This is a genomic window from Anaerosolibacter sp. (assembly GCF_029240175.1).
Lineage (GTDB): Bacteria > Bacillota > Clostridia > Peptostreptococcales > Thermotaleaceae > Anaerosolibacter.
Map to the genome: position 1 here is coordinate 1 of NZ_JARBTM010000023.1, position 57,671 is coordinate 57,671.

Annotated in this window: 53 protein-coding genes and 1 other annotated feature (1 of these 54 running past the window's edge); of the genes, 47 read left to right on the plus strand and 6 right to left on the minus strand. The window is 39.0% G+C overall.

Going from position 1 to position 57,671, the window contains the following annotated elements; all coding sequences use genetic code 11:
* Positions 1-1,067 (plus strand): PolC-type DNA polymerase III N-terminal domain-containing protein (locus K0R93_RS19150; RefSeq protein ID WP_330685183.1); only part of this gene is annotated, 1,067 nt, incomplete at its 5' end.
* Positions 973-4,266, plus strand: coding sequence for a DNA polymerase III subunit alpha (polC, locus tag K0R93_RS15330; protein ID WP_330685184.1), 3,294 nt, complete (start codon positions 973-975; stop codon positions 4,264-4,266). The genes K0R93_RS19150 and polC, both read left to right, overlap by 95 nt.
* A 187-nt stretch (positions 4,267-4,453) precedes the next feature.
* Here polC and K0R93_RS15335 read toward each other — a convergent pair whose 3' ends face one another.
* Positions 4,454-4,795, minus strand: coding sequence for a winged helix-turn-helix transcriptional regulator (locus K0R93_RS15335; RefSeq protein ID WP_300303017.1), 342 nt, complete (start codon positions 4,793-4,795; stop codon positions 4,454-4,456).
* Between the two features lie 129 nt (positions 4,796-4,924).
* Here K0R93_RS15335 and K0R93_RS15340 point away from each other — a divergent pair, with 129 nt between their 5' ends.
* On the plus strand, positions 4,925-5,323 hold the full coding sequence (locus tag K0R93_RS15340) for a pyridoxamine 5'-phosphate oxidase family protein (protein WP_300303019.1): 399 nt from the start codon (positions 4,925-4,927) through the stop codon (positions 5,321-5,323).
* 119 nt (positions 5,324-5,442) lie between these two features.
* On the opposite strand, the gene K0R93_RS15345 is transcribed toward K0R93_RS15340, so the two are convergent.
* The gene (locus K0R93_RS15345; RefSeq protein ID WP_300303021.1) at positions 5,443-6,813 is read right to left on the minus strand and encodes a metallophosphoesterase; all 1,371 of its coding nucleotides are present in this window, start codon (positions 6,811-6,813) and stop codon (positions 5,443-5,445) included.
* Between the two features lie 247 nt (positions 6,814-7,060).
* On the opposite strand from K0R93_RS15345, the gene K0R93_RS15350 reads away from it, so the two are divergent.
* Both K0R93_RS15350 and K0R93_RS15355 read left to right on the plus strand, forming a co-directional pair.
* Positions 7,061-7,759: a cadmium resistance transporter gene (locus K0R93_RS15350; RefSeq protein ID WP_300303023.1), complete on the plus strand. Its 699-nt coding sequence runs from the start codon at positions 7,061-7,063 to the stop codon at positions 7,757-7,759.
* 401 nt (positions 7,760-8,160) lie between these two features.
* The gene (locus K0R93_RS15355) at positions 8,161-9,285 is read left to right on the plus strand and encodes a bifunctional cystathionine gamma-lyase/homocysteine desulfhydrase (RefSeq protein ID WP_300303025.1); all 1,125 of its coding nucleotides are present in this window, start codon (positions 8,161-8,163) and stop codon (positions 9,283-9,285) included.
* Positions 9,286-9,431: 146 nt separating this feature from the next.
* Here K0R93_RS15355 and K0R93_RS15360 read toward each other — a convergent pair whose 3' ends face one another.
* Complete coding sequence (locus K0R93_RS15360; protein ID WP_300303027.1) at positions 9,432-9,644, minus strand: hypothetical protein; 213 nt, start codon at positions 9,642-9,644, stop codon at positions 9,432-9,434.
* Between the two features lie 350 nt (positions 9,645-9,994).
* Between K0R93_RS15360 and K0R93_RS15365 the strand changes: the two genes are divergently transcribed.
* The 14 genes from K0R93_RS15365 to K0R93_RS15430 all read left to right on the plus strand — a co-directional run bounded on the left by K0R93_RS15365 (position 9,995) and on the right by K0R93_RS15430 (position 24,930).
* A complete protein-coding gene (locus tag K0R93_RS15365) occupies positions 9,995-10,375 on the plus strand; it encodes a RidA family protein (RefSeq protein WP_300303029.1) in 381 nt (126 codons plus the stop codon).
* A 114-nt stretch (positions 10,376-10,489) separates the two neighbouring features.
* Positions 10,490-11,611 carry a threonine synthase gene (locus K0R93_RS15370; protein ID WP_300303031.1) on the plus strand — a complete coding sequence of 374 codons (1,122 nt, stop codon included), beginning with the start codon at positions 10,490-10,492 and terminating at the stop codon, positions 11,609-11,611.
* A gap of 355 nt (positions 11,612-11,966) precedes the next feature.
* Complete coding sequence (locus K0R93_RS15375) at positions 11,967-12,290, plus strand: cupin domain-containing protein (protein WP_300303032.1); 324 nt, start codon at positions 11,967-11,969, stop codon at positions 12,288-12,290.
* A 106-nt stretch (positions 12,291-12,396) separates the two neighbouring features.
* Complete coding sequence (locus K0R93_RS15380; protein ID WP_300303034.1) at positions 12,397-13,065, plus strand: PDC sensor domain-containing protein; 669 nt, start codon at positions 12,397-12,399, stop codon at positions 13,063-13,065.
* A gap of 193 nt (positions 13,066-13,258) precedes the next feature.
* On the plus strand, positions 13,259-14,857 hold the full coding sequence (dcuS, locus tag K0R93_RS15385; RefSeq protein WP_300303036.1) for a DcuS/MalK family sensor histidine kinase: 1,599 nt from the start codon (positions 13,259-13,261) through the stop codon (positions 14,855-14,857).
* Positions 14,854-15,531, plus strand: coding sequence for a response regulator (locus K0R93_RS15390; protein WP_300303038.1), 678 nt, complete (start codon positions 14,854-14,856; stop codon positions 15,529-15,531). Before dcuS ends, K0R93_RS15390 begins: the two co-directional genes overlap by 4 nt.
* A gap of 196 nt (positions 15,532-15,727) precedes the next feature.
* The gene (locus K0R93_RS15395) at positions 15,728-16,900 is read left to right on the plus strand and encodes an NAD(P)-dependent malic enzyme (protein ID WP_300303040.1); all 1,173 of its coding nucleotides are present in this window, start codon (positions 15,728-15,730) and stop codon (positions 16,898-16,900) included.
* A 105-nt stretch (positions 16,901-17,005) separates the two neighbouring features.
* On the plus strand, positions 17,006-18,304 hold the full coding sequence (locus K0R93_RS15400; protein ID WP_300303042.1) for a 2-hydroxycarboxylate transporter family protein: 1,299 nt from the start codon (positions 17,006-17,008) through the stop codon (positions 18,302-18,304).
* 117 nt (positions 18,305-18,421) lie between these two features.
* On the plus strand, positions 18,422-19,678 hold the full coding sequence (locus K0R93_RS15405; protein WP_300303044.1) for a 3-isopropylmalate dehydratase large subunit: 1,257 nt from the start codon (positions 18,422-18,424) through the stop codon (positions 19,676-19,678).
* A gap of 24 nt (positions 19,679-19,702) precedes the next feature.
* Entirely contained in the window at positions 19,703-20,209 is a 507-nt protein-coding gene (locus K0R93_RS15410) for a 3-isopropylmalate dehydratase small subunit (RefSeq protein ID WP_300303046.1), read from the plus strand.
* A 166-nt stretch (positions 20,210-20,375) separates the two neighbouring features.
* Positions 20,376-22,190 (plus strand): ATP-dependent zinc metalloprotease FtsH, encoded by a 1,815-nt coding sequence (gene ftsH / locus K0R93_RS15415; protein WP_300303048.1) that lies wholly within the window; start codon positions 20,376-20,378, stop codon positions 22,188-22,190.
* Between the two features lie 229 nt (positions 22,191-22,419).
* A complete protein-coding gene (locus K0R93_RS15420; protein WP_300303050.1) occupies positions 22,420-23,886 on the plus strand; it encodes a sensor histidine kinase in 1,467 nt (488 codons plus the stop codon).
* On the plus strand, positions 23,883-24,572 hold the full coding sequence (locus K0R93_RS15425; protein WP_300303052.1) for a response regulator transcription factor: 690 nt from the start codon (positions 23,883-23,885) through the stop codon (positions 24,570-24,572). The genes K0R93_RS15420 and K0R93_RS15425 overlap by 4 nt, the downstream gene beginning before the upstream one ends.
* Before the next feature lie 43 nt (positions 24,573-24,615).
* Complete coding sequence (locus tag K0R93_RS15430; RefSeq protein WP_300303054.1) at positions 24,616-24,930, plus strand: hypothetical protein; 315 nt, start codon at positions 24,616-24,618, stop codon at positions 24,928-24,930.
* A 133-nt stretch (positions 24,931-25,063) separates the two neighbouring features.
* Here the strand turns inward: K0R93_RS15430 and K0R93_RS15435 are convergent, their stop codons facing one another.
* Entirely contained in the window at positions 25,064-25,525 is a 462-nt protein-coding gene (locus K0R93_RS15435) for a MarR family winged helix-turn-helix transcriptional regulator (RefSeq protein ID WP_300303056.1), read from the minus strand.
* Positions 25,526-25,761: 236 nt separating this feature from the next.
* Between K0R93_RS15435 and K0R93_RS15440 the strand changes: the two genes are divergently transcribed.
* The 6 genes from K0R93_RS15440 to K0R93_RS15465 all read left to right on the plus strand — a co-directional run bounded on the left by K0R93_RS15440 (position 25,762) and on the right by K0R93_RS15465 (position 30,828).
* Positions 25,762-26,244 (plus strand): glutathione peroxidase, encoded by a 483-nt coding sequence (locus tag K0R93_RS15440; RefSeq protein ID WP_300303059.1) that lies wholly within the window; start codon positions 25,762-25,764, stop codon positions 26,242-26,244.
* 32 nt (positions 26,245-26,276) lie between these two features.
* Positions 26,277-26,819 (plus strand): glutathione peroxidase, encoded by a 543-nt coding sequence (locus tag K0R93_RS15445; RefSeq protein WP_300303061.1) that lies wholly within the window; start codon positions 26,277-26,279, stop codon positions 26,817-26,819.
* A 159-nt stretch (positions 26,820-26,978) separates the two neighbouring features.
* A complete protein-coding gene (locus K0R93_RS15450; protein WP_300303063.1) occupies positions 26,979-28,052 on the plus strand; it encodes an XdhC family protein in 1,074 nt (357 codons plus the stop codon).
* 493 nt (positions 28,053-28,545) lie between these two features.
* Entirely contained in the window at positions 28,546-29,376 is an 831-nt protein-coding gene (locus K0R93_RS15455) for an amino acid ABC transporter substrate-binding protein (RefSeq protein WP_300303065.1), read from the plus strand.
* A gap of 14 nt (positions 29,377-29,390) precedes the next feature.
* Positions 29,391-30,071, plus strand: coding sequence for an amino acid ABC transporter permease (locus tag K0R93_RS15460; protein WP_300303067.1), 681 nt, complete (start codon positions 29,391-29,393; stop codon positions 30,069-30,071).
* A 13-nt stretch (positions 30,072-30,084) separates the two neighbouring features.
* Positions 30,085-30,828 (plus strand): amino acid ABC transporter ATP-binding protein, encoded by a 744-nt coding sequence (locus tag K0R93_RS15465; RefSeq protein ID WP_300303069.1) that lies wholly within the window; start codon positions 30,085-30,087, stop codon positions 30,826-30,828.
* A 63-nt stretch (positions 30,829-30,891) separates the two neighbouring features.
* Here K0R93_RS15465 and K0R93_RS15470 read toward each other — a convergent pair whose 3' ends face one another.
* Positions 30,892-31,554: a TetR/AcrR family transcriptional regulator gene (locus K0R93_RS15470; RefSeq protein ID WP_300303071.1), complete on the minus strand. Its 663-nt coding sequence runs from the start codon at positions 31,552-31,554 to the stop codon at positions 30,892-30,894.
* 132 nt (positions 31,555-31,686) lie between these two features.
* Between K0R93_RS15470 and grdA the strand changes: the two genes are divergently transcribed.
* The 7 genes from grdA to K0R93_RS15505 all read left to right on the plus strand — a co-directional run bounded on the left by grdA (position 31,687) and on the right by K0R93_RS15505 (position 42,880).
* Positions 31,687-32,157 carry a glycine/sarcosine/betaine reductase complex selenoprotein A gene (gene grdA / locus K0R93_RS15475; RefSeq protein ID WP_300303073.1) on the plus strand — a complete coding sequence of 157 codons (471 nt, stop codon included), beginning with the start codon at positions 31,687-31,689 and terminating at the stop codon, positions 32,155-32,157.
* A 415-nt stretch (positions 32,158-32,572) separates the two neighbouring features.
* Complete coding sequence (gene nuoE / locus K0R93_RS15480) at positions 32,573-33,100, plus strand: NADH-quinone oxidoreductase subunit NuoE (protein WP_300303075.1); 528 nt, start codon at positions 32,573-32,575, stop codon at positions 33,098-33,100.
* Positions 33,101-33,103: 3 nt separating this feature from the next.
* Complete coding sequence (locus tag K0R93_RS15485) at positions 33,104-34,837, plus strand: NADH-quinone oxidoreductase subunit NuoF (RefSeq protein WP_300303077.1); 1,734 nt, start codon at positions 33,104-33,106, stop codon at positions 34,835-34,837.
* Between the two features lie 20 nt (positions 34,838-34,857).
* The gene (locus K0R93_RS15490) at positions 34,858-38,436 is read left to right on the plus strand and encodes a molybdopterin-dependent oxidoreductase (protein ID WP_300303079.1); all 3,579 of its coding nucleotides are present in this window, start codon (positions 34,858-34,860) and stop codon (positions 38,434-38,436) included.
* 261 nt (positions 38,437-38,697) lie between these two features.
* A complete protein-coding gene (locus K0R93_RS15495; protein WP_300303081.1) occupies positions 38,698-40,023 on the plus strand; it encodes a glycine/sarcosine/betaine reductase component B subunit in 1,326 nt (441 codons plus the stop codon).
* Positions 40,024-40,035: 12 nt separating this feature from the next.
* The gene (gene grdH / locus K0R93_RS15500; protein ID WP_300303083.1) at positions 40,036-41,358 is read left to right on the plus strand and encodes a betaine reductase selenoprotein B; all 1,323 of its coding nucleotides are present in this window, start codon (positions 40,036-40,038) and stop codon (positions 41,356-41,358) included.
* Between the two features lie 25 nt (positions 41,359-41,383).
* Entirely contained in the window at positions 41,384-42,880 is a 1,497-nt protein-coding gene (locus K0R93_RS15505) for a glycine betaine uptake BCCT transporter (protein WP_300303085.1), read from the plus strand.
* Positions 42,881-42,926: 46 nt separating this feature from the next.
* On the opposite strand, the gene K0R93_RS15510 is transcribed toward K0R93_RS15505, so the two are convergent.
* Positions 42,927-43,199 (minus strand): antitoxin Xre/MbcA/ParS toxin-binding domain-containing protein, encoded by a 273-nt coding sequence (locus K0R93_RS15510; protein ID WP_300303087.1) that lies wholly within the window; start codon positions 43,197-43,199, stop codon positions 42,927-42,929.
* A 424-nt stretch (positions 43,200-43,623) separates the two neighbouring features.
* Between K0R93_RS15510 and K0R93_RS15515 the strand changes: the two genes are divergently transcribed.
* The 15 genes from K0R93_RS15515 to lgt form a co-directional block, all read left to right on the plus strand.
* Entirely contained in the window at positions 43,624-44,325 is a 702-nt protein-coding gene (locus K0R93_RS15515) for a pirin family protein (protein ID WP_300303089.1), read from the plus strand.
* Positions 44,326-44,594: 269 nt separating this feature from the next.
* Entirely contained in the window at positions 44,595-44,960 is a 366-nt protein-coding gene (locus K0R93_RS15520) for an ArsR/SmtB family transcription factor (protein WP_300303092.1), read from the plus strand.
* A 159-nt stretch (positions 44,961-45,119) separates the two neighbouring features.
* The gene (locus K0R93_RS15525; RefSeq protein WP_300303126.1) at positions 45,120-47,381 is read left to right on the plus strand and encodes a heavy metal translocating P-type ATPase; all 2,262 of its coding nucleotides are present in this window, start codon (positions 45,120-45,122) and stop codon (positions 47,379-47,381) included.
* Between the two features lie 54 nt (positions 47,382-47,435).
* Complete coding sequence (locus tag K0R93_RS15530) at positions 47,436-48,074, plus strand: class I SAM-dependent methyltransferase (RefSeq protein ID WP_300303094.1); 639 nt, start codon at positions 47,436-47,438, stop codon at positions 48,072-48,074.
* Positions 48,075-48,189: 115 nt separating this feature from the next.
* Positions 48,190-48,425 (plus strand) — a binding site (T-box leader).
* A 139-nt stretch (positions 48,426-48,564) separates the two neighbouring features.
* Positions 48,565-49,710: an ABC transporter substrate-binding protein gene (locus K0R93_RS15535; RefSeq protein WP_300303096.1), complete on the plus strand. Its 1,146-nt coding sequence runs from the start codon at positions 48,565-48,567 to the stop codon at positions 49,708-49,710.
* A 67-nt stretch (positions 49,711-49,777) separates the two neighbouring features.
* Positions 49,778-50,656, plus strand: coding sequence for a branched-chain amino acid ABC transporter permease (locus tag K0R93_RS15540; protein WP_300303098.1), 879 nt, complete (start codon positions 49,778-49,780; stop codon positions 50,654-50,656).
* Between the two features lie 9 nt (positions 50,657-50,665).
* Positions 50,666-51,667, plus strand: a complete 1,002-nt coding sequence (locus K0R93_RS15545; RefSeq protein ID WP_300303101.1) for a branched-chain amino acid ABC transporter permease — start codon at positions 50,666-50,668, stop codon at positions 51,665-51,667.
* Complete coding sequence (locus K0R93_RS15550) at positions 51,660-52,421, plus strand: ABC transporter ATP-binding protein (RefSeq protein ID WP_300303103.1); 762 nt, start codon at positions 51,660-51,662, stop codon at positions 52,419-52,421. Before K0R93_RS15545 ends, K0R93_RS15550 begins: the two co-directional genes overlap by 8 nt.
* A gap of 4 nt (positions 52,422-52,425) precedes the next feature.
* A complete protein-coding gene (locus K0R93_RS15555; RefSeq protein WP_300303105.1) occupies positions 52,426-53,142 on the plus strand; it encodes an ABC transporter ATP-binding protein in 717 nt (238 codons plus the stop codon).
* Positions 53,143-53,145: 3 nt separating this feature from the next.
* A complete protein-coding gene (locus tag K0R93_RS15560; RefSeq protein ID WP_300303107.1) occupies positions 53,146-53,625 on the plus strand; it encodes an L-2-amino-thiazoline-4-carboxylic acid hydrolase in 480 nt (159 codons plus the stop codon).
* Between the two features lie 339 nt (positions 53,626-53,964).
* The gene (hflK, locus tag K0R93_RS15565) at positions 53,965-54,882 is read left to right on the plus strand and encodes an FtsH protease activity modulator HflK (RefSeq protein ID WP_300303109.1); all 918 of its coding nucleotides are present in this window, start codon (positions 53,965-53,967) and stop codon (positions 54,880-54,882) included.
* 12 nt (positions 54,883-54,894) lie between these two features.
* Positions 54,895-56,202 carry a protease modulator HflC gene (hflC, locus tag K0R93_RS15570; protein ID WP_300303111.1) on the plus strand — a complete coding sequence of 436 codons (1,308 nt, stop codon included), beginning with the start codon at positions 54,895-54,897 and terminating at the stop codon, positions 56,200-56,202.
* A 312-nt stretch (positions 56,203-56,514) separates the two neighbouring features.
* Positions 56,515-56,799, plus strand: coding sequence for a DUF2933 domain-containing protein (locus K0R93_RS15575; protein WP_300303113.1), 285 nt, complete (start codon positions 56,515-56,517; stop codon positions 56,797-56,799).
* Positions 56,789-57,304: a DUF2318 domain-containing protein gene (locus tag K0R93_RS15580; protein WP_300303115.1), complete on the plus strand. Its 516-nt coding sequence runs from the start codon at positions 56,789-56,791 to the stop codon at positions 57,302-57,304. The genes K0R93_RS15575 and K0R93_RS15580 overlap by 11 nt, the downstream gene beginning before the upstream one ends.
* A 159-nt stretch (positions 57,305-57,463) precedes the next feature.
* Positions 57,464-57,671, plus strand: partial view of a prolipoprotein diacylglyceryl transferase gene (gene lgt, locus K0R93_RS15585; RefSeq protein ID WP_300303117.1) — the beginning only. It continues 626 nt past the right edge of the window; the window shows 208 of its 834 coding nt (coding positions 1-208); the start codon lies at positions 57,464-57,466; the stop codon falls past the right edge of the window.

Consider the following 57,671-nt stretch of genomic DNA (forward strand, 5'->3'; position numbering starts at 1 on the left):
TTGTCTTATATAATGGTAACATACTGAAAATTTTTAGGAGAAGGTTAGATGACAACATGAGAAGAGTAAATGAAATTTTTAGTGATTCTATCGTAAGCGGTAATATAAATACTGCCATTGTAGAATCGGTAGTCTTAAGCAAAAAAACCAAAACCATTGAAATGAAAATTTTCTCTGATAAATATATTGAAATCAGTGAATTTGAACATCTCAATAAGTTTATAAGGGAAAGATTTGGCTTAAATGAGTCTACCATTACTGTGAAGTATGACGATAAGACAGATAAAAAGCCTGTAGAAGAGGAACTCCCAAGTATTATATCTTCCCTGAAAAATAAATATCCTGCCTTAAAAGCATTGCTGGGTAATAGTGAATATGAAGTGGATGAAGATACTATAAATTTTAGCTTTAAAAGCGCTGTATCCAACATTTTAATCGGCATGAATTATGATAAAAAAATCCATGAGGCCATAAAAAAACTGTACGGCGCAGCATATAAAATAAATTTTGCTGATAAAGTAAGCAGTGAAGAAGTCATAAGGCAGCAAGAGGAAATCCTTGCAAAGGAACGATTGTTTATTCAAAATGAAGTTAGAGAGACACCGAACAATAATACATATAAATTGCCTAAGGAATCTGAAGTAAAGGCAGAGACCGATGGGAAAAAACGCGATCCATTTTTGATATTAGGCAGAAGTAGTAAGATTAAAGACACCATCATGAAAATTGTCGAGATTACACCGGATGAGGGCAAGATCGCTCTAGAGGGTGAAATATCAAATATAGAAGCGAAGGAATTGAAAAGTGGAAAAACATTAGTTTCCTTTGATTTATATGATGGCTCAAGTTCTTTGACCTGTAAATCTTTCTTGAAGCCTGGCGAAGACGAAGAGATATTATCCAGGCTTCAAAAGGCTAAGGGTGTCAGGCTTTCAGGAAATGCAGGCTACAGCAAGTTTTCCGGAGAAGTTTATGGCAAGTGCCACGGATTTGATCAAAAGAGCCATGAGCTGGGGCATGAAATCCATTGCGATAACGGACCATGGCGTGGTGCAGTCCTTTCCTGAAGCCCATAAGCTTTTAGGGAGAGATCATCCCGACATGAAGGTTTTATATGGAGTGGAGGCCTATTTGGCACCGGATAAAAAACCATCTGTGACAAACCCCAAGGGTCAGAGTATCGATACTACATATTGTGTACTGGATTTGGAAACCACAGGCTTCTCACCAGTAACTGAAAAAATTACTGAAATAGGGATTATGAAGCTTGAAAATGGCAAGGTAATCGATAAATTCAGTTGTTTTGTAAATCCTGAAAAGCCTATCCCATCAAAGGTGGTGGAGGTTACCCAAATAACTGATGATATGGTAAAGGATGCAGAAACCATAGAGAAGGTATTTCCTAAAATGCTGGATTTTATGAAGGGGAGTGTTTTGGTTGCTCATAATGCAGGATTTGATATGGGCTTCTTAAAACATAATGCCAGTGTCTTAGGCTATGACTTCGACTTTACCTATGTGGATACCTTATCCCTAGCGAAGGAGTTATTCCCGGATTTTAAAACCTATAAATTAGGAAGAATTGCTAAAAACCTTGGCATAAAGGTAGAGGTTGCACATAGAGCTTTGGATGATGTGGATACCACGGTTAAGGTGTTCCATATAATGGTCGAAAAGCTTAAAGAAAGGGGAGCAAAAACCCTTGAGGAAATAGATATATATGGTTCTGATGAGGAGGCATTGAAGGAGGAGTATAAAAAACTGAAAACCTATCATGCCATCATTTTTGCAAAGGATTATGTAGGGTTAAAGAATTTATACAAATTAGTGTCTATCTCTAGTTTAGACTATTTTCACAAAAGGCCTCGTATACTGAAAAGCATCTATAAAAAGTATTCCGAGGGTTTGATCATTGGAAGTGCCTGCAGTGAAGGGGAACTGTATCAGTCGATACTCTTAGGAAAATCCGATGAAGAAATTGAGGCCATTGCAGAGGAATATGATTATCTGGAGATACAGCCTCTAGGAAATAATGATTATTTGGTAAGAACAGAGCAGGTGCCGAATAAAGAATATCTAAAGGAAATTAACAGAAAAATTGTAGCCCTGGGAGAGAAATTAAATAAGCCTGTAGTAGCTGCGGGAGATGTTCATTTTCTGGATCCTGAGGATGAGATATACAGACGTATACTGGAAGCAGGACAGGGTTTTAAGGATGCCGATGAGCAAGCTCCCTTATATCTAAGAACCACAGAGGAGATGCTGGAGGAGTTTTCCTATTTAGGCGCTGAAAAGGCATATGAGGTGGTTGTTACAAATACCAATAAGATATCAGATATGTGCCAACAGATTAGTCCCATTTCATCGGAAAAATGTCCACCCCACATTGAGGGCTGTGAGCAGACCATTAAGGACATAACTTATGGGAAGGCCCATGAGCTATATGGAAATCCATTGCCGGAAATAGTTGAGAAAAGATTAGATAAGGAATTGGATTCCATTATAAAGAATGGTTTCTCCGTAATGTACATCATCTCACAAAAACTGGTATGGAAATCAAACGAGGATGGTTATCTGGTGGGATCTAGGGGGTCCGTAGGGTCATCTGTTGTAGCATATATGACGGGGATCACGGAAGTAAATGCCCTGCCAGCCCATTACAGGTGTCCCAGCTGCAAGCATTCGGACTTCACAGATTATGGTTTTAAGATCGGTTTTGACTTACCAGATAAGCTTTGTCCTGTTTGTGGAGAACAGATGGCCAAGGATGGTATAGACATACCCTTTGAAACCTTCTTAGGCTTTAATGGGGATAAGGAGCCGGATATCGACTTAAATTTTTCTGGTGAATATCAGGCAATAGCCCATAAGTATACAGAAGTAATCTTTGGAAAGGGCACAACATTTAAGGCAGGAACCATAGGGACAATAGCGGATAAAACAGCCTTTGGCTATGTGAAAAAATATTTTGAAGAAAAGAACATGACAGTAAACAAGGCAGAAATAGCCAGAATCGCAAAAGGATGTACAGGTATAAAAAGAACCTCGGGCCAGCATCCTGGTGGAATTATCGTAGTGCCTAAAGGAAGAGAAATCTATGAATTTTGTCCTGTACAGCATCCTGCCGATGATCCAAATTCTGATATCATCACAACCCATTTTGACTATCACTCTATTGACCAGAACTTATTAAAGCTGGATATATTGGGCCATGATGATCCCACAGTCATAAGAATGCTCCAGGATATCACCGGAGTGGACCCTAAAACGATACCTATGGATGATAAGAAGACCATGTCTATATTTTCATCCACGGAAGCCCTGGGCGTAACACCGGAGCAGATAAACTCCAAAGTGGGAACCTTTGGTATCCCTGAATTTGGAACTAGATTTGTAAGGGGAATGCTTTTAGATACAATGCCAAAGGCCTTTATGGATTTGATATGTATATCGGGGCTTTCACATGGTACAGATGTATGGATTGGCAATGCCAAGGACTTGATTGATCAGGGAATCGTTACCTTAAGTGAGGCGGTATGTACGAGAGATGATATCATGACATATCTTATCAAAAAAGACCTGCAACCCAATACTGCCTTTAAGATTATGGAGACGGTACGTAAGGGAAAGGCACTGAAGGACTCAAAATGGCCGGAATATGAGGAGCAGATGAGGGCGTGTAATGTACCTGAGTGGTATATAAACTCCTGTAAAAAGATAAAATACATGTTCCCTAAGGCCCATGCTGCAGCCTATGTAATGATGGCCTTCAGGATTGCTTGGTTCAAGGTTCACATACCCAAGGCTTATTACGCAGCATACTTCAGCATTAGAGCAAAGGCCTTTGATGCAGAGTTTATGATATTTGGTAAAGAAAAGGTTAAAGAAAAGATGAAGGAAATAGAAATGTTGGGCATGCAAGCAGCGCCTAAGGATAAAGATATGTATGACGACTTAGAAATCGTTTTGGAAATGTACGAGAGGGGCATTAAATTTTTGCCCATAGATTTATATAAGTCCCATACCACAAAATTTCTGGTAGAAGAGGATAGCTTAAGGCCGCCTATAAACAGTATTTCCGGCATGGGAAACGTTGCAGCAGAAGGCATATATAATGCATTTCATGAAGAAGAGCCCATCAGCTCAATAGAGGATCTAAGGAAACGGGCCAAGATCGGGAATGCTGCTATAGACTTACTTAAAAAGTTTGATTGTTTGAACGGTCTTCCTGAAAGTGATCAAATGAGCCTATTTGATGTAATCTAATGGATAAAGTCACTGCCGTGGTGTGATATTGCAAAGTACATATAAATTAAGCCGCTAGATGGTTATTTTTGTTCGAATGAGACACGGGGATGGTTGGTGCGCCAAGCAAAGGCGCATCAACCGTCCCCGTGTCTCACTGTTCTTTTATATTAGCTGGTTGTGAAAAAGCAAATGACGTATGATTTTATTACTTTTTTGCAGTTTTTAAAAACTCAATATACTCTTCTCCCCAAACCCGAAGCTGTTCTAGAACGGGATTGAACGCCTTGCCCAAATCTGTCAGCGAATACTCAACCCTAGGTGGAATTTCCGAATAAACATATCGGCTAACCAATCCATAATCTTCTAACATTCTTAATTGCTTTGTTAACGTAGCCTGGGTAATATCTCCCAGACTTCGTTGGAGTTCTCCATGGCGCAGTGGCCCATCATTCAAATGATACATAATCAGTATTGACCATTTTCCTGAGAAGACTTTTTGTGCAGTAAAATATGGACATTTTCCAAAAAGACTATCATTATTTTCCATAGTATCTCCTCCTATAGTATCCTATTAGATACTTACATCAAATTAAAATCGTACTTGTTATTTTAGTGATACATGATATTATTAACGTGCAATTAATTTTAACACAGATATATGGAAGGAGCAATCATCATGAAAAAAGCATTAGAATTTTTAAGGGAAAGTGGTACTTTTTACTTGGCAACCAATGAAGGTGACCAGCCAAGGGTTAGACCATTTGGTGCTGTCTTTGAATATGAAGGGAAGCTATATATCGTCACAAACAACACGAAACCAACCTTTAAACAAATGTTAGCAAATCCAAAAGTTGAAATCTCTGGTATGAATGAAAAAGGACAATGGATTCGTGTTACTGGAGAAGTTGCAAATGATGATAGACGTGAAGTAAAGGAACTTGCACTTGAAGCTGTACCCTCTCTAAAGTCTATCTACAGCATTGATGACGGAATTTTTGCAGTTCTGTATTTTACAAAAGGAACAGCTACCATTTCTTCTTTTACAGCAGCGCCTGAAACATTCTCGTTATATTAATGTAAGTGAATATTATTCATACCCTAGCGGTATTATACGAAGAAAAGTTATTTAAATCTCCTGAGATTTAAATAACTTTTCTTTGTATAGCCATGTAAAATCCTAGGATTGTAGAAGTTTTAAAAATCCATTTCAATATGTAGGCTGTTGTCATCGGTATTTTGGTCTTTTAGTATACTTATAATATATTTCTTTACAAAGCTATCGGGTGCTGACTGCCATAATGCAAAGCCTTTCGATTTGAGAATCTCTTCTTCACCCTCTTGGTCTTTGCCTGAAAAGTATCTTACGTTCAATATTTCCATCGTCCTAGACATGATATCTAACTCTTCCTTCGTATAGCGATTAAGACCAATCAGTGCAAGATAAGCCATATAGTAGGCTTCTTTTCCAAAAGATTTCGCTGAATATTCCCTGAAATGATTTATATTTTCATCGAGAAGCCCTTCTTGAGTTGACCATCCTTCTACATCAACCCATGAGGTACTGTAGTCATAAGTATTCTTAGTAGGGGAATATTGTAAGATTCCATACTGCTGAGGATAGACATTTAGAGAGCTCGTGACAATATCATAAATAAGATTGTTTCCTTGTGTTATCTTTCCTTTATTTACTGGCCTATATGAACTTATATCCTGAATATGAATATGGCCAGATAAAAATACATTTAACCCCTCCTCCTCAAATACAGCCAAAGACTCCTCTTGATTATCTAATGTGTATCCTTCATGGATGATTTCATTATGGTCAAGTAGATTGTGGTGCATCACCGTAATGATCTGTGCACCATTTTTCTTTGCTAGGTCATTACATTTTTTTATCCAATTTAAGGTTTTAGGTCCAATAACCCCGTCAGCCACAGGGCTACCTTTTTTCATGTTGTCCTTGTATTGATTTGTATCCAGCATCAACAACCACATATCTTCTGAAGGCGTAGCAAGATAGCTTAAGGTAGTCTTATCCCAAGATATGGCCTCTTTATATCCAAAGTTTTTATATATCTTCTTAAACTCCTTAGCATCTATTGTTTCTGTCTCATACCGTTGATCTTGCTTAAAACCTATAGCCCAAGGGTTGAGTATGTCATGATTTCCTGGAATAACATAGACAGATGTACCCAAGTCTTCAATTTTATCAAGAAGCCTCTTCAACTCCAGGTGGCTTTCCTTTTCTCCATTATTGGTCAAATCACCGCTGATCAACAAAATATCTGGCTTTTTCTTTTCTATATCATAGGTAAAAGCCTTCATAATTTCGTCAATATATTCTAGTTCTCTTCCATCATCAGCAAGAGAAACATACTTTTTAAAGGCGTCTCCCCTATCTTTTAGGCTGTTGGCTAGATAATGAATATCTGAAGCAACAAAGAATGTGATTTCTTCTCCTGCTTTGAGCTGTGTAGATAATTTTTGGTCTCTCAGAAACATGCCAATGAATCCGAGTATAAGAATCAGTACTATCCCTACAAATAATCCTTTTTTTGCTCTCATGATATCCTCGTTTCCCGTTTTACTAGATAATATATATATACATGATTTCATTAGGGTAAACAATAGGTTTATACAAAAATGCAATAATGATGTTGCTTCTTAAACTTCATGGGAAGATTTATTGAATTAGCTGTATTGCTACAAGTATTTTCTAACAGGTCTTTTCTATGCTATGATAGATTAAAGTGATATAGGGAAGGGAAGCAGTTCATCGGCTGGGAGATCATAATAAGGGGAGGAAAAGTAATTGTTCAGTACAGTAATAACGGCTTTTGTTTCATTTGCAAGTACCAATATAGACGACATATTTGTGCTTATGCTTTTTTTCTCGCAAATAAATCATGTTATGAAAAAAGGGCATATTATTCTTGGGCAGTATATAGGAATCGGAGTTCTGACAGCGGTAAGTATAATTGGTGCTTTAGGGGTATCGCTCATTCCAAATGAATATGTGGGCTTTCTTGGAATAGTACCGATATATTTAGGTATAAAAGCATATTTTGAACACAAAAAAGAGCGTATGGATCAGACGAATGCAGGGCAGCAAGAAGCACAAGATCATGACAATAACAAACTTGAAGAACCAACAAGTATGCAAGAAAGCCATATAATACCCGTTATGAAGGGTTTTGTTAACCCAAGTGTGGTAAAAGTAGCGAGCGTAACGATTGCTAACGGTGGAGATAATATAGGGATTTATATACCTCTTTTTACAAGTATGAATTTTATTGACATCATGATAACAGTGGCAGTCTTTATACTTCTTATAGGACTATGGTGTTTTATTGGTCTAAGGTTGGCAGAATATCCTTTCGTTCAGAAAAACATCGAAATAAATAAGCATGTCTTTATTCCCATCATATTTATAGGGTTAGGAATTTTTATATTAATTGAAAGTGGAACCATAACTTATATTTATAAGAAAGTGCTTTCGGGATGGTTGTAGGGAGATGAGATTTTCTATTGTACAAAAGGCGAGGGATTTGGTGTATTGGAGGATAAGGAAGTTTCCGTGAGATATTTGCAGGAGAAATCTTGTGAATCTTCACGGTTTTTTTATGCCCAAGGGGCAAACAGTAAACATCGATATGAATACCTAGTGCACATATCACAATATTTCCTATATAAAGTATCCATAGATGCTTATTGACAATAGAATAGGTATATGATAAATTAAAGCCAAGTATTTTGATATGAATACTATGAATGCTTAAGAGATATATGTAAGATACTTGAACAATTTGATTATAGGATTCATACAACGAAAATATTATTTGGTGCAAAAGAGTTTGCAAGAGAAGTGGCTGCAAAGCTTAAAGAAAAATATAATCTTTAGGAGGAATAAGGATGAATTTTAATTCGCTTGTGATTCATGGTGGTATTGATGGGGATAAAGCAACTGGTTCTGTAACTGTACCGATATATCAGACATCCACCTATGCCCAGGAAAGAGTAGGAGAACATAAGGGTTATGAGTACTCTAGAACAGGTAATCCTACTAGAGAAGCTGCGGAGAAGCTGATTGCAGACTTAGAAAATGGATATGCAGGGTTTGCATTTGGATCTGGTATGGCTGCGATTTCATCTGTGCTCATGATGTTTAAGGCAGGGGATCATATTATATTTAGTGATGATGTTTATGGTGGAACTTTTAGGGTGGTGGATAAGATATTTAAAAGCTTTGGCATAGAATATAGCTTTGTAGATACAAGCAATATTGCCAATATATCGAATCATCTTCAAGAGAATACGAAGGCGATTTATGTAGAAACACCCACAAACCCACTGATGAAACTAACAGATATTCACGCAGTATCAAAGATTGCAAAAGATCATGACGTACTGCTTATCGTAGACAACACTTTCATGACCCCTTATTTACAAAGACCTATAGAATTGGGTGCAAATATTGTACTCCATAGCGCTACGAAATATTTGGGAGGGCATAGTGATTTAGTTGCTGGAGTTGTAGTCGTCGATAGCGAAGACTTAGCCAACAAAATGCACTTCGTACAAAATGCTGTGGGCGCAATTTTAGGCCCCTTTGACAGCTGGCTGCTAGTGAAAGGGATAAAGACATTGGCTGTGCGCATGGATCGACATTGTGAAAATGCGGCTAAAGTGGTGGCGTGGTTGGAACAACAAAGTTGGGTGAGCAAAATATATTATCCTGGCTTACAAGCAGATACCATTGCAAAGGGGCAAATGAAAAACTACGGCGGAATGATTTCCTTTGAGGTCGCAAGTGAAGAAGTATTAGAAAAAGTGCTGCACAATCTAAAAACCATTGCCTTAGCAGAAAGCTTGGGTGGGATAGAGAGTCTTATATCGGTCTCAGCGAAAATGACCCATGCCTCAGTGCCTAAAGAGAACAGAGATAAATTAGGTATTACAGATACTTTAATTCGGCTCTCCGTGGGAATAGAAGATATAGAAGATATCATAAGTGATCTAGATATATCAAGAAAATAAGGGCTGGAGCCATCAGGTCAAATATGTAGGAAAGGACTTGCAGACATAAAATTATATCTGCAAGTCCTTTCCTATTACTTGGGATGCCAATCGTTATATTCAATGATTATAGTCCTGACATCCATGTATTCAGTCTAAATAACTCATTATGCGCCGCCTGTTCGTCTGTTCTGAGTATTTGGTTTTCTGGCTACTTGGTTTTGTTTCATTGTACCAGTATTGCCAGAATCAGTACCGAATTTATTTGTTGATTTCCCTTGTTTTTTGTTTGCAAGCATTTGTTTCATAGCATCTTGCAAACTTACCTTTTTTTTCTCAGCGGTTTCTGGGTCTTGCTCTTTATTTTTTGAATCAGACATATTCATAGATCTCCTTTTACATTGAATGATGATATTTTTGAAAGCTACTCACCATTATAATATACCAAAAGAAATTAAACAATGAATGATTGTGAGATAAAGACTATTTGAAATAGCAATGTGTTAATAATACAATATGGTAAAAAAAGTTTAATTAAGGGATGCGCACGATGCAGAGAAAACTGAGAGTACTTTGTATTGTGTCCGTTGATCCACTAATAAAGCAAGGATCGTCAAAAATATAGCTCTTTTATTAAAGGAGTTATTGAGAAATTGCAGAAAGTTTAATATATCAAAAGTAACTGTCTACAGTTACTTAAATGAAATCAAAACAAGTGAGGAGAGAATGCATGCAAGTTATCACTACAAACAATGCTTTGAGACCTGCCGGGCATTATGCACAAGCAATTGTTCATAACGGATTGATTTTTATCTCAGGACAATTAGCAATTGATCCTGATACAGGGGAAAAAATTCTTGGACCAATTGAAGAACAGGCTGAAAGGGCTTTGAAGAACATTGAATTGATACTCAATGAAGCTGGATGTAATAAAAATCATATTTTAAAAACCACTGTGTACATTTCGGATATTTCCTTATGGGATCCCGTAAACAAGATTTATAGTGATTTCTTTGGAAATCATAGGCCTGCACGAGCAATTGTACCTACCAAGGAGCTGCACTATGGTTTCAAAATTGAAATCGATGCGATTGCGGCTGTGTCACTATAGGTGGGATTTGATTTATTCAAAGTATATACATATGGCGCGATAACTGATCGTATAGGGATGCCCCTATTGATCAAACATATATGACTATACAAAAGCGAGATAGGAGTTGATGACATGAATATAAACTATGTTTGTCATGAATGTGGTAAAAAGTATAAACCAGAATCCTTGGTATTTCGTTGTGAATGCAGCGGCATGCTGGACCTTGAAAAATTTGAGGTACAATTCTCGCAAAAAGACATCGTTCAATCTGAATGGAGTTTGTTCAGATACATTAAAACAATGCCTTTTGGTGAAGACTTTAGCCTATGGAAAGACATATCTATGGGTGAAGGTTTAACGCCTATTGTTCCATTAGAAAAAGATAATCCTAATGTTTTGGTTAAGGTAGACTATATGATGCCTACATTATCCTTTAAGGATAGAGGTGCTGCCGTTTTAATTGCAAAAGCAAAGGAACTCGGCGTAGAGAAAGTTATTCAGGATAGCAGTGGCAATGCAGGTACTTCAATTGCTGCATATGCAAATAGGGCAGGTATAAAATGTGATATATACGTTCCAGAAAATACTTCTACAAAAAAAGTGAAACAAATTTCTTCCCATGGGGCAAATGTGCACTTGATTAAGGGAAACCGTGAAGACACTGCAAAAGCCGCATTAACCGCTGTTGAAAACGGCGAAGGATTTTATGCCAGCCATGTGTACAATCCCTTTTTTTATCAAGGAACGAAAACCTATGTCTACGAAATCTATGAGCAATTAAATGGTGAATTACCAGAAACTTTAGTCATACCTGTAGGCAACGGCACTTTGATTTTAGGTGCTTACTATGGGTTTAAAGAATTGTTGGACTTAGGTATGATAACAAAACTGCCCAAAATCGTTGCTGTTCAAGCTGAAGGCTGTGCGCCTATATATAAAGCTTTTACCGAGAAAAAATCCACTGTGGATGGAGTAGCAAATATGGGAACCTTAGCAGAAGGTATAGCTATAGCGGAGCCTAAGAGAGGAAAACAAATATTGGATGCTATTAGAGATACAGATGGAGAAATCATTGTCGCACCAGAGAACAAGATTGGTGAGACAAGAAGATACTTAGCGGAGAAAGGCTTCTATGTGGAACCTACTACCGCAGCCACTTTTGCAGCATTTTTCGATTACTACGAAAGAAACAAAGATCATATAAAGGGCAAGGTGCTTCTACCTCTATGCGGAGCAGGATTGAAAGCAGATTAATTTTTGATATAATTGATTGGTAGGTTTTGAAAACTATAATGGACAATATCAAATAGGTGTTATTATGGATGCTTTAGGGTAAGAGAAGATTCTATGTATTGGAAACAAATTATTTACATTTTGTGTACTACCACTAAAATTTGTTAATTCTGATGGAGCACCTATTCGAGCGAGCGCTATTTTACAGAAATAGTCAAGGTAAAGGATTTGTGTGCGATATCTTAATGATCTAGTGAAGATACTACTAACAAGAGTACACCATCTATGTCAGAGTAGTTCCTATAGGCCAGTGGTGACGGCACTTGCTTGCTTTAAATTAAATAAAGATAATAATATTTAAGGGAGAGAAAAGAATATGTATACACTTAATGAACGAATGGAAACAGTAGATTTAGGAGGCAGTGTAACACGTAAAGTGCTTTCATATAGCGAAAACCTTATGTCCTGTGAAATGACATTTACAAAAGGTGCAATAGGTGCTTTGCATTCCCATCCCCATGAACAAATTGGATATGTTATTTCAGGATCTTTCGAATTGGAAGAAGAAAATGCAGGAAAACAAATTATAAAAGCAGGAGATAGTTATTATATAGCACCTAATGTGATGCATGGTGTGGTCGCTTTGGAAGATTCAAAGCTGCTGGATATCTTTACGCCGATGAGAAAGGATTTTCTTTAATTTTATTCTGAGTTAAAGGACTTTTGTTTTAAAAAATACATTTAGAGAATTGAGAAAAATGAAGGTCATCATGGTTTAAATGGAGAACGGTAAAGGGGGATAACGGATGAAGACGTATTTCAAAGGATTTGTGGTAGGGATGATAGTTATGGCAATGATCAATAGCTTTGTGTTTGCAGGGGGATTATTGGAAACGATTGATGTGTTATGGAACAGTGTGAATATTGAAATCCTTGGAGAAAAGATTGAAATGAATAATTTGCTTTATAATGGGACTACATACGTTCCGCTTAGAGAAATTTCAAAAGTTTTTGGGAAAAAGGTTGAATGGGATAAGAATTTAAATGCTGCAAACATTACACCTGTAGATATGAGTATTAAAGTAGATGTGGAAGAGGTTTCCTCTGATATCATCGATCAAGCAAAGCTAGAATTAGTTGGGATTAGTGAAAAACTAACAGATATGCAAAACCATGATGAGATTGAGAAGATCTTGCAGGATTTTAAAGAGATGAGCAAGCTGGATATTGAATATATATACTTCGGGGCACAAGACTCAGGGGGAATGTCTATAATCCCTAAAACAGTGCTTCCTGAGGACTATGATCCTAGGCAGAGACCTTGGTATACAAATGCAGATAATGATTATTATATAGCCGATGTTTATACAGATATAAGTAATGGTGCACAAATTTTATCTATGTCTAAACCTGTATATCAAAAAGATAAGCTTGTGGGTGTAGTTGGAATAGATATAAAACTTGGAATAGAATAAATTTAATTGTAACTATAAAATATCATTGTATGAGAAAAATAAGAACGTCTATGGGTTTAGAAATTAACGCTAAGCCCAGAGACGTTTTTCATTTTTAAAGAATATCGTTATACCGCAGTTTTTTTAAAATTTAGAAAGATAAAATGAAACATGGTATAATCAAAATATCAGAAATTAGTTGAAGGAGTACATTATGGGTAAAGTGCATCTTAATCTTCAAACGAAAATTATTATCCTGACATTTATCATAATTTTCATGTCTGTTACTATAACCGTTTCTTTTACATCCCGATGGGTCATCGGAAATGTTCAAGATGAGATTGAAACCAATATCATGAATGTGGCTCAGTTGGTGGCAGCAACGCCTATTGTTATTAATGGTCTAAGCAGTAAGACACAGGGTAATGAAATACAGGAATACGTGGAAAAGGTATTAGCAAATACAGAAAAGGTTGAGATTATCGTTGTAGCGGACATGACAGGCATAAGATATGGACATCCTAGCCGAGACAGGCTTGGAAAAAAATTTGTAGGCGGAGATGAGCAGGAGGTATTAACAAAAGGGAATAGTTATATCTCCGAAGCAACGGGAACGATGGGGAGAGCCGTTAGGGCGTTTACGCCTATTATAGACTCAAAGGGCAATCAAGTTGGGTTTGCAATGGCAGGGGCGCTAACGCAAACTGTGCACCAGGTTAAAAAACAGAGTATCCTCACACTAATTCTTTCTTCGGGCATTGGATTGTTGATTGGGGCTGAAGGCGCTTTTTTATTGGCTAGAAATATTAAAAAAAGCTTATTGGGATTAGAACCTGAAGAAATTTTAAAGCTTTATATTGAAAAAAAAGGGATGTTGGATGCCATACATGAGGGAATCATTGCTATTGATGAGCATTCAAACATTACGCTGGTCAATGATTCAGCCATTAAATTGCTTCAGATCCAACAGGAGAATATTGTAGGTAAAAATATCATGGATATTTTCCCTACAAGCAGACTGCCCGAGGTCGTTAAGACAGGTGTTGCTGAGTATGACCGAGAGCAGGTATTAAATGAAACCATCATCATAACCAATAGAATTCCAATTAGGGATGGAGATAAGTCGGTGGGTGCTATTGCCACCTTTAGAGATAAAACCATGATTACCCAATTAGCCGAAGAAGTCACTGGAATTAAGCAAATTGTGGATGCATTACGAGCCAATACCCATGAATTTATGAATAAGATGCATGTTATTTTAGGGCTCATACAAGTAGGAGAATACGAGGAGGCTAAAAGATATATTATCAGTGAAACTGAAAGGCAGCAGCAAATTATCAGTTTGGTTATGAATAAGGTAAAAGATCCTACAGTAGCAGGCTTAATTTTAGGAAAATTTAGTCGTGCAAAAGAGCTGGGTATAGACATGAAAATAGATTTGGAATCATCATTAGAAAAAAGAATAGACAGAGTTCATAGCAATACCTTGGTAACAATTATTGGGAACCTTTTGGAGAACGCAATGGAAGCAGTACAAAAAAGCCATAAAACGGAGAAGTTTGTCAAGATAAAGCTGAAGGAATCGGAAAATGAAATTATCATCCAAGTAAAAGACAACGGTACGGGAATCCCCAGAGAAAATCAAGCATTCATTTTCAACAGAGGGTTTACGACCAATGAAGGCAGTAGGGGTATCGGTTTAGCACTTATCAAAGAAACGATTGATAATCTAGGTGGACAAATTGAAGTATCATCAGATTATGGCAAAGAAACAAAATTCAAGATCACTATACCAAAGGAGGGACAAAGTTGATCAAAGTACTAATTGTCGAAGATGATCCTATGGTTGCACAATTAAATAAGAGATATGTAGAATGCATCAATGGATTTCAGGTAATCGCCATAGCGTGCAATGGAGAAGATGCTTTACGTTATGTGAAGAATTCAACGATTGACCTAATTATACTGGATATCTACATGCCCAAAATGGATGGCGTTAGTTTTCTGAAGGAGTTGAGAAAGCGGTCCATTAAAATCGATGTAATATTGGTTACAGCAGCAAGAGAAGCTGAAAATATTGATGAGGTCTTAAAGTTGGGTGCAGTGGACTACTTAATTAAGCCCTTTGAATTTGAAAGGTTGAAACATTCATTGGACAATTATTTGCTCAGACATCAATTGTTGAACAATAAGAATCAAATTGAACAAGAAGATATAGATAGAATTACGAATAAGCAAGAGAAAAATTCAAGCTATCCACTGAAAAAAGGTCTGCACAAAAATACACTGGAAAGCATTCGAAATTTTGTGCGAAATAATCGTAAACAAGCTGTAACAAGTGAAGAAGTGGCTGAAAGAATAGGGGTTTCAAGAGTGACAGCAAGAAGGTATCTAGAATATTTGGTATCTATACAAGAGGTGAAATTGGAAATAGAATACGGTTCAACTGGCAGACCTGGTCATTTATATAGAGATATACATGGATAGTTAATTGCTGAAGATATGCAGAATTTTAATAATGTTAACTTAATAACAAAGTATTTTTTATTTACAAAACATTTAGAATAGTTTCTAAATGTTTTTTTATTGGTTGTTTTTATATACTATTGAGTTAATCAAAAAGATATAGTGCATACAACGATAAACGACCTGTTAAGTATGGTCATGGAGAAAGGATGAGTTTATGAGTTTCGATGAAAAGAGCTTAAAGCTACATGAGGAAAAGGTAGGAAAAATCGAAGTAATATCAAAGGTTCAACTAAACAACAAAGATGATCTTAGTACAGCCTATACACCAGGGGTAGCTGAACCCTGTAGAAAAATTCATGAAAATAAGGAAAACGTATTCAAATATACGTCAAAAGGAAATCTTGTGGCAGTTGTGACAGATGGGACAGCTGTTCTTGGACTTGGAGATATCGGACCAGAAGCAGGCATGCCTGTAATGGAAGGGAAATGCATATTATTCAAAAACTTCGCCAATGTAGATGCTTTCCCCATTTGCTTAGCCACAAAGGATGTTGATGAGATTGTTAAGACGGTAAAAATGATTGCGCCAACTTTTGGAGGGATCAATTTAGAGGACATTGGGGCACCAAGATGCTTCGAGATTGAAGAAAGATTAAAGAAAGAACTAGATATTCCTGTATTCCATGATGATCAGCATGGAACAGCGATTGTTGTTATTGCAGGAATCATCAATGCATTGAAACTTGTAAATAAGAAAATCGAAGATACCACGATTGTAGTGAACGGAGCAGGGGCTGCGGGTGTAGCCATTGTAAAAATGCTTCAAAGCGCCAATGCTGGGGATATACTTTTATGCGATCGACAAGGAATCCTGTATCCTGGTGCCCCAGGCAACGATGGGCACAAGGAGGAAATGTCCCACACCACAAACAAAAATGGTAAAAAGGGAACATTAAGAGATGCCATGGAGGGAGCAGATATATTTATTGGGGTATCTGCGGCTAATGTTGTAGATGCAGATATGATCAGAAGTATGAACAAGGATGCCATTGTCTTTGCTATGGCCAATCCTGCACCAGAAATTCTTCCTGATGCAGCACTGGCGGCTGGTGCAAGAATTGCAGGATCAGGTCGATCCGATTATGCAAATCAAGTCAATAATGTACTGGCATTTCCAGGCGTATTTAGAGGTGCCTTAGACGTACGCGCCAAGGAAATTAACGAGGAAATGAAACTGGCAGCGGCATATGCCATAGCAGAGATTGTGACCAGTGAAGAGTTGAAGGAGGATTATGTCATTCCAGATGCCCTTGACCCTAGAGTTGCCAAGGGTGTAGCGGCGGCAGTGGCAGAAGCAGCTAGAAAAACAGGCGTGGCAAGAAAATAAGAAAGCAGAATAAGCCTTATTCTAATATACAAAGGTGGAGAGGGTTCTTGGTATATACGGGAATTCTCGCCTTTGATATAAATCATCAAATTAAGGAGGTAAATTATGACAACAACACTAAATGAAAAACCAGGCTACAAGATCATGGGTTTATCTTTACCGTTATTCGCAATCATAGCAGTCGTTGTATTAGCTGGAACTTATTTAGGCGTACTACCCACAGGAATGATTGGGGCATTTGCACTAATGATGGTTGTTGGGGCAATTTTTAATGAAATTGGCACCCATCTACCCATTGTAAAAGATTATTTAGGTGGAGGACCGATAGTTATTATCTTCGGCTCTGCTGCATTAGTGACTTATGGAGTTTTTCCAGAAAGTTCAGTAGAAATCATGAATAATTTTATGAAAGGCGAAGGTTTCCTGGACTTTTATATTGCAGCCTTGATCACAGGCAGTATCTTAGGAATGAACAGAGAACTTCTTATTAAAGCGGCTGTTAGGTATCTTCCAGCAATCATTGGCGGGGTTGTTGTATCCTTAGGATTAGTAGGCTTAGTAGGAGCAGTGATCGGTTATGGTGCAAAGGAGGCTATTCTTTATATCGGTGTACCTATTATGGGTGGCGGTATGGGTGCAGGTGCTGTTCCACTATCTAAAATCTTTGGTTCTACCTTACAGAAAGATCCTGCGGAAATGCTTTCCATCATGGTTCCTGCAGTAGCTTTAGGGAACGCATTGGCGATTGTTATGGCAGGCGTACTAGATAGAGTAGGAAAAGTAAGAAAAGAGCTTACTGGAAATGGCGAATTAATGGTTATTCAAAGTAAAGGGAATGTTGTAGCAGAAAAAGAAGAACCCATTCAAATTGATTATAAGATGATGGGAATAGGGCTCCTGATGGCAGTAACATTCTTTATTTTCGGTTCCATACTTGGAAAATTTATACCTAGTATTCACGCCTACGCTTTAATGATTATATCAGTGGCTGCAGTAAAAGCATTAGGATTGCTTCCGAGGAAATATGAGATGGCAGCTTTTCAATGGTTTCAATTTGTAATGAGCAGTCTAACAGGCGTGTTATTGGTAGGTATTGGTGTAGCTTATACAAACCTACAACAGGTAATCGATGCTTTCACACTGCAGTACGTACTATTAGTAGGTGTTACAGTAATAGGAGCAATTTTAGGATCTGGTTTTGTAGGAAAGCTAGTAGGTTTCTACCCGATTGAGTCTTCTATCACAGCAGGTTTGTGTATGGCAAATATGGGTGGAACAGGGGACGTAGCTGTATTATCCGCATCAGATCGTATGAAATTAATGCCATTTGCTCAAATATCCTCCCGTATCGGTGGAGCGTTCATGTTAATTCTGGCAAGTACACTTTTAAGACTCATTTCTTAGTTGAAAAGGAGGCAGACATCATGGTCTGCTTCCTTATTATCGTTTGTAGGGGTACTAAAAGATTGCTAACATGTGTTTCATAGGAGATTGAGTAACAGAAAAAAAGGGGGAAGAAAAATGCACGCACTTCACAAAATGTTGGCACGAGCATCAGGAAAAGACTATGTAAAAGAAGGTGAAATTGTCAAGGCCAAGGTCGACTTGGCAGAGGTGAACGATTTATATCTGCAATCTATCCGATCTTTTTACGAAATGAAAGGTACGAAAGTGCATGATCCTGATAAGATAGCGTTTATACTAGATCATTATTCGCCAGCACCCAGCATTCAGTCAGCATCCAATCAAAAAGCCATGCGCGAATTTGTAAGAGCCCAAGAGATTAAATATTTATTTGATATCAATGCGGGTGTATGTCATCAGGTTATGGTGGAAGCAGGTCTAGTGTGGCCAGGAATAATTCTGATCGCTACTGATTCCCATACGACGACCCATGGAGCCTTTGGCGCCTTTGGAACAGGGGTTGGCGCTACAGACTTGGCAACCATTATGCTTACTGGAGAACTATGGCTAAGAGCACCTGAGGTCATTAAGGTAGAAATCAACGGAAAGCTTAAACCTGGCGTGATGGCAAAGGATGTAATCCTCCACATATTAAGTAAGTTGGGAACGGATGGGGCAGTATACAAAGCCATTGAATATACAGGTAATACTGTTGAGAATATGAGCATTGCAGAAAGAATGGTTATTTGTAACATGGCTGTAGAAATGGGTGCCAAGACAAGTTATATTAAGCCCGATAAGAAGATATTAACTTATGTAAAAGAAAGAACAGATCAGGATTTTGAGATACTGGAGACCGATGAGGATTATCACTATGCAGAAATCCATGTCTTTGATGTAGAAAATCTCGAACCGCAGGTTGCAATACCCCATAGTGTGGACAATGGGGTAGACATCAGCACAATAAATGAGGTCTATGTAGATCAAGTGCTGATTGGAACATGTACTGGGGGCAGATTAGAGGACATCGAAATCGCTACAAAAATTATTGAAGGAAATAAAATTCATCCAGATACAAGACTGATTGTTATCCCAGCATCAAGTGAAGTGATGGAGAAGGCCATCGAAAAGGGATATATAACAATGCTGATAAAAGCTGGGGCTACTATTTCCAGTCCAGGCTGTGGACCTTGTCTTGGAACCCACCAAGGATTATTAGCACCTGGAGAAGTTTGTGCTACAACATCCAGCAGAAACTTTCCTGGCAGGATGGGCAGTACCCAAGCAGATATTTATCTTGTCTCACCAGCTACTGCTGCAGCCATTGCCATAGCAGGGAAAATTACAGATCCACGAAAGTACTTACAAATATAATGGATTAAGGAGAGGAGATACAATATGCAAGATATCATTCAAGGGAAAGGTATTGTTGTAGGAAAAAACATTGATACGGATCAGATTTATCCTGGAAGATATTTAGAACTAGTAGAGCCAGAGGATATCGCAAAACATGCAATGGAGGGCGTAGATCCAAATTTTCATGGACGATTTAAGTCGGGGGATATTATTGTTGCGGATAAGAATTTTGGCTGCGGATCCAGCAGGGAACATGCGGTGATTACGTTAAAGGCTGCCGGTGTTGCAGCTGTTATCGCTCCATCCTTTGCAAGAATCTTCTATAGAAACGCCATCAACCTAGGTCTGCCCCTGATTACTTGTGGAGAAATCCTAGAGAAAGTTGATGAGGGAGATATGCTGGAGATAGACCTAAAAATTGGTAGAATTAACAATACAACAAAGGCTATCCAAATTGAGGGGGAAAAACTTCCGGAATTTGTGCTGGATATGATCTCCCATGGAGGGATCAAGCAATATCATATCAAGGGAGTAGGAACAGAAAAGTAATCAGTATACCTGAAACCTTCTCTTAGATGGAAATGGATAACCATTCCCATCTAAGAGGAGGTTTTCTATTTTTTACTTTTGGTCAAAGTTTATAAAAATTTAATAATTTATTAATTGGAGGTTTAGGATTGTACTTTATAATTGAAGAATAGAAGGGACTGATGATATGAAAGAACAAAAAAATCCTAAGAAGCCAATATACTATTATTATATAGCGGCACTGATGATTGTAATGCTTCTAAATGCCTTTGTTTTTCCATTATTGGTAAAGCAGAATGTCACGCAAGTTGATTATGGCACATTTTTAACACAAATAGAAAGTGGAAAAGTGAAAGTTGTGGAGATAGAGGAGAATCAGATAGGCTTTATAACTGCAGATGAAGAAGGTAAAGAAAAAATATATATAACTGGTCGTATGGATGATCCAGAGCTGGTGAATCGTCTTCACAAGGCGAATATTCAGTTCTCTAAAGTTATTCCAAGACAGAATTCACCACTTATGAACTTTATACTGACTTGGATCTTTCCAATCGTTATATTTTATGGTATTGGACAGATACTTGCAAATTCGATGCAAAAGAGGATGGGTGGCAACGCCATGACCTTTGGAAAGAGCAATGCCAAGGTATATGTTGAAGCACAAACTGGAAAGACCTTTGCAGATGTTGCAGGACAGGATGAAGCGAAGGAAGCATTAACTGAAATCGTTGATTTTCTGCACAATCCAAATAAATATAAAGAAATTGGTGCGATTATGCCAAAGGGTGCACTGCTTGTAGGGCCTCCAGGTACAGGGAAGACACTCCTAGCGAAAGCTGTAGCGGGAGAAGCCAAAGTACCGTTCTTTTCCATATCAGGATCTGAGTTTGTGGAAATGTTTGTAGGTATGGGGGCAGCAAGGGTACGGGATCTTTTCAAACAGGCACAGCAAAAGGCACCATGTATTGTCTTCATTGACGAGATTGATACCATTGGTAAGAAGCGGGACAATGGAGGAATTGGTGGGAATGATGAGAGAGAGCAGACTTTAAATCAGTTATTAACTGAGATGGATGGGTTCAATGGAGAAAAAGGTGTGGTGATTCTAGCGGCAACCAATAGACCCGAATCCCTTGATAAGGCACTCCTACGCCCGGGAAGATTTGATCGTCGTGTCCCTGTAGAATTACCAGATTTATCGGGCCGTGAAGCAATTTTAAAAGTACATGGAAAAAATGTAAAGCTGGATCAAGATATTGACCTTAATGCAATTGCAAGAGCCAGCTCAGGCGCATCGGGTGCGGAGCTTGCCAACATAATAAACGAAGGCGCCCTTAGAGCCGTAAAATGTGATCGCAAGTATGTAACACAAAGTGATTTAGAAGAGGCAGTAGAGGTTGTGGTTGCTGGATATCAGAGAAAGGGTGCCGTGGTTTCACCAAAGGAAAAGCAGATTATTGCATACCACGAAATTGGGCACGCTATTGTTGCAGCAAAGCAGACAGAATCTGCACCTGTCCACAAAATCACCATCATTCCTCGTACATCTGGGGCACTGGGTTATACCATGCAGATATCTGAAGGAGAAAATGTCCTGATGACAAAAGAGGAAGCATTCAATAAGATTGCAACCTATACAGGTGGTCGTGCCGCAGAGGAGTTGATTTTCGGAACGTATACTTCTGGCGCTTCTAATGATATTGAGCAGGCAACAAAGATCGCACGGATGATGGTTACCCGCTTGGGAATGAGCAAAAATTTTGATATGATGGCATTGGAAACCGTCTCTAACCAATATCTCGGAGGAGATGCTTCTTTAATATGTTCTCCCGATACTGCATCAAAAATTGACGAAGAGGTACTCTCTATTATCAAGAAAGCCCATGAAAAAGCGATTAACATCTTAAAGGATAATCTGGATAAGCTTCATGAACTATCCAGATATCTCATCGAAAGAGAAACCATCACTGGAGATGAGTTTATGGAGATTTTATCGAGATAACCCATATTATAAGCGTGAGCTTAAACCATAAATTGTCATCCTGAGCGAAGTGAAACGGAGTCGAAGGATCTAAGACCCTAAAGGGAGAGCTGCTAACCCAAGATTCTTCGCTACCGCTCAGAATGACAGTCGAAGAATAGTTTTGGTAATTACTGTGTTAGGTTAACGCCTATGAAACAACACCATTTGGATTAAAGAAAACTGCTGAATTCAAAGAGAGGTACGAATGATGATGACGATAAAAAAGCGGCTGAGTTTATCCTATGCAGCCATGCTGATGATACCTATCCTATTGATATTACTTGCGGGGATATTGGTGAGTGAAGTATTCGTTTCTGAAGAACAAAATGAGCTAATTAAACATAGAAATCCAATTATAGAGCTGTTGAACATGAATCAAAGAGCCTCTTTGATTGTGAACCGGCAGGTGTTAGAGAATCCAGATATGTTTCTGAAAACAAGACATGTAAATGAAATGCAACAGAAGATTGGTATTAAAAATGCAGGACTTATCGTTCGGAAGGATGATGTGATTATCCAAGTGCCAGAATTTTTAGAAAGTACAAAGGAACAGATTGAGCTTATGTCCTTTAACAGTATGGAAATTGATGAAAATAAGCCTTTAAATACAAAAAAAGGTGTTGCCTATACAAGACTGCAGGATTTTTATTTCAGTGATCAAAGTGAAGGCAGCGTATATCTTGCATTTGATACGGTACCTCTTAAAAATGAGTTTGGCAAATTAAAATCTATTTTTATCCTTTTCTCTATTTTGATCATGTTGATTGCCAATGGCATACTGACGATGCTGGTATATCGAAGTATTATGAAACCTTTAGGGGAATTAAAGCAGGCGTCAAAGGCGATCAAGGATGGCAATTATGATTATCATATTCGAAATATCTTTAAGGATGAGTTTGGAGAGGTTATTTCATCCTTCGAAGAAATGAGAGCCCAGCTAAAAAAATCATTACAAGTACAACATCAATATGAGGAGAATCGTAAGATCCTGCTTACCCATATATCCCATGATTTGAAAACACCTATTACTTCCATCAAAGGATATATTGAAGGGATCAAAGATGGGGTGGCCGATACTCCGGATAAAATGAAGAAGTATATTGATACCGTATATAGCAAGACCAAAGATATGAATGAGTTGATTGATGATTTATTTCTTTTTTCCAAATTGGATTTACAGAAATATGGCTTTGATTTCCGCGATTTTGATATTGTCTACTATATAGAAGATATGGTGGAAGAACTGCAATTTGACTTAGAAAAGAAAGATGTTGTATTGGCATTAGAGCACCCGAAAAAGGAAATAAGGGTAATTGGGGATGGAAATAATTTAAGAAGGGTGATTATGAATATTATCGACAATTCCATAAAATACGCGGGACATGATCAGGTTCAGATTTCTATTCTTATAAAAGAGATGGTAGACCAAGTGCTAATTGAGTTTCGTGATAATGGAAAAGGAATATCTAAAGAAGCACAAGCCTCTGTTTTTAATGAATTTTACAGAGCTGACCCGGCGAGAAATATGAATACCTATGGCAGTGGATTGGGCTTGGCTATTATCAAGAAAATCATTGAAGAGCACGGCGGAGAAGTTTGGATAGAAAGTGAAATCAATCAGGGTACCAGCATCTTCTTTACCTTAAGGAAGGCAGCAAAGGAGGAAGTGAAATGAAGAAAATACTCATTATTGAAGATGATATAAGTATTGCAGAGCTACAAAAAGATTATCTAGAAATCAATCAATTCCAAGCAGACATAGAAACCCAGGGAGAAGAAGGATTAAGAAAAGCCTTGGAGCATCCCTATGATTTGGTAATTCTAGACCTTATGCTTCCAGGGAAGGATGGTTTTGAAATCTGTAAGCAGATTCGTTCAAAGAAGGATATCCCTATATTGATGGTGTCAGCCAAGAAGGAGGATATCGATAAAATAAGAGGACTGGGTTTGGGGGCAGATGATTATATCACGAAGCCCTTCAGTCCCAGTGAGTTAGTTGCAAGGGTAAAGGCGCATATTTCCAGGTTTGAGAGATTAACCTCAATGGATGAAAGCAAGGCACATCACATCGTCATTGGAGAGCTGAATATCGATAGAGTATCCAGAAGAGTTTTTGTAAATCAAGAAGAAAAATTATTAACCACGAAGGAATTTGACCTACTATGTTTGCTGGCTCAAAATCCAGAACGGGTATTTAGTAAGGATGAAATCTTTGAGAAAATATGGGGATGGGATTCAATCGGTGACATTGCTACTGTTGCAGTGCATATTAGGAAGATTCGAGAAAAAATTGAGAGAGATCCGTCAAATCCCAAATATATTGAGACCCTATGGGGCTCAGGGTATCGACTTAAGATATAACAATGATGGATTACATCGAAAAATCAAATAGAGGGGGATTAAGATGAATGCATTGTTTGAATTTGCGTGGATTGTAGTGCTGTACATGGTGGTTAGTCGGGTTTTTGGAAAAATTCTACAAGCAAGGGTAACTACATCAAAAAAAGATGAGAATAGAGCAGATGGATTAGAGCAAAGAATGGACTTAGCAGAAGAAATTCGAACTCATAGGGAAAATATCGTGGAAGTGGTGAAGGATGAATGCTGTGGAGCATACGTTCCTAAGGATAAAGCGTACCAAATTGTTGATGAGGATGGGAATACCCATTATTTCTGTGGTTGGGACTGTAGACAGAAGTATGTGCTGGAAAACAAATAAACAAAATGCTGGTAAATCGAATGATTCCCACTTGTACTATTATCATGGCAAATTTAAGTATCAGTACCAGCACTGGAATATATGGAAGAAAACTAGGATGCATGTTGAAGGTTCCTAAAAAATTAGGAGCCTTCTATTTTTCCTCTTGTTCAACTTGAGATTCCTTTTTTAAGCTTATCAAAAGCTCATCCATTTCTTTTTTTAAGGTGACTAGCAGCGGGATATCAACATTCATGGTATCTAAAATACACTCTGGAATGCGAATAGCTTGCTGCTTCATTTCCAGACCCTTTTCAGTAATCGATACGCAAAGAACTCTTTCGTCCTCCCGAGAACGTTCTCTCTTGATAAGCTGCATCCCTTCTAATCTTTTCAAAAGAGGCGTTAAAGTGCCCGAATCTAGATAAAGAATATTCCCCAGTTCCTTGAGGGATAATGTGTTGTGTTCCCAAAGAACGAGCATTACAAGATATTGAGGATATGTTATGCCTAGGGTATCAAGAAAAGGCCGGTATATCTTTGTTATAGCCCTAGAAGCAGCATATATGGAAAAGCAAAGTTGATTCTCAAGCTTTAGAACATCGTTGTTTGTCATTATGCATCATCTCCTATCTCCATTATTTACTGTTATAGCATAATTATAAATGAAAAAAGCAAGTACGTTAATAGGTTTTAAAAATAATTTTACAAAATTATATTGTGCACAATTAAAATTATGTTATAATGATCTATATACAGGAAAAAAGGTCTCTATAATTATGTAAGATGCAGCAATAAGTATTTTCTATTCTATGGGTAAAAGATAATTTGTTTATTAAAGGAGGCATGATGATGACATTGTATGATATCGAAGTAAAGACAATAGATGAAGAATTGATGCATCTCAGAGCGTACGAAGGAAAGGTGCTTTTAATCGTTAATACAGCGAGTAAATGTGGATTTACGCCGCAGTACAAGGATCTTGAGACTTTATATCAAAAGCTTGGAAATGAGAAATTTGAAATTCTAGGATTTCCCTGCAACCAATTTGGGAATCAAGAGCCCGGCGGTGGTGGTGAAATCAAAACTTTTTGTGAGCTAAACTACGGAGTAACTTTTCCCCTTTTTGAAAAGGTGGATGTAAAGGGTCCCCATGCACATCCCTTATTTAAATACCTATGCGAACAAAAGAAAGGAATACTCGGCGGAGATATTAAATGGAATTTTACGAAGTTTCTTATTGATGCTAAAGGCAATGTGGTGGATCGATATGCACCTACAACATCACCCCTAAAGCTTGAACAGAAGATTGTTGAACGCATAGATAAGATTTAAACAAACCATAATTTGATAAGGAGGATTTACGAATGGCTATTTATGATTTTACAGGAACAATAGATGGTGAGAAAGTTTCATTAAGTGATTTTAAGGGAAAGGTTTTAATCGTCGTAAACACAGCGAGTAAATGCGGATTTACACCACAATATAAGGATCTCCAAAAAATTTATAATAAGTATAAGGCACAGGGTCTAGAAATATTAGGCTTCCCATGCAATCAGTTTGCTGAGCAGGAACCTGGAAACAACAGTGAGATAAAGGAATTCTGTGAGATCAATTATGGGGTGACTTTCCCAATATTTGATAAGATTGATGTGAAAGGACCAGAGGCCCATCCATTGTTTAAATACCTAATAAGCAAAGCCCCATTTGAAGGCTTTGACAAACAACATGCTATAGGGAAGATACTTTATGCAATGCTCAGCGAAAAGTTCCCTGCTGACTTGGTAGGAGACTCAGTGAAGTGGAACTTTACTAAATTTCTCGTTAACAGAGATGGTGAGATCGTGAAGAGATTTGAACCTACGGTAGACCCCCTGGACATGGAGGATGAAATCAAAAAAATCTTATAATGTTATAATTACTAAATAAAGTATCCCAAAATGTCTACTAGAAACACGATAGATGTTTATTATATAATAAGGGTATCAACGAGTGAAATTGAAATAAAAGCCGACATGATAGAGAATGATATCGTTGGCTTTTATTTATATGTAGGGGGATGCTTGGAGATGTTCGAGAATGCTTATGGAAGCCTATTGGGTGAATTGATACTTGGAAAAGAAGCAGTTTTATTGACTTTCATGAAACCAAAAGAGCACAAAGCTGGAGATATTCTAAACAAGCTGCTGGTTACGAAAGATAACCTAGCAGATGATTTTTTTTCAAACAATCAGGAACTTAGTGCTGAGATACTTCATGCTTTTACATCAGGCAATCTGATTTTGTCAAATGTTCAAAAGGAAACTGTTTTGATTGAGCCCTACTTTCCTAAACCTCGTTTAGTAATTCTGGGTGGGGGACATATTGCTAAGCCTTTGTGTGAAATTGGTGTGAAAGCTGGATTTGATGTTACTGTTGTGGACGATCGACCTTCCTTCGCAAATGTACATAGGTTTCCTGAAGCCAGTGAAATCATATGTGAAAGCTTTGATCGGTGCTTCGAACTGATCAAACCAAGAAAATCTGATTTTTTTGTGATTGTAACAAGGGGCCATCGCCATGATGGCGTTTGTTTGCGGAATATACTAGGGTATACACCAGCATATATAGGCATGATCGGTTCAAAACGCAGGGTACAAGGTATGAAGGGTGAGCTGCTGAATGAAGACTATTCTAAAGATCAACTCGACAGCATCAATGCGCCCATTGGTTTAGATATAGGTGCAGTTACTCCCGAAGAAATAGCGGTGTCTATCATCGCTCAAGTTATTAAGTTTAGAAGAATTAGAGACAACACCTGGGATAATGAAGTAAATGCAAAATTTAACTGGCCGGAATTTGATAGTGAAGTCATTAAAGATATGTCTAAAGAAGCAGAAATCCCCAGAGCATTGGCTACGATCATTTCTTCTAAAGGCTCTGTTCCGAGAAAAGCTGGTGCCAAAATGATTGTCTGGCAAGATGGCAGGGTAATGGGAAGTATCGGCGGAGGATGCAGTGAAGCCAGTGTGATAACATTAGCAAGGGATATTATGCTATCCAAAGGATATACAATTGTACATGTTGATATGACAGGAAATGTGGCTGAAGAAGAAGGCATGGTTTGTGGTGGAACCATGGAAGTCTTAATAGAGTCTTTTTGAGAAATCTTTGTTATTTGAAGGCTATGTTAAAGAATTCTATTGATTTTATAATTTTTTCAAAGGAAATTGATACATAGCTGGTTACTTCGGAATAGAAAAAGGATGCGACATAAATGTGGCAGATCATGATTTTCAACGTAGGGGTAGCATAGTATGCAACCCGCCTAGATTTTATGGCATTCTTACGGGTCGCATACTATGCTACCCCTACAATCTCAACCTAAATACTAATCTCTGTCTTGTGTCGCATTTTCCTACTATTTCGAAATAATTTATAAGAATGATATTATTTTCAACAAATTGCTTTAACAGAGTCTATCAAAACCATAAATCATAAGAGCTTTTAGAGGATAGACCCCATATATAGTGAAAATAGAAACCTCCTAATCTGGAGGTTTTTTTGTACTGAAATTGATATTGACATTCCCACAGAGGTCATGCTAAAATCAATTATAAAATATAACAATTCCGATAGGAATAGGAGGAATTAAAAATGAAAAAAATGACACTGCTGATGGTAGTGATGCTAATCCTAAGTGTAGGCCTTATTGGATGCACAACAAAACCAAATGCGCCAGAAAGTAATGGAACTGAAACACCTAAGACAGAAAGCAATAATGAAAACTTATTAGAAACTATTAAGACACAAGGTACGATTCGTTTTGGAACAGAGGGAACGTATGCACCTTTTACTTTCCACGATAGTACAGGTAAATTAACTGGATTTGATGTGGAAGTTGCAGAAGAAGTTGCAAAACGTTTAGGCGTAAAGGCAGAATTCATTGAAACAAAGTGGGATGGAATGTTTGCTGGGTTAGATGCAAAAAGATTTGATGCCATTGTAAATGAGGTGTCCATTCGCCCTGACCGTCTTGAAAAATATGATTTCTCTGATCCGTATATTGTTTCAAAGGCAGTGCTGATTGTGAATGAAGATAATGGTGAAATTAAGGATTTTGCAGATTTAAAGGGTAAGAAAGCAGCCCAATCCTTGACAAGTAACTTAGCAGATATAGCAAGGGAGAACGGTGCTGAAATTGTTCAGATTGATGGATTCAACCAAGCGATAGATATATTGACGTCTGGAAGAGCTGATGCAACGATCAACGATAGCTTATCATTCCTAGATCTTAAGAAACAAAAGCCTGAGTTAGCGATTAAGGTAGTAGCAGAGCAGCAGGATGCTGCCCAGATGGGTATCATGTTTAATAAAGGTAATGAGGAATTGGTAGACGCTGTGAATAAGGCATTATCTGAGATGAAGGCAGATGGAACGTATTTACAGATATCAGAAAAATGGTTTGGTACAGACGTATCTAAATAAGTAAAGGTGATAATATGCTAGATGATAGAGCAGTGAGAATTATTGAGATATTGAAAGATTCCTTTATACCACTTTTACAAGCAGGGCTAGTTTTTACTGTTCCACTAGCCCTTGTTTCTTTTGTGTTAGGGTTAGGGCTGGCGTTATTGACTGCTTTGGCTAGGATTTCAGGAATCAAGGTTCTTGAAGCTATTGCTCGATTTTATGTATGGATTGTTCGTGGAACGCCTCTGATGGTGCAGCTGTTTATCATCTTCTATGGACTACCGAAGGCAGGAATCATCATAGATGCCTGGCCAGCAGCGGTGATAGGGTTTACATTAAATGTAGGAGCCTATGCTTCAGAAACAATTCGCGCTGCCATTCAGTCTATTCCAAGGGGCCAATGGGAAGCTGCATATTCTGTAGGGATGTCTTATCCACAGGTACTTCGACGAATTGTGCTTCCACAGGCGGCACGGGTATCTGTACCACCCCTGGCCAATTCCTTTATCAGCTTGGTGAAGGATACTTCTCTGGCTGCTTCGATTACATTGACGGAAATGTTCCAGATTGGTCAACGGATAACGGCTGCAACCTATGAACCTTTATGGGTATATATTGAAGTAGCATTTATATATCTTATGATATGTACCGTTCTTTCTAGATTGCAGAATTACTTGGAGATAAGACTAGGAAAGTATGTGATCAAATAATGGGAGAGAAGATATGATTACAATTAAGAATCTATATAAATCTTTTGGTGAATCAGAAATCCTCAAGGGGATTGACTTAGAAGTGAAAAAAGGGGAGACTACAGTTATTATCGGTCCTTCAGGCTCTGGGAAGACGACCCTTCTACGCTGCATCAATCTTCTTGAAATTCCTACAAGGGGAACAATTCACGTAGGACAAAAAACACTTACCTTTGGAGAAGGTTCAGATCCGACCCAAAGGGATATTATCGAATTGCGTAAAAATACGGGCATGGTTTTCCAAGGCTTTCATTTGTTCCCTCACATGACAACCTTAGACAATGTCATGGAAGGGCAAGTCACAGTCTTAAAACGCTCTAAAGAAGAAGCCAGAGAAAAAGGGTTGGGGCTCTTAGAAAAAGTAGGACTTAAAGAGAAAAGCAGTGCCTATCCCTACCAATTGTCAGGGGGACAGCAGCAAAGAGTGGCGATCGCTCGGGCAATGGCCATGGAACCTGCAGTCTTGCTGTTTGATGAGCCTACTTCTGCTTTAGATCCAGAATTGGCAGCGGAGGTTTTGAAAGTTATGAAGGATTTAGCCCATGAAGGAATGACCATGGTTGTTGTAACCCACAAGATGAGTTTTGCCCAAGATGTAGCCCATCAGGCTATATTTGTAGATGGAGGGATCCTATTAGAAAAAGGTTCTCCAACACAAGTGTTTAAAAATCCGAGACATGAACGAACAAAGCTTTTCTTAAGTATGTTGGATGATTAATGGATAAAAATTAAATAGGGCTGATTCTCAATTTTGAGAATCAGTCCTATTTTGAATAACATCCTATTCTTTAGGTAAATAATAGGATTTCATGACTTGTTGTATGTATTTTAACATTCGTGCCACGGCTTCTTCAAGTGAATAGGTTAACTGTTGCGTTAATATGTTCTGGAGCATGCCTTGATACATCAGTAAGTTCATTTCGTTAATCTCATAGATATGCTCTTTTCGAATAAGTCCTTGCTTCGCACAGGCTTGCAGGGCAGCATAATCTCTGGCATATATATTTTTTTCTAATAGCATGGGCATCAATTCTTCTTCTTGTTGATCCAGCTCTTCAGGAAAAATTTTATAATACTGTGTCACCACATCGTTTAATGAAGTACTGAACTTATTGAAGAAAATTAGCTGATAAATCTTCGGATTGTTAAAGGAATGAATACAAAAACACTCCCAAATCTTTAAATACTTCTCAACGGGGTCGGACACACCTTTCGTGTATTTCGGTAAATCCATCACGTACTCTTTTACATATTTCATCGATGCAAAGAAAATGAGATGGTCTAAGTTATCAAAATAATTATAGATGGTTGCACTATTATAACCAGCTATATCAGCAACCTTTCGAGCAGAAACCAATTCAGGCCCCTCCACATCTATAATTTGCTTTGCTGCATCAATAAAATAACTCATCATCCGTCTGCGTTGTATTTCCTTCTTGTCCATTAATCACATCACCTGCTATTTATAATATAAACTCGTCTATATTATAACACATTTACAAATTTAAGGAAATCTTGTATAATCATAATGAATTTCTATAAAATCATTGAAAAAAATAATGAGAGGGTGGTAACCATGAGTATGTTCGATGGCAAAAAAGTCATCATCATTGGTGACAGAGATGGTATACCAGGTCCTGCAATGGAAGAATGCCTAAAAGGAACAGGAGCTGAGGTAGTTTTTTCTGCTACTGAGTGCTTTGTCTGAACGGCTGCAGGAGCAATGGACCTGGAGAATCAAAATAGGGTAAAAACCATGACAGAGAAGTACGGTGCTGAAAATATTATCGTTCTTCTTGGTGCTGCTGAAGCAGAAGCTGCAGGCTTAGCTGCTGAAACAGTAACAAACGGAGACCCTACATATGCAGGTTCATTGGCAGGAGTCCAGTTAGGACTCAGAGTATACCATGCGGTAGATCCAGAATTTAAAGCAGTTGTTGATCCAACTGTATATGATGAGCAAATCGGTATGATGGAAATGGTTCTAGATGTAGATTCTATCATTGATGAAATGACATCTATCAGAGAACAATTCTGCAAGTTCTAATTAAATATTATAAGCTGCTGTTGCAGTAAAATAAATGGGTGATGGGTACATCACCCATTTATTTTATTTGTACCATAAACAATTGAGACGAGAGTGGAAAAAATCAAGATAAAAATAAATCTGTCTATAATATAAACTTATTTACAAAATAATCTGAAAAATGTTAAGATTGCAATATAGACACTAAGCAGATGACATAAAAATTCTAAAAATAGTATGAATATTTAAATAATACATTGACATAAGGCTTAAAAAATGCTAATTTAACAAGAAACACATTTATAAAGACAAAATATTTATACATTCATTTTTAAAGTATAAGCAGATGAAAATGCAGAAAATGATGTATGAAACTTGAAGAGTTCAAGAAATTTCAAGAATGGTAAAACATGATGAGGAATGAGGGGTGTGGTTAATGGGTTGCTGTATGGAAAAAAACGAACGAAAGGAAATTGGAGAAGTTAGCCAGTCAAAGTGGGAAAAATTAAAGACCAAGATAGATAAGTATAAGGAAATTCCGGGAAGCTTGATCAGTGTGCTTCAGGAAGCCCAAGAAATCTATGGATACCTACCGAAGGAAATACTACAGCAAATTGGGGAGAGTATGGGAATCAAGCCGGCAAAGATCCATGGCGTAGCTACCTTTTATACCCAGTTTAGGTTAGAGCCGGTAGGTAAATATTTAATCTCACTATGCCAAGGTACCGCTTGTCACGTCAATGGGTCGAAACTCATTGAAGAAGTGATTCGCAGTGAATTGAATGTTGACGCAGGAGGGACCACAAAGGATCAATTGTTTACCCTTCATAACGTGGCTTGTTTAGGCTGCTGTAGTTTATCTCCTGTGATGATGATCAATGGGGAAACCTATGGGAAACTTACCCCTGATATGGCAAGGATGATTATCCGGGAGATTATGACCAGTGAACAAAAGGGGGTATAAGGGATGAAGATCATTGTGGGACAGGGAAGCTGTGGCATTGCAGCCGGAGCCAATAAGGTATATGCCGCCATCGAAGAAGAATTCAAATCCCGTGACATGAAGGGTGAATTAGCGCTGACAGGCTGTGTTGGTATGTGCTATCTTGAGCCAATTGTTGAGGTTATTCAAGAGAATGGAGAGAAGATCACCTACGTAAAAGTAACACCAGAGATGGTGAAAGAGATTATAGCAGAAAACATCCCTGGCTATACCATAGAAAAGCAGGATGAGGAAATCCTTCTCAAGCAAAAGCGAATTGCGTTGAAAAACTGTGGGTTAATTAATCCTGAGTCTATCGAAGAATATATAGCATCTGGCGGGTATCAAGGTATAGAAAAATGTGTAAAGGAAATGAGTCCCGAGGAAGTTATAGAAGAAGTTAAGAGCGCAAATCTTCGCGGCAGGGGAGGCGCGGGCTTCCCTACTTGGTTTAAGTGGAATGCAGCAAGACAGTCCTTAGATACACCCAAATATATGGTGTGTAATGCCGATGAAGGAGATCCAGGGGCTTTTATGGACCGAAGCATATTGGAGGGAGATCCCCATAGTGTCATCGAGGGAATGCTTATTGGTGCTTATGCCATCGGAGCCAATGAAGGTGTGATCTATGTAAGGGCCGAATATCCTCTAGCAATTTTGCGTCTAGAAAAAGCCATGGGCCAAGCAAAAGAAAAAGGATACCTAGGTCAGGATATTAAGGGAAGCGGTTTCAGCTTTGAGTTAAGAATCAAAGCGGGGGCTGGTGCCTTTGTTTGTGGCGAAGAAACAGCACTGATTGCATCGCTAGAAGGAGAAAGGGGTATGCCTAGGCTAAAACCGCCTTTTCCAGCGCAAAAAGGATATTGGCAGAAGCCCACCAATATTAATAATGTTGAGACCTTTGCCAATATACCATGGATCATAAGAAATGGGGGAAATGCCTTTGCTGAAATCGGCAGTGAGAAAAGCAAGGGAACAAAGGTGTTCGCATTAACAGGAAAGATTAAAAAAGGAGGACTTGTGGAAGTACCCATGGGGATTCCATTAAGAGAAATCATTTTTGATATCGGCGGGGGAATCAAGAATGACAAAGGTTTTAAAGCCGTTCAAATGGGCGGTCCTTCTGGAGGCTGTATACCAGAACACCTTTTAGACACGGCTGTTGATTATGATTCAATCAATAAAACAGGAGCCATCATGGGTTCTGGCGGCATGGTGGTCATGGATGAAACTACTTGTATGGTGGATATGGCTAGATTTTTTCTAGATTTTACCCGAAAAGAATCCTGTGGAAAGTGTATACACTGCAGAATTGGTACAAAGAGAATGCTTGAAATCCTTACAAGGATTTGCAACGGGGATGGAAGAGACGGAGATATTGAGCTCCTCCAGGAGCTGGGATTAAAGATTAAGGACGGCTCCCTCTGCGGCCTTGGGCAAACTGCTCCAAATCCTGTATTAAGCACCATACAGTACTTTAGAGAGGAATATGAACAGCATATCTATGATAAGAAATGCCCTGCGAAACAGTGCACCAGCTTATTGACCTATACCATTCTTCCACAGTATTGTATCGGCTGTGGTATATGTGCAAAGAACTGCCCTGTCCAAGCCATTGCTGGAGAGCGAAAGCAGCCATACACAATCCTCCAAGATACTTGTATTCAGTGTGGCAAATGTAAAGAAGTCTGTCGCTTCCAGGCAGTTGAAGTGGAATAAAAGAGATAGGGGGGACGAATATGCCAAAAATTAGAGTGAATATAAATGGAAAAGAAATCATTGGGCAAAGTGGCCAAACGATCTTAGAAGCAGCAAAAGCCAGTGGTATTCATATACCTACTCTTTGCCATGACGAAAGGGTTCATACCTACGGTGCCTGTGGTTTGTGTGTCGTTGAAGTAGAGGGTATGCCCAGACTGTTAAGGGCTTGTGCTACGGAAGCCTGTGAGGGTATGGTCATAAGCACAGATACAAAAAGAGTAAGGGATTCAAGAAAGATTGCCTTAGAGTTACTGTTGACAGATCATGTGGGAGACTGCAGACCTCCATGTGTCCTTGCTTGTCCAGGGAATACAGACTGTCAGGGATATGTGGGATTGATTGCAAATGGTCAATATAAAGAAGCGCTAGAACTGATCAAAGAGCAGCTGCCCCTGCCAGCAAGCATAGGTAGAATATGCCCTCATCCCTGTGAGGATGCTTGTAGAAGACAACTGGTGGAAGAACCTATTTCCATCGCATGGTTGAAGCGGTTTGTGGCTGATATCGATCTGAAGGATGAAAATGTGTTTATACCTGAAATTTCACCATCTACGGGGAAGCGGGTTGCCATCATCGGGGGAGGGCCAGGTGGGTTAACAGCAGCCTACTACTTAGCCAAGGCAGGACATAAGATTGCCATCTATGAAGCCATGCCAGAGCTGGGTGGGATGCTCCGATATGGAATTCCCCAATACCGTTTACCCAAGGAAGTGCTCAATAAAGAAATTGCCATCATCGAGAAGATGGGCGTGAAAATGCTGACGGGCATTCGTGTTGGAAAGGATGTAGATCTAAGTTATATTAGAGAACACTTTGATGCTGTATTTGTCTCCATTGGTGCATGGAAAAGTACCAAATTAAACTGCCCTGGCGAAGATTTAGAAGGAGTGATTGGAGGAATAGATTTCCTTACAAAGTTTGCTGTAAATGAACCCATCAAGACAGGGGATCGAATCGCCGTTGTGGGTGGTGGAAATACGGCCATGGATGCGTGTAGAACGGCTATCCGATTGGGTGCGAAGGAAGTATATGCTCTCTACAGAAGAACAAAGGAAGAGATGCCAGCTGAAAAGGTAGAGATCAAAGAGGCGGAAGAAGAAGGAATTACCTTTAAATTCTTAGTAAGTCCTATTGAAATCATTGGACAGGATGGCAAGGTATCTAAGATAAGACTTCAAAAGATGAAACAGGGTGAACCTGACAAAAGTGGGAGACGCCAACCTGTGCCTATTGAAGGAGAAGAAGAAATCATCGAGGTGGATTCTGTCATTTCCTCCATTGGTCAAATGCTGGATGGCGCAGGCTTTGATGACATTGAGAAAACAAAGAGTGGAACCATATATGCCGATGATCATACATTCCTTACGAACTTGCCAGGGGTATTTGCTGGAGGGGATGCCACCAATAAAGGGGCAGCTATTGCCATAGAGGCCATTGGAGAAGCAAAAAAAGCAGCTGAAGTGATTTGTAGATATTTAGAAGGAGAGATTATTCCTTATAAAAAACCCTTCTATGTAGAACGACATGATTTGGACGTTGAAGATTTCACAGATCGCCCAAAGCTGTATAGACCTGGAATGCCTCATCTATCCTCTGATGTACGAAAACGAAGCTTCGAAGAAGTGGTAGAGGGCTATGATGAGGAATCTGCAAAGGCAGACGCCATGCGCTGTCTGGAGTGCGGATGTCACGATGTGTTTGAATGTACCCTTTTCAAATATGCCAACGAGTATGATGTACAACCAGAGCGGTTGTCTGGAGAAGTTCACCAGCGTCAGTGGCAGGAGGAGCATCCGTTTATCCTAAGGAACGCAGATAAATGTATCCTTTGTGGTCTATGTGTAAGGATTTGTGATGAAATGATGGGAATAGGCGCCCTTGGCTTGGTGGAGCGAGGATTTGATACCATAGTAAAGCCAGCACTAGATTTACCATTAAAAGAAACGGGCTGCATCAGTTGTGGGCAATGCATCAGTGTCTGCCCTACGGGAGCCCTTCAAGAACGACTACCTATTGAGAAGTCCGTTCCAGTAGAAGCCAAAATGACCCATACGGTTTGTGCCCACTGCAGTGTGGGATGCAATATGAATCTAAATACAAAAGGAAACTTACTGTTACGTTCCCTGCCAAATGGAAGTGAAACAGTAGATCAAGGACTCTTGTGTGTAAAAGGAAGATTTGGATTTGGTATTGAGCAAGCAGGCAAACCATTAACGAAGCCGATGATTCGAAAAGATGGAAAATTTAAAGAAGTTCCATGGGAAGAAGCTCTCCTGTATACAGCTAAGAAGGCCCAAAGCTTGACGTTGCTCTATGGCAGTAACTCTCTTGGGGTATCCATATCCGATCGATATACCAATGAAGAGGTGTATCTAGCATCGAAGTTAGGACGACAAGTTTTAAAAACTGAAAATATTTGCTGCTTTAACCAAGTATACGGAGGAATCAAAGATGTTTTAGGGTATGATGCATCCTCCAATACTTTTGATGAACTACTTTCTACAGAAACGATTCTTTTAATAGGCTCAGATATCATGAAGAACCACACCATTGTGGGACTTAAGATTAAAAAGGCCGTGGAGCATGGCGCAAAGCTGATTGTCATCAGTCCTTTCGAATCCCAAGCCGATGAGTGGGCCTATAGAAAAATTACGCCACAGAATCATATAAACTTCTTGAAGGAAATCGCAAAGGCTTTACTTGAAACTGGGTTTATGCCAAAACAAGAACAAGTATCTGGCTTGCAAGATTTCATAGAAAGTTTAAGGGAAATCATAGTAAGTGATGAGGCAAAAGGGGTCGCCCAGATCTATGCCAAGTCTAAGAAGTCTATGATTGTTTTTGAACAGAATGGATTAAGCACTGATGGAGCTAAAATGTTGGCTAATATTGCTGTGATCTCAGGTCATATCGGAAAACCAAGAAGTGGAATTATTCAGCTAAAACCTAAAAATAATAGCCAAGGTGTCGCTGATATTATACAGACAAAGGATGCTAAAGAAATCATTGAAAAAATCCGTGGGCAAGAGATCAAGGGACTTCTTGTATTTGGAGAGGATATACCGCAGGTGGACTTGGAGCATTTAAACTTCTTGATGGTACAGGATACGCACCTTACAGAGACAGCCATGGCCGCCGATGTAGTTCTGCCTGCTGCAAGCTTTGCGGAATCTAGAGGAACATATACAAGTGCAGAAAGAAGAATCCAAAGATTATATCAAGCCATAGCCCCAGCTTCAGGATTAGAAAACTGGCAGGTAATTGTGAAGCTTGCCAATGCATTATGTACAAATATGGAATACACTGATCCAGACCATATTTTACATGAAATATCCATTCAAAACCATGATTACTTTAAGATCGATAAGCAGGAGAAAGACCAAGTTTTCTGGCCTGTGAATGGCAGCCCTGTCCTCTATGGCCATGGTTTCCGATGGCCCGATGGAAAAGCAAGATTACAGGTAGTAGAAGATGGACTCTTATTTGAAAGAAAATGTAATACGGATAACTTCACCAACACCTTTAAGGTTTTTTTGGAGAAGGAGCGATTAGGGTAAAATAAAAGAACTAAGTCAGCGCATCGCTGACTTAGTTCTTTTATTATTCATCAGAGAAAAATGTCGAAAAATTCTAATAAAAAAATCGCGATTACAAAATAAACAAATTTACAAAATAATCTGACCATGTTATAATTTTGTCAACGGGAAAAATAACATTGATTTTTTTTTGACGTACATGACAACGTTTTCAAAAGATCACTTCTCCCAAAGATATTGTTATTTTTCTCCCAATTTTATTTATAAGGGGGGCTTAGTAAGATGAAGTTGGAGTTGGGAAACTTTTTTGTGCAAGATATTGTATTTGGTGCCCAGACAGCCTATGTAGAGGGCATCTTGACAATCAATAAAGAAGAAGCATTGGCCGTGGTGAAAGAAGACGAGCACATCACTGAAGCTGATCTTGTGATCGTAAAACCAGGTGACATGGTGCGATTGGTACCAGTTAAGGAGGCCATAGAGCCAAGACATCGAATTGGCGGTGGACCTATTTTTCCAGGGGTAACTGGGGATTTAATGCAGGCAGGAAATGGAAGAACCCTTGCATTAAAGGATTGTAGTGTGCTCGTTGTAGGACAGCATTGGGGAGGATTCCAAGACGGACTCATCGATATGGGTGGAGAAGGGGCGAAATACACCTATTATTCTCAATTAAAGAATATTGTTCTGGTGGCAGACACCGATGAAGAATTCGAAAGATATGAGCAGCAAAAGAAAAATCGGGCATTGAGATGGGCTGGCATGAGGTTGGCAGAGTATATTGGCAGTTGTGTAAAGGATATGGAACCAGAAACGGTTGAAACTTATGAATTGGCGCCAGTTACGAAGAGAACGGCAGAAGAAAATGCACTACCAAATGTAGTGTTAGTACTCCAACCACAATCCCAAATGGAAGAGCTCGGATACAATGACCTCTTATATGGGTGGGACTGCAATCGAATGGTACCAACCTTCATGCATCCCAATGAAGTAATAGACGGAGCAATGATTTCGGGATCTTTTATGCCATGTTCATCAAAGTGGTCTACATATGATTTTCAAAATTTCCCTATGATCAAGCGGTTATACCAAGAGCATGGTAAGACCATAAACTTCTTAGGCGTGATTATGTCTAACCTAAACGTTGCCCTAGAGCAAAAAAATAGAGCGGCATTATTTGTGGCACAAATGGCAAAGTCATTAGGCGCTGATGCAGCGGTTGTCGCAGAAGAAGGTTATGGTAATCCCGATGCAGATTTCATTGCATGCATCGTTGCTTTGGAAGATGCAGGTGTGAAGACAGTAGGATTAACCAATGAGTGTACTGGTAGAGATGGAGCATCTCAACCCTTAGTGGCTTTAGATGAAAAGGCCAACGCCATCGTTTCTTGTGGAAATGTTTCAGAGATGATCATACTGCCACCAATGGAGACCGTAATTGGTGAATTACAGTCCTTAGCAAGAGATGGACTATCTGGCGGCTGGAATCATGATGCAATTCTAGGATCATCTGTAAGGGAAGATGGATCAATTATTATGGAAAACAATGCCATGTTCTGTGGAGACCAAGTTGTGGGCTGGTCGACAAAGACAATGGTAGAGTTCTAGGGGGTGACGGAGATGAAAAAAGCGATTTTGTACTTAAATCAATTCTTTGGACAAATCGGAGGAGAAGAGCTGGCAGATCATGCTCCAGAAATTCGTGAAGGATTAGTAGGTCCTGCAATGGAGCTTCAAAAACAGTTAGGGGATGACGTTCAGGTTACTCATACCATTATCTGTGGTGATAACTTCATGGGATCAAGAACCCAGGAAGCTTTAGATACAATTCTTAGTTTTTTGGAAGACAAGGAATTCGATATATTCTTTGCAGGTCCAGCATTTAGAGCAGGAAGATATGGCAGTGCATGTGGAAATATATGTAAGACGGTGAAAGAAAAGTTTAATGTACCTGTAATCACTTCTATGAATGACGAAAACCCAGGTGTTGAAATGTTTAAGAAAGAAATGTATATATTCAAGGGTGGTGCCAGCGCTGCAGCCATGAGAAAAGATGTAGCAGCCATGGCAAAGTTTGGACTAAAGATTTTAAACAGTGAGGAACTAAAATCAGCTGATGAAGAAGGTTACTATGGAAGAGGTGTTCGGAGCCAGATTTGGATGGAGTCACCTGTACCAGCGACTGATAGGGTAATTGACATGTTGTTGAAAAAGGTACAAGGGCAGCCTTTTAAGAGTGAACTGCCTATCCCACCATCAGATTTAATACCTATTGCACCAGCTATAGGTTTAGGTGATTTAAGCAAGTTACATATTGCGGTTGTGACATCAGGTGGTATCGTACCTGTGGGAAATCCAGATAGAATTCAATCTGCGTCTGCCACAAAGTGGGGAAAATATCATATCGCGGACAAATATGATTTAATAGGAGGTGAGTATCAAACCATTCATGCAGGCTTTGACCCTGCGGCAGCCAATGCAGACCCCGATGTAATCGTGCCGTTAGATGCATTAAGGGCCTATGAAAAAGAAGGAAAAATAGGGGGCATTCATCCTTATTTTTATTCAACCGTTGGGACTGGAACGACCCAGGCAGAAGCTGCGAGAATGGGCAGAGAAATAGCTGCCGAACTGTTGGCAGCTGGTATTAAAGCAGCGATCCTAGTATCCACCTGAGGTACCTGTACACGTTGCGGTGCAACGATGAACAAAGAAATCGAAAAAGCAGGAATTACTATTGTGCAGATGGCAAACTTAATTCCTGTGGCAAAGTCAGTTGGAGCAAACAGGATGGTACCGACGATCTCTATTCCTTATCCATTAGGAGATCCAGCGACTTCCAAAGAGCAGCAGTTTAAACTTCGTTATCATAGGGTAGGGGTAGCGTTAGATGCTTTAACCACAGACATCCAGGAGCAGACCGTTTTCAAAGTAAAAATTTAAAAATTAAATAGGGGGGACACAACGCATGAATAAGAAGAACAATGTATTCTATATATCATTGGTGTTTGTGTTCGCAATAGTTCTATGGGGCCTTCTTGCCCCTGAGAACTTTGGGAGCGCTGCTAACGGACTATTTAACTACTTAGTAGGTAATTTCGGTTGGTTCTATCTCATCTCCATGTTCTCATTCGTAATTTTCTCCATATGGATTGCATTTAGTAGATACGGCAGCATCAAGCTCGGTCCAGATGACTCTAAGCCGGAATATACATACGTGTCTTGGTTTGCCATGCTTTTCAGTGCAGGAATGGGTATTGGCCTTGTGTTCTGGGGTGTTGCTGAACCACTCAATCACTTTGCTGCACCTTTAGGAATGGATGGCGGCACAGCTGCCGCAGCAGATTTTGCCATGAAAAAGTCCTTTTTTCACTGGGGACTTCATCCTTGGGCAAATTATTGCATACTAGCCCTTGCCCTTGCCTATATGCAATTTAGAAAGAATAAGCCAGGTCTTATTAGTAGTATTTTTATCCCGTTAATCGGTGAAGAAAGGGTAAATGGTCCGATTGGCTATCTCGTAGATATTCTAGCAGTATTTGCTACGGTAGCCGGTGTCGCAACTTCATTAGGTTTAGGGACCTTGCAGATCAACAGCGGGCTAAACTTTATGTTTGGTATACCTGAGACAGCAGCAGTGCAAATTGCCATTGTTGCCATTGTTACGGTACTATTTATGATTTCTGCGATTACAGGATTAGATAAAGGGATTAAGTTCTTATCGAACTTAAACATGGGTATCGCAGGTATTCTATTGATTCTAGCTATTATTATTGGTCCGACGGTTATGATCATCAATGCACTAACCAATGGGATAGGGATGTATTTCGGTGAATTTATACGAGATAGTTTTCATATCGAAGTATTTGGTGATAGCCAGTGGTTCGGCTGGTGGACGATCTTCTACTGGGCATGGTGGATTGCTTGGGCACCATTCGTAGGAATGTTTATCGCACGTATTTCAAAAGGCAGAACGATCCGTGAGTTCGTTACGGGCGTTCTATTGGTGCCTGCCGTCGGATCTTTCCTATGGTTTGCTGTATTTGGAACACTTGGTATCAACTTAGGATTAGATGTGGCGAATGAAGCCATCAAGTCTACACCAACGGCATTCTTTGTGGTCATGAGTCATTACCCAATGGGCGGTATTATATCCTTTGTAGCAGTTATATTATTGGTAACTTTCTTTGTTACCTCTGCGGACTCCGCAACCTTCGTATTGGGAATGATGACATCCAATGGAGAACTGAATCCATCTACTCAAAAGAAGCTTATTTGGGGTATCATTCAATCAGCATTGGCCCTAGCCCTTATGCTAGCTGGTGGATTAGGTATGCTTCAAACAGCTTCCATCGCAGCAGCGTTTCCTTTTGCCTTTGTTATGTTATTTGGAATGGTCTCCCTTGTGAAAGCATTAAAGTCAGACGAAAAGGCTCTCATAGAAAAAGAAGAAGAGGCAAAATAATTTCCAAAGCCCCTAAAGGTATGTCCTTAGGGGCTTAAATATTTTTCTATATTCTTAATTCTTCCCTCATTTTTTCGTAAGGAAATGGAACGGTATTTGGAAGGTGGTGCATATAGTCAAATAGATCTTCCAGCATCCTCTTTCCTTCAGTACTTTTGGCTGCTTCTCTGGGTGTTTGTCCATCAAGGGCAGGGATCGGTGTATCAATCCAGTCATCGTAGAAATTGTCTAAATGACTCCGCAGTTGTCTATTTGTTCCATCCAATCCTGCTGCATCTTCCATTATTTCTTGGTTATAAGTTTTATTTATGGGCTTCATCATATCATCCTCCATCCTAGGTTAGATAACAGTTTACCCTTAGGAAAAGATTTTATGCTAGTAAGGGTATTGCGTGATGATTTATTGTATGGCTGCATCAATATTTATGACGTATTTGTAGGAAGATGCGGCATAAGACAGAGATTAGCATTAAGGTTGAGATTGTAGGGGTCGCATAGTATGCGACCCGTAGGAATGCCATAAAATTTAGGCGGGTTGCATACTATGCAACACAGGAGAATGATGATTTATAATATGAATGCTACTCTTATCTATGCTTATGGTCTTAGATAAATCATGCATAGGGGCTATAAAAAGTGGGTATGTAACAAAAATACATATCATGATGCAAATGATCAGTCGGAACATGAAGAAAACAGCAATTGTGAACAATAAAGCATAGTTAAAAGAAGGAGGTTGTTCGATGTTAACGAAAAAAGCTTACGAATCTATGGGAAAGAATAGTTTTGATTGGTTAAAAGCCACTTATCATTTCTCTTTTGCAGATTATTACAATCCTAATCGTATGAATTTTGGTGTGTTGAGGGTTTTTAATGATGATATCATTGGCGCAAATACAGGGTTTCAAACCCATCCCCATAAAGATATGGAAATCATCACCTACGTGGTAGATGGACAGTTGACCCATGCTGACAGTATGGGAAATGAACGTAAAGTTGGCCGTGGCGGGGTTCAGTACATGAGTGCAGGAACAGGTGTATTCCATAGTGAACACAATATGGAAGATACATCTATAAGAACACTTCAGATATGGATCATCCCAGATAGAAAAGGTCATACCCCTAGCTATGGAGATCACGGATTCCAGGCCGAGGACCGAAAGAACAAGTGGCTGCACATCGTTTCAAGTAAGTTGGGTGATGCTCCGATTAAAATAAACCAGGATGTGAATTTCTATGTCTTAGAGTTAGATAAGGAAAATGAAATTCGTTTTGCAGTAGACGGTAAAAGGCAGGCATACTTGGTTCAGATAGAAGGTTCTTCACAGGTGAACGATATTGTATTGACGGAGAGAGGTGCATTGGAAATTATAGAAGAAGATATCTCAATAAGGGCTAGTGAGGATTGCCATTATATCATCATTGAGATGGAGAAAGAAAAGTAAATTTTGAAAAGTAGAAAAAATGTGGATAAGATATGGTGCTTGATTGCCGGTATCCACAATGTTTTATTTATTGACCATAAGCGGAATGGACATTAGAACAAAGGGAAAAAAGAGAAAAATATAGAATAGGTTATAAAATAGGCGTAGAAATGATCCAGCGGTGGAACAAGGAGATGGAATAAAAAACTATTGCTAAAATGATCTAAAGAGACTATACTATAATTGAACATATGAATATATGTTCATATATACATAGAAAGGATGATAATATGACAAATCAGATTAACGCAGATTCATGTAATTGTAATATTATCCATGAAGATGTAGTCAATAGAGTGAAGCAGGTAATGCCTCAAGAGGAAAAGCTATATGATTTGGCTGAACTGTTTAAAGTCTTTGGAGATACAACGAGAATTAAAATTCTTTATGCCCTATTTGAAAATGAAATGTGTGTATGTGATATAGCAGTTTTATTGGGAATGAATCAGTCTGCTATCTCCCATCAGCTAAGGGTGTTAAAGCAGGCAGGACTTGTTAAATTTAGAAAAGATGGAAAGGTAGTGTACTATTCCTTGGATGACGAACATGTAAAAAATATCTTTGACCAAGGATTTGTCCATATTACCCATAAATAATTTAAAATATAATTTAGGTGTATTGGAGGGAATAGGATGAGTAGAATAATCAAAAAAGAACTGATTCTAGAAGGCTTAGACTGAGCAGGCTGTACTTCTAGGATAGAAGTAGGGATAAATGAATTAGAAGGTGTCAAAGGAGTATCTTTGAATTTTATGATGAAAACCCTGACAATTGAAATAGATGATGAGAGTAGGATAGAGTCTATTGTGTCAGATGTAAGGAATGTGGTTAATAAATTTGAGCCCCATGTTATTGTGAAGGAAAAAGTCATTGATAAAGCATCGAAGAAAGCTTTGGTCCTATTAGGATTATCCTGTGCAAGCTGTGCTACAAAGATAGAAAATAAAGTAAAAGAATTAAAGGGTGTCCATAGTGCCTATATTGACTTTGCAGCAGGTAAACTGGTCATTGAGGGAAATGCGAGGGACTTAGAGAGAATAGCAAAGGAAGCAACGAACATCGTAAAGCACCTAGAGCCTGATGTAGAAGTTATTGATGAAAGTAGAAAGAAAGAAGCCCATGGACATGATGACCATGATCACGACCACCATCATGGTCATGGAAGTGGAGAAAATAAGAAAGAATTGATTAGACTAGGCATTGGGGCTGTGTTTTTTGCCATAGCGCTTGCCCTTCAAATGTCTAGTACCATGGAATTTGCATTCTATTTCGTAAGTTACATGCTGGTAGGCGGGGAAGTATTGCTTAAGGCAGGGAGAAATATATTAAGAGGTCAGGTCTTTGATGAAAATTTCCTCATGGCTATTGCAACGGTGGGTGCATTTGCGATTGGGGAATTTCCAGAAGGTGTAGCCGTAATGCTCTTTTATCAAATTGGTGAATTTTTCCAAGACTTGGCAGTGAATCGTTCCAGAAAATCCATCGCAGCACTCATGGACATTCGACCAGACTATGCCAATCTCAAAGTAGGAAATGATATAAAAAAGGTTACGCCAGAAGAAGTTGCTGTGGGAGATTTGATCCTAGTAAAGCCTGGAGAAAAAGTGCCATTGGATGGAGTCGTGGTTGAAGGAAAATCCATGGTTGATACTTCAGCTTTGACAGGTGAATCGGTCCCAAGAGAAGTAGAGCCAGATAGCCATGTGTTAGGTGGATTTATCAATAAGAATGGTCTGCTGACCATTCAAGTAAGCAAAGAATTTGGTGAATCTACGGTAGCTAAAATTCTAGAATTAGTACAAAATGCAAGCAGCAAAAAAGCACCAACGGAGAATTTTATTACGAAATTTGCAAGATACTATACGCCGATTGTTGTATATGCTGCCCTTGCAATGGCAGTGATCCCACCTTTAGTGATTGAAGGTGCCACATTTTCAGCATGGATCTATAGGGCCCTTATTTTCCTAGTCATCTCCTGTCCTTGTGCACTGGTTGTATCTATCCCATTAGGATTCTTTGGAGGAATCGGCGGTGCCTCGAAAAATGGGATACTGATCAAAGGGGGAAATTACCTAGAAGCATTAAACAACGTAGATACAGTTGTATTTGATAAAACTGGTACTTTAACAAAAGGTGTATTTAAGGTGACGGAAATCTATGGACATAACAATATTACAAAGGAAGAGCTGCTAGAATATGCTGCCTATGCAGAAAGCTATTCCAATCACCCTATTGCCACATCTATCTTGAAGGCATATGGAAAAGAAATAAATAAAGAAGTAATTGAAAGCTATGATGAGATATCAGGTCATGGTCTTAAGGTAAAAGTGAAAGATAAGGAGATTTTAGCTGGAAACGCTAAATTAATGGATAAAGAAAAGATTGAATATATACCAGTAGAAGTCATTGGAACAGTAGTATACACAGCGGTTAATGGAATCTATGCAGGTGCTATTATCATATCAGATGAGATCAAGGCTGATTCAGAAAGTGCAATAAAAGAACTGAAAGCGATTGGGGTCAAGAAAACCGTGATGCTTACAGGGGACAACAAGCAGGTAGGCGTAAAAGTAGCCAATCTATTGGGGTTAGACGAAGTGCATGCTGAACTCCTTCCAGACCAAAAGGTCGAGATGCTGGAACGATTGGATAGACAGAAATCACCAAAAGGGAAATTAATTTTTGTTGGAGACGGCATCAATGATGCGCCTGTTTTGGCCAGAGCAGATATTGGTGTAGCCATGGGTGGATTAGGTTCAGATGCGGCCATTGAAGCTGCAGATGTGGTTTTGATGACTGACGAGCCGTCGAAGTTGGTTAGTGCCATAAAAATCGCAAAAAGAACAAGACGTATCGTATGGCAAAATATTATATTTGCTTTTGGCGTAAAGGGGATTGTATTGCTCTTGGGAGCAGGGGGCCTTGCAACTATGTGGGAAGCAGTATTTGCTGATGTAGGTGTTGCGTTAATTGCAGTATTCAATGCCATGAGAGTTTTAAATGTGAAAGATATATAATTTCTATTGGGGGGCCTTATTTAGGCTCCTGAATCATTTGAAGGGGTGATTTGTATGGACAATAGCAGTAATATCAGGATATTTAGTACATGGTCAAGAATATATGATATATTCTTCGGAAGTAAATTTATTAACAAGCAGAGAAAAATTGCTATTGAACTGTTAGCAGTTAAACCAGGAGACAAAGTACTGCTTATAGGGATTGGAACAGGGGAAGACCTAAAGTTTTTACCTGAAGGGGTAAAGGTTGTAGGTGTAGATATTACAGAAAAGATGTTACTTATTGCGAAACAAAAATCAGAAATACTTGGCATGAAAGATTATGAAATTTTAAATATGGATGGGCAGAATCTTAAAATGGAGGACAATACATTTGATGCGGTTATTTTGAATATGATTCTTGCTGTTATTCCTGATGGAAACCAGTGTTTGCAGGAAGCCCATAGGGTTTTAAAACCTGGCGGAAGGATTGTGGTTTTTGATAAGTTCTTACAGGAAGACAAAGGGGAAAATATATTTAGAATATTATTGAATAAGGTTACCGTGAGATTAGGTACAGATATCAATCGAAGGTTTTCGGATATCATGGGGAAGATAGAATTGGAAGTAATGGAGGATCGAAAAAGTATTTTAGGTGGCATGTATCGCATTATTTTGCTGGGTAAGAGGCTTACATCAGAAAATAGATACTGATTAAGTTATGAAAAAACAAGTAAAAAAGTATTAAAATCCATAAAAATTAATTATTATGTTGACACATAATAATTAAACGAGTAAAATAATTGTATTAAAACCAAGTAAACCGATATGAATTGCTGAGATAGGAAGAGTAGGTTATCGGAAGCTCCCAGAGAGAGTCTCGTTGGTGGAAGGGACTTAGCTGAATTTAACTGAAGTGCATCCTTGAGCGCTGAATCGAAATCTAGTAGACTTCAGCGGGTACGCCCGTTATAGCGTTGAGGTATTAGCGTACCAAAAAGCGAGATATCATGCTTTGGTGTGATAAGCAGAGTGGAACCGCGGAAGACAACTTCTGCCTCTGTAATGGAGGCAGGAGTTTTTTTGTTGTGTAGAATCCGGAGTCTATGCAATAAAAAAGATAAATTTTATCAGCGATACAAAGATAAGGCTCAAGTGAAGTGTGGAGTTTAAAAAAATAAAAGGTATAAGTGGAGGGTGGAACATGAAAAAGAATAAAAAAATGGTATTATTCGTGTCTTTGATTTTGGCGTTTGCTTTGGTGGTAACAGGATGTACATCAAAACCAGCACTGGAAGAAGCTGCAGGAGAAATAAAAATTGCAGTTGTTGGACCCATGACAGGTGATAGTGCCCAATACGGTCAGGCTTTCAAGAAAGCAACAGAGCTTTTGGCAAAAAAGGTAAATGAAGCAGGCGGCGTAAATGGAAAGAAGATCAAACTAGAAATCGTTGATGATAAGAACGATGCGAAAGAAGCAACAAATGTGGCACAAAAGCTAGTATCAGACCAAGACGTTATAGGTGTAATCGGTCACTTCTCAAGTACTGCATCCCTTGCAGCTTCACCAATTTATCAAAGAGCAGGACTTGTGGAGCTATCACCAACATCTTCACATCCTGACTTTACAAGTCAAGGAACATTTATGTTTAGAAATGTAAATACACAAGCCATTGAAGGTCCAATCCTTGCAGACTTTGCTGTTAAGGATCTGCAAAAGAAAAATATAGCAGTGATCTACATCAACAATGACTGGGGGATTACAGCGAAAGATAACTTCGTCTCAGCTGCAGAAGCCCTAGGCGCAAATATCACAGCTGTGGAGTCATTCATCGGCGGGCAAACAAAAGACTTTACACCGACGATCACAAAAATTAAGAATACAAAGCCAGACCTTCTATTCCTCGCTGCCATGTACTCAGAGACAGGGATGATTGCCCAGCAGATTAAGCAGTTAGACTATGATATTGAGCTTTTGGGAACAAGTTCACTAAATAATCAGCAATTGATTGAGCTTGCAGGCCCAGCGGTAGAAGGATTATACCTTACAAACAACTACTTTCCAGAAGACCCTTCTGAGAATGTACAAGGATTTGTTCAGGAATTCAAAGAAGCCTATGGAACAGAACCGGATCAGTTTGCAGCAGTTGCTTATGACTCACTGGATATGATGATTTCAGCGCTAAAGGTTTCAGGCCCTGACAGAGCAAAGCTTCGTGATGCCCTTGCTGAGATTAAGGATTATCCAGGGGTAACAGGAAAAACAACCTTTAATGAAAATAGAGATGTTCTTAAGGATATGATCATTATGCAAATTAAGGATGGCAAGTTTACATTATTTAAGAAATAATGACTGAATAAAAGTAAGTAGACACCACAGTTCTGTGTTGTCTACTTACAATAATGGAGGAATTCCCATGATATTACAACAGCTTATTAACGGATTGACCCTTGGCAGTACCTATGCATTAACAGCAGTAGGTTACTCAATGGTGTTTGGAATTCTTGAGCTTGTGAACTTTTCCCACGGGTCAGTTTATATGGTTGGTGCTTTTCTTACCCTCATATTTCTAACATCCCTAAAGTTAAACTTTTTTGTGAGTTTCCTATTAAGCATCATTTTGACTGGCCTATTAGGTATACTCATTGATAAAGTTTCTCTGTATCCCTTGAGAAGAAAAAATGCACCAAAGGTAACAGCCCTGATCAGTACGATCGGTGTGTCCATATTTTTACAAAACCTTGTCATGCTGGTCTGGGGATCAGAAACAAAGAATTTCCCTTTGGTGATAAATCCTGGTGCTGTTGAGCTTATGGGCGTAAAAGTATCATTTCTTCAAATGATTATATTTTCCATGTGTTTGGTCATCATGATTGGTTTAAATACCATGATCCAGAAGACTAGAATAGGTAAGGCCATGAGAGCTACGGCCCAAAACGCAGAGGCTGCCAAACTCATGGGAATAGATATAAACCGAGTGATTATGATTACCTTCTTTATCGGCTCAGCCCTTGCTTCCGTAGCAGGAACCATGGTGGGGATGTACTATCAAACTATAGATCCATATATCGGTTATATGGCAGGTTTAAAGGCCTTTGCGGCGGCGGTATTGGGTGGAATCGGTGTATTGCCGGGTGCCATTATCGGAGGATTGTTGATTGGTGTGATTGAAACACTGTCTGCAGCCTATATTAATTCAGGCTATCGAGACGCCATTGCATTTGCAGTACTGGTCCTCATGCTGGTCATTAAGCCATCGGGTTTGTTAGGAAAACAAGTATCAAAGAAAGTGTAGGTGATAGACATGAAGCTGCTGCACAAAGGAATAGATTTTTATATGAATCATAAGAAATTGTTAATCATGATGCTTCTGGTGCCTATCATGGCAGTTCCTTTCTTTGGGTTTTCACCCTATATGATGCGTATGATCACACTAAGTGGAATTTATATCATCCTTGCATTGAGCCTTAACCTTCTTACTGGCTTTACAGGGCAGGTCTCCCTAGGTCACGCTGCCTTTTATGGAATTGGAGCATATACATCAGCACTATTGGCAATACGGTTTGATCTTTCATTTGTATATACAGCCATAGCTGGAGGTTTGGTTGCAGGGTTTTTCGGACTGCTCCTTGGACTGCCGACCCTAAGACTGAACGGCACGTATCTTTCCATCGTAACCCTTGGGTTTTGTGAGATCACAAGATTGGTTGCCCTAAACTGGATGGATCTTACCAGGGGACCCATGGGACTCACGGGTATACCTCTGCCCAAAGTGTTTAGTTGGGTGATTGATAAGGATGCTGAATTCTTCTACCTGATACTCATTTTAATCATTTTGACATGGGTTGCTATCAATAACTTAATCAAATCACGAACTGGAAGAGCCCTCATTTCCATAAGAGAAGATGAGCTGGCAGCTGAAGCCATGGGAATCAATATTTTGAAATATAAATTAATTGCTTTCACCACCGCAGCATTCTTTGCAGGCATTGCAGGCAGCTTTTATGCCCATTATGCAAGTTTTATCGATCCCCAGAGCTTTACATTTGATGAATCCATACAAATCTTAAGTATGGTTATCCTAGGGGGCATGGGAAGTAATCTAGGAGCAGCCTTCGGTGCAGTGATTCTGGTATCCATACCAGAAATGCTTCGTGGACTGCAGGAATATAGGATGCTGATGTATGGTGCCGTCCTTGTGATCATGATGCTCATGAGGCCCCAGGGACTTCTAGGAAATGTAAAGCTGGGAGATATACTGAATAAGAAACCTGTGAATGAAGAGGAGGTGTCCCAAGATGCATAAACTTCAGATCGAGGGATTAACAAAAACCTTTGGCGGTTTAACAGCAGTCAACAACGTGGCTATGCATGTGGATGATAATGAAATTGTTGGCTTGATTGGCCCAAATGGAGCGGGAAAAACCACACTTTTTAACATGATCACAGGTTTGTATACACCAACTTCAGGGCAGCTTCTTTATCAAGAAAAGGATATCACTGGCCTTAAGCCCGATAAGATAACAGACATAGGCATCGCCAGAACCTTTCAGAATATAAGACTCTTTCCTATGATGACTGCTTTGGAGAATGTAATGATCGGCCTCCATACCAGGACTCACAGTACCATGTTTGATTCCATTTTGAGAACAAAGAGACACAGGACAGAAGAGAAAAACAATATACAGCGGGCCATGGAGATCCTTGAAATGGTAGGGTTGGAGAGCAAACAGGATGAATATTCCAAGAACCTGCCCTATGGAGAACAGCGAAAACTTGAAATCGCCAGGGCTATGGCCAGCAATCCTGGAATACTGCTCCTGGACGAGCCCGCTGCAGGGATGAATGAAAATGAAACAGCGGAGTTAACAGGTTTCATCAAGGGGCTTAAGGGATTGGGAATGACGGTACTGGTTATCGAACATGATATGAGGCTTGTCATGAGTATTTGCGAAAGAATTTATGTCCTTGATTATGGCAGCAAGATTGCCGAGGGTGTACCTAAGGAGATACAGAGTAATCCCCAAGTGATCGAAGCTTACCTAGGAAAGGGGGCGTAAAGGCATGCTTTTAAAGTTGAATGATGTGCATGTAAGTTATGGTAATATTAAAGCCGTAAAGGGCATTGACATAGAAATCAATGAAGGGGAGGTCGTCACCCTAATCGGCAGCAATGGTGCTGGAAAGACAACGATCATGAAAACAATCTCTGGCTTATTAAAGCCTACAAAAGGAAAAATTCTGTTCAAAGGGCAGGATATCACCCAGAAAAGCTCCTCTGAAATTGTAAGACTGGGGATTAGCCTCTGTCCTGAAGGGAGACAGGTGTTTCCCAGAATGACAATTCATGAAAATCTGGAACTGGGAGGCTATACAAGAAGCAAGATGGAGATGAATGAAGGTTTAGAAAAGATTTATGGTCTTTTTCCAAGACTAAAGGAGAGAATGAATCAGGATGCAGGGACCCTATCCGGTGGAGAGCAACAAATGCTGGCCATTGGAAGGGCGCTGATGGCAAAACCATCCCTGCTGCTCCTGGATGAGCCCTCCATGGGACTTGCACCGATTATGGTGCAAACCATATTTGACATCATTAAGGGGATCAACCAATTAGGAACAACGATCCTGTTGGTTGAGCAAAATGCAAGAATGGCGCTAATGGCCGCTGATCGCGGATATCTGTTGGAGACTGGTAAGGTTGTAATGACTGATAAAGCAGAAAATCTTGCAAACAGCGATAATATCATCAAAGCATATTTGGGTGAGAAAGAGGAGGAATAAACAATGTCAGAAAAAATTTATACGCAACAAGAATTAACAGATGCATTTAGAGCTGCCATAGAAGATAGAGCAACTTGGTTCTATTTGATGATCAAGGCTGCCGAAAAGCAAGGCACTGATGTGGAGAAGATGGCAGAAGAGGCTATCACTGAGTTTGGTAGAATGAAGGGAGAAAAAATGGGTGCTGCAAAAGACCCAGGAGAATTCGTTCTAAAGCTTTCTACAGGCCATGCTAACCAAGCCTTTGAAATGGAAAGAGTACAGCATGATGAGAACAAAGGAATCCTTAAGTTTAGATATTGTGCCCTTGTGGAGGCATGGAAAAAGCTAGGATGCTCACCAGAGGAAGTGGCAAAGCTTTGTAAGCTGGCTAGATGTGGTGACTATGGCGTAGTCAGCTGCTCACCAGGTCTTAAACTTGATTTCCCTCAGCTGTTAAGTGAAGGGGATGAATGCTGCGAGCTTGTGGTAACAAAGGAATAGATATTTAGAAAAGTAAAAGAATTCTTCAAAAATAGATAATTTTTCTGTGAAAACAGATAGTATATAACACCTATACTATCTGTTTTTTTATATAGGTGATAAAGCAAGCACTTATATGTTTTTCATGTAATAAAATGGAAAATGGCATAAGAATATTTAATACTATAAGGAAAAGGAAGTGAAGTTTTTTCTCGTGATATAGGAACATTTGCTGTATATATTTAATCATAAATATATAGAGAGTGTACAGAGGGGATTCCTCTGTGTCACTTTAAGAAAGGATTTGATCAAAAAATTATGCTTTTTTAAAATCTCTTCATATCAAAAGGGGGAAGGTCCATGAAAACAATACCTAAAATTATGCTGTATCTCATCCTAGCAATTGTTTTACTTGCAAACAGTGTGTATATTGTAAAAACAGGAGATAAAGCCTTGGTTGTTAGATTTGGGGAAAATGTAAAGATTGAATCTACAACGGGTCTAAAATTCAAAATTCCTTTTATCGATCATGTAATCAAGTACAATACAGAAGAATTACATCAATTGGAGTATGGATTTGTTTCCAAGGAAGAAGGGAACAGTAATAAGCCTAAGCTGGGATATACAGATAATGAATCAGAGTCTCTGCTACTTACAAAGGGAAGCTATATTGTAAATGGTGAACTCATACTACAGTATAAAATCGGAAACATTTATGACTATCACTATAAGGTAGAAGATCAGATAGGTACGCTGCGTCTTGCCCTTGAAAGTGTGATCAGGCGGAATGTCCAGAATAAAAGCTTGGATGATGCTTTACTTAACAAAGAAGTAATATCCGCTGAGATTTTGCCTGAAATTAGAAAGAAAGTAAATGAATATGAACTAGGCATAGAAGTAGTAAACGTGGAAATTCAGAATATCAGCGTGCCTAGCGAAGTAAAAGCAGCTTACGATGATGTAAACAACGCTAAAAATGAAAAGAGCGGAAGGCTAGAGGAAGCAAATAAGTATAAAAATTCGATTATTCCAGGTGCAAGGGCTGAAGCTTATAAGATGGTTGAGGACGCAAAAGGATATAAATCTGAAAAGCTTGGGCAAGCCAAAGGGGATGTGGCCAGCTTCCTACAAGTTTATGAACAATATAAAGTTGCCCCTGCAGGAACAAAAAAACGATTATACTTGGAGACCATGGAGAAGGTCTTAAAATCTACAAAGAAAAAATATATTATCGACATACAGGATGGTGCTGTAAAGTATCTTCCCATAGGGAACTAGGAGGGATAGGATATGAAGAATATGAAAAAGAGCAGCTTCAAATTTCCTGGATTTATCCCTAAATATTTACCAGTACTATTCTTTTTTTGTTTCGTAGTTTTTGGATTGGCAGCATCGATTCTTTTATCAATAGTCATAGTATTGGTTCATAATAGAAAAACACTCATGGAAATGTTCTCTCGGGCAAATGTCAGTCAATCAGAAGACCATCAACAAAGTGAAGATCAAGATACAGAGATAGAAGTCGGTGAGGGAGATCTTGTAAAGACCCTTCATAAGCAGCGAATAAAGAATGCAGGGGGGAGTAAGATGAGTGAGAGTAAGCTTAAAGAAAAATTTGCGAATATAAATATTAATCCTAGTCAGGTGGTAGGACATTTTCGACTTGGAAAAAAAGTAATGGCGATCGCAGGGTTAGTTATAGGCGCAGTCATACTATTCAATTTGTGTACCTTTACAGTGGATGAATCTACTACAGTAGTTGTAAAAACTTTGGGAAACATGAATAAAATTATCGTTAGCAAAGATAATACGGTGGTGGATATTCAGAACAAATTAAAGCCAGACTTTAAAGATTTGGTGATCGTGAAGGATAAGGGTCTATTTTTCAAGATACCCTTTGTCCAAAGTGTTAATCCCTACACAAGCAAGCTGATCACGTACCAGTCAACGGAAGAATTAGTGACAACAGGAGATAAAAGACAGTATATGGTGAAATTCTTCGCCCAATACAAAGTTACCCATCCTGGTTTGTTTGAAGTAAGTATGGCGGGTTTCTCTAAAGCGAATTCGACCCTAGATAATCTGATATACCCTGTGATTATTAAAAAGATCAATAAACTTCCTAGTGAAGAGTTCTTAACAAACAAGGAAAAGCTATACAGGGAGCTGGAAGAGAGTAAAAAGGAGCTTAACGAGAAAATAGCCCACTATGGCATCGAAGTTGATGATATTGAGATTCATAGAACCTTACTTCCCCCTGCAAATATAGCATCTACTTATGACAAGATGATAAAAGAGCGCCAAGCAATTGCCCAACAGATGAGAAGTGAAGGTGACGAGGAATATGACAAGGTGGTTGCTGCCACCGACCGTGAAAAGAAAGACCTCATAGGAGCAGCCATCGAAGAAAGCGAACGTATCAGAGGAGAAGCGGATGCAGAAGCATTACGAATCTACAGCGAAGCATTCAGCAAAGACCCAGGATTCTATGAATTCTTACGTACATTAAAAGCATATGAAAGCAGTATAGACGAGGAGACAACGATTTATCTTGATAACAACAATGAGATTCTAAGAATATTTAGCGATGGAAATTAGCAAAGTATAAATTAACTCCCCGCTATGTAATGTAGCAAATCACAATTGCAATGTATCATATCCTACATTGATATGGAATAAATATGACTTTTGTATATTATAACGATAGCCAGTGGACCACCACTGGCTATCGTTATTTTAATGGCTGAATATTTGCTGAGTATGGAGAAATTGGTTTTTCAGTGGGTATAGCCCATAGAAACATAAAATGTAGCCGCTGTGATCAAAAGTTGGCACGGGAGTTGCAATAATTAAGAATATGAACTCATAAGATAGACATCTTCTATCAACAAAATCAAGGGAGGAAATCAAATGGAGAAGTTTAACGATAATAATAAAAGTTGTCATGGGGACAAAAAGCAAGGGCATAAGGGGTCACTCAAACACGGATTCATGATGATATTATGTTGTATGTTACCTATACTAGTGATCGCAGCACTGCCTTTACTTGGAATAAAGGGTGGAGGTCTATCCTCTTTAGCATTTCTACTATGTCCCCTTATGCATATAGGTATGATGTTCATGATGAGAAAATCAGGCCGCGGTGGGTCATGCCATGGTGGCGGGGATGACAAGGAGGCCATCGATGAAAAATAAGAAGAAAGATTCTAAGAAATCATTTCCCATATTTGTAGTTGTTGTAGTATTGATGGGGGCTTGGTACTTCTTTTCTGGCTTAGGTACAGATAAACCTGCTGATATCAGTTACAATGCGGAGGTTCCAGTGACTACAGAAGGAGATTTGGTCATTAACAAAAGTGAGGTGTCTGACAAAGTAAGCTTCTATGGTTACAAAGACGGAGATACCTATATGGAAGTGATGGCAGTAAAAGCGACAGATGGCACCATTAGAACTGCACTGAATACATGCCAAGTTTGTTATGATTCAGGCAGAGGTTATTATGTACAGGAGGGTGATACGGTTGTATGCCAAAATTGTGGAAATGTATTTAAAATAGATGATATACAAAAAATCAAGGGCGGTTGTAATCCAGTACCAATCATGGAGGATGAAAAAACAGAGGATGCTGAAAGCATAACGATTGCCCAAAGCTACCTAAGTGAGAACACGATGTTTTTTAGTAATTGGTCAAAAGAATAGTTTCTATTAGGAAATAGAAGAAATAAGAACAATCATGGGCTATCCTTAGAAAGGGTAGCTTTATTAAATGAACAACTACCTTCGGCTGAAATACACCAGGGCGTGTATGTTTTCATACACCTAGTGCATTAGGATTTACTAAAATGAGGAGGAGAATAGGTGAAGGAACTATTTAGGATTGGAAACTTTGGAATATATGTATTTGGTGTTGCCATCGCTTTGGGTATGGTAGCTGGATTGTGGATCATGATGAGGGAAGCCAAGCGAAAAAAAATGGATAGCAATAAAATGCTGGACCTAGCCATGTATACGATCATCGCTGCTGTGATAGGTGCAAGGGTCTATTATATATTAGCTTTTAATTTTG

Coding starts and splice junctions, on each gene's coding strand:
- polC (WP_330685184.1), top strand. CDS start 973: ATGGCAAGTGCCACGGATTTGATCAAAAGAGCCATGAGCTGGGGCATG.
- K0R93_RS15335 (WP_300303017.1), bottom strand. CDS start 4,795: ATGGAAAATAATGATAGTCTTTTTGGAAAATGTCCATATTTTACTGCA.
- K0R93_RS15340 (WP_300303019.1), top strand. CDS start 4,925: ATGAAAAAAGCATTAGAATTTTTAAGGGAAAGTGGTACTTTTTACTTG.
- K0R93_RS15345 (WP_300303021.1), bottom strand. CDS start 6,813: ATGAGAGCAAAAAAAGGATTATTTGTAGGGATAGTACTGATTCTTATA.
- K0R93_RS15355 (WP_300303025.1), top strand. CDS start 8,161: ATGAATTTTAATTCGCTTGTGATTCATGGTGGTATTGATGGGGATAAA.
- K0R93_RS15360 (WP_300303027.1), bottom strand. CDS start 9,644: ATGTCTGATTCAAAAAATAAAGAGCAAGACCCAGAAACCGCTGAGAAA.
- K0R93_RS15365 (WP_300303029.1), top strand. CDS start 9,995: ATGCAAGTTATCACTACAAACAATGCTTTGAGACCTGCCGGGCATTAT.
- K0R93_RS15370 (WP_300303031.1), top strand. CDS start 10,490: ATGAATATAAACTATGTTTGTCATGAATGTGGTAAAAAGTATAAACCA.
- K0R93_RS15375 (WP_300303032.1), top strand. CDS start 11,967: ATGTATACACTTAATGAACGAATGGAAACAGTAGATTTAGGAGGCAGT.
- K0R93_RS15380 (WP_300303034.1), top strand. CDS start 12,397: ATGAAGACGTATTTCAAAGGATTTGTGGTAGGGATGATAGTTATGGCA.
- dcuS (WP_300303036.1), top strand. CDS start 13,259: ATGGGTAAAGTGCATCTTAATCTTCAAACGAAAATTATTATCCTGACA.
- K0R93_RS15395 (WP_300303040.1), top strand. CDS start 15,728: ATGAGTTTCGATGAAAAGAGCTTAAAGCTACATGAGGAAAAGGTAGGA.
- K0R93_RS15400 (WP_300303042.1), top strand. CDS start 17,006: ATGACAACAACACTAAATGAAAAACCAGGCTACAAGATCATGGGTTTA.
- K0R93_RS15405 (WP_300303044.1), top strand. CDS start 18,422: ATGCACGCACTTCACAAAATGTTGGCACGAGCATCAGGAAAAGACTAT.
- K0R93_RS15410 (WP_300303046.1), top strand. CDS start 19,703: ATGCAAGATATCATTCAAGGGAAAGGTATTGTTGTAGGAAAAAACATT.
- ftsH (WP_300303048.1), top strand. CDS start 20,376: ATGAAAGAACAAAAAAATCCTAAGAAGCCAATATACTATTATTATATA.
- K0R93_RS15420 (WP_300303050.1), top strand. CDS start 22,420: ATGATGACGATAAAAAAGCGGCTGAGTTTATCCTATGCAGCCATGCTG.
- K0R93_RS15425 (WP_300303052.1), top strand. CDS start 23,883: ATGAAGAAAATACTCATTATTGAAGATGATATAAGTATTGCAGAGCTA.
- K0R93_RS15430 (WP_300303054.1), top strand. CDS start 24,616: ATGAATGCATTGTTTGAATTTGCGTGGATTGTAGTGCTGTACATGGTG.
- K0R93_RS15435 (WP_300303056.1), bottom strand. CDS start 25,525: ATGACAAACAACGATGTTCTAAAGCTTGAGAATCAACTTTGCTTTTCC.
- K0R93_RS15440 (WP_300303059.1), top strand. CDS start 25,762: ATGACATTGTATGATATCGAAGTAAAGACAATAGATGAAGAATTGATG.
- K0R93_RS15445 (WP_300303061.1), top strand. CDS start 26,277: ATGGCTATTTATGATTTTACAGGAACAATAGATGGTGAGAAAGTTTCA.
- K0R93_RS15450 (WP_300303063.1), top strand. CDS start 26,979: ATGTTCGAGAATGCTTATGGAAGCCTATTGGGTGAATTGATACTTGGA.
- K0R93_RS15455 (WP_300303065.1), top strand. CDS start 28,546: ATGAAAAAAATGACACTGCTGATGGTAGTGATGCTAATCCTAAGTGTA.
- K0R93_RS15460 (WP_300303067.1), top strand. CDS start 29,391: ATGCTAGATGATAGAGCAGTGAGAATTATTGAGATATTGAAAGATTCC.
- K0R93_RS15465 (WP_300303069.1), top strand. CDS start 30,085: ATGATTACAATTAAGAATCTATATAAATCTTTTGGTGAATCAGAAATC.
- K0R93_RS15470 (WP_300303071.1), bottom strand. CDS start 31,554: ATGGACAAGAAGGAAATACAACGCAGACGGATGATGAGTTATTTTATT.
- nuoE (WP_300303075.1), top strand. CDS start 32,573: ATGGGTTGCTGTATGGAAAAAAACGAACGAAAGGAAATTGGAGAAGTT.
- K0R93_RS15485 (WP_300303077.1), top strand. CDS start 33,104: ATGAAGATCATTGTGGGACAGGGAAGCTGTGGCATTGCAGCCGGAGCC.
- K0R93_RS15490 (WP_300303079.1), top strand. CDS start 34,858: ATGCCAAAAATTAGAGTGAATATAAATGGAAAAGAAATCATTGGGCAA.
- K0R93_RS15495 (WP_300303081.1), top strand. CDS start 38,698: ATGAAGTTGGAGTTGGGAAACTTTTTTGTGCAAGATATTGTATTTGGT.
- K0R93_RS15505 (WP_300303085.1), top strand. CDS start 41,384: ATGAATAAGAAGAACAATGTATTCTATATATCATTGGTGTTTGTGTTC.
- K0R93_RS15510 (WP_300303087.1), bottom strand. CDS start 43,199: ATGAAGCCCATAAATAAAACTTATAACCAAGAAATAATGGAAGATGCA.
- K0R93_RS15515 (WP_300303089.1), top strand. CDS start 43,624: ATGTTAACGAAAAAAGCTTACGAATCTATGGGAAAGAATAGTTTTGAT.
- K0R93_RS15520 (WP_300303092.1), top strand. CDS start 44,595: ATGACAAATCAGATTAACGCAGATTCATGTAATTGTAATATTATCCAT.
- K0R93_RS15525 (WP_300303126.1), top strand. CDS start 45,120: ATGAAAACCCTGACAATTGAAATAGATGATGAGAGTAGGATAGAGTCT.
- K0R93_RS15530 (WP_300303094.1), top strand. CDS start 47,436: ATGGACAATAGCAGTAATATCAGGATATTTAGTACATGGTCAAGAATA.
- K0R93_RS15535 (WP_300303096.1), top strand. CDS start 48,565: ATGAAAAAGAATAAAAAAATGGTATTATTCGTGTCTTTGATTTTGGCG.
- K0R93_RS15540 (WP_300303098.1), top strand. CDS start 49,778: ATGATATTACAACAGCTTATTAACGGATTGACCCTTGGCAGTACCTAT.
- K0R93_RS15545 (WP_300303101.1), top strand. CDS start 50,666: ATGAAGCTGCTGCACAAAGGAATAGATTTTTATATGAATCATAAGAAA.
- K0R93_RS15550 (WP_300303103.1), top strand. CDS start 51,660: ATGCATAAACTTCAGATCGAGGGATTAACAAAAACCTTTGGCGGTTTA.
- K0R93_RS15555 (WP_300303105.1), top strand. CDS start 52,426: ATGCTTTTAAAGTTGAATGATGTGCATGTAAGTTATGGTAATATTAAA.
- K0R93_RS15560 (WP_300303107.1), top strand. CDS start 53,146: ATGTCAGAAAAAATTTATACGCAACAAGAATTAACAGATGCATTTAGA.
- hflK (WP_300303109.1), top strand. CDS start 53,965: ATGAAAACAATACCTAAAATTATGCTGTATCTCATCCTAGCAATTGTT.
- hflC (WP_300303111.1), top strand. CDS start 54,895: ATGAAGAATATGAAAAAGAGCAGCTTCAAATTTCCTGGATTTATCCCT.
- K0R93_RS15575 (WP_300303113.1), top strand. CDS start 56,515: ATGGAGAAGTTTAACGATAATAATAAAAGTTGTCATGGGGACAAAAAG.
- K0R93_RS15580 (WP_300303115.1), top strand. CDS start 56,789: ATGAAAAATAAGAAGAAAGATTCTAAGAAATCATTTCCCATATTTGTA.